Consider the following 57,671-nt stretch of genomic DNA (forward strand, 5'->3'; position numbering starts at 1 on the left):
CGCTTGAGGGCGGGGAGTTCGAGGACCTCGGCGAGAGTGGGAAGCACCCTCCCATACTAGGACGCTCTGTCAGGCGTCGGCGGCCGATGCCTTACACCCTGATCGGCGCGCACGCTTTCTGACCACGGCAGGCGCGGAGCGGGGTCGGCTTTACACGTCGTAACTCCGACCGGCATGTTGTCAACATGGTGATCCTGGTCATCCGCCGTGGGCGCGGAGAGACTGGGGGCATGTCGGAACTTCTCTCGCGCCACCGCGCGGTCATGCCCTCCTGGTTGCCCCTCTACTACGAGTCCCCGCTGGAGATCGTCAGCGGCAAGGGGTCGCGCGTCACGGACGCCGACGGCCGCACCTATCTCGACTTCTTCACGGGCATCGTGACCAACATGATCGGCTACGACGTGGCCGAGGTCCGCGAGGCCGTGGAGCGGCAGATCGCCAAGGGCGTCGTGCACACCTCCACCCTGTACCTCATCCGCGGCCAGGTCGAACTGGCCGAGAAGATCGCCCGGCTGTCCGGCATCCCCGACGCCAAGGTCTTCTTCACCAACTCCGGGACCGAGGCGAACGAGACCGCCCTGCTCCTGGCCACCTACGCGCGCGGCAGCGACGAGGTGCTCGCCATGCGCGGCAGCTACCACGGCCGCTCGTTCGGCACCGTGGCCGTGACCGGCAACCGGGGCTGGAAGAACTCCTCGCTGTCGCCGCTCAACGTGCACTACCTGCACGGCACCGACCGCGGCGCCCCGGCCTTCCGCGGGATGTCGGAGAAGGAGTACGTCACCGCCTGCGTCGCCGACCTGCGCGACGTCCTGGACACCACCGCGCCCAACGTCGCGTGCCTGATCGCCGAGCCGATCCAGGGCGTGGGCGGCTTCGCGATGCCGCCGGACGGCCTGTACGCCGCCTACAAGGAGGTCCTGGACGAGCACGGCATCCTGTTCGTCGCGGACGAGGTCCAGACGGGGTGGGGCCGCACCGGGTCGAGCTTCTTCGGGATCGGCAACCACGGCGTCACCCCGGACGCGATGACGTTCGCCAAGGGGCTCGGCAACGGCTTCGCGGTCGGCGGCGTCGTGGCGCGCGGCGACCTGATGGACCGGCTGCACGCGCTGGGTGTGGCGACGTTCGGCGGCAACCCGGTGTCGATGGCCGCGGCCGGGGCGACCCTCGACTACGTCCTGGAGCACGACCTCCAGGGCAACGCGCTGCGCCAGGGCGGTCTGATCATCGACGGTCTGCGCCCGCTGACCGACCTGCCGAGCGTCTCCGACGTGCGCGGCAAGGGCCTGATGTTCGCCGTGGAGATGGTCGACCCGAACACGGGCGCCCCCTCCGCGGAGCTGGCCGGGCGGGTGCTGGAGGGCACGCGTGAGCGCGGGCTGCTGGTCGGCAAGGGCGGCGTGCACGGCAACGTGCTGCGGATGGCGCCGCCGCTGACCCTGTCGGCCGAGGAGGCGGCCGAGGGCCGGGACCTGCTCCTGGACGCGGTGCGCGCGGTCGACGCGCAGGCGTGAGTCGCGTGAGGGCCTGGGGCGCGTGATCTCGGCGGCGGTTGAGCGCCCCCTTGGTAGTAAGCAAACACGGTGTGTCGTGGGTGCGCCAGTCGTGGACTGGGTTCCTGTGGACAGACCCGCATTCGACGAAGAAGGAACGCATGAGCGAGAACGTCACCCACTGGATCGGCGGAGCCCGCCACCAGGGTCCCGCGGAGCGCCGCGCGGACGTGTACAACCCCGCGACCGGGAAGGTCTCCGGCACGGTCGACCTGGCCGGACCGGCCGAGATCGACGCCGCCGTGCGCTCGGCCAGGGAGGCCTTCCCCGGCTGGCGCGACACGTCGCTGTCCAAGCGCGTGCAGATCCTGTTCCGCTTCCGCGAGCTGGTGCGCGCCAACACCGACCGCCTCGCCGAGGCGATCAGCGCCGAGCACGGCAAGGTCGTCTCCGACGCCGCGGGCGAGGTGCAGCGCGGCCTGGAGGTCGTCGACTTCGCCTGCGGCGTTCCGCACCTGCTCAAGGGCGGCTACTCCGAGAACGTGTCCACCGGTGTGGACGCCTACTCCATCCTCCAGCCGCTGGGCGTGGTCGCCGGGATCACCCCGTTCAACTTCCCGGCGATGGTCCCGATGTGGATGTTCCCCGTGGCGATCGCCTGCGGCAACACCTTCGTCCTCAAGCCCAGCGAGAAGGACCCGTCGGCGTCCCTGCTGATCGCCGAGCTGTGGGCCGAGGCCGGGCTGCCCGACGGCGTGTTCAACGTGCTCCAGGGCGACAAGGTCGCGGTGGACGGCCTGCTGGAGCACCCGGACGTGGCCGCGGTCAGCTTCGTGGGTTCGACCCCGATCGCCCAGTACATCTACGGCCGCGCCGCCGAGAACGGCAAGCGCGTGCAGGCCCTGGGCGGCGCCAAGAACCACATGGTCGTGCTGCCCGACGCCGACCTCGACCTGGCGGCGGACTCGGCGGTCTCGGCCGGGTTCGGCTCGGCCGGCGAGCGCTGCATGGCCATCTCCGCGATCGCGGTCGTGGACTCGGTCGCCGACGAGCTGATCGCGCGGATCCGCGAGCGGGTCGAGCGCCTGCGCGTCGGTCCGGGCGACGACGACCGCAGCGAGATGGGCCCGCTGGTCACGCGCGAGCACCGGGACAAGGTGGCCTCCTACCTGGACTCGGGCGTCGAGCAGGGCGCGACGCTGGCGATCGACGGCCGCGTGCACCCGGTCCTGGGCGGGGAGACGGAGGGTTTCTGGCTCGGCCCGTCGCTGCTCGACCACGTGACCCCGGAGATGGACTGCTACCGCGACGAGATCTTCGGCCCGGTGCTGAGCGTCGTGCGGGTCGCGGACTACGACGAGGCCGTCACGCTGATCAACGACAACCGCTACGGCAACGGCACCGCCATCTTCACCAACGACGGCGGTGCGGCGCGGCGGTTCCAGAACGAGATCCAGGTCGGCATGGTCGGCATCAACGTGCCGATCCCGGTGCCGATGGCCTACTACTCGTTCGGCGGGTGGAAGCAGTCGCTGTTCGGTGACTCGCACGCCCACGGCACGGAGGGTGTGCACTTCTACACCCGCACGAAGGCGGTCACCGCGCGCTGGACGGACCCCGGCAAGCGCCCCGAGGGCGGCGTCAACCTGGGCTTTCCCACGAACGGTTAGACCTCGGTAACGGAAACACCGGATGAATCTCTCTCACTGACGGTCGATGGTGGACGACACGGAGTATCGTTGGTGGCGGCCACCCTCACGGGGCGTGGTCGACGGCGGAGGAGGCCACGGAGACCATCCTGGAAGGACGCGCTCAATTCCCCTCCTCCCCATGGAAGCGGGCGCGTCAGCGGAAGCGCTCCGGGTCCGACTCTCCCCCTGGACCCGGAGCGCGACCGCGTTCGCGGAGTCGCACCCCCACGCGCTCCCGCACGACCGCGCACGCGCCCTCTCCAGCGCGCACACGCCCTCTCAGGTCAGGGCGCTCCCTAGCGGGCGGCGTAGACGCGGTGGCCGGAGGCCGTGGCGAGATCCACGCCGATGATGTCCGCGCACTCCTGGCAGCCGAACACGCCGGTTCCGTCCGGGAGTCGGCCGAGGACGCGGCGGGGTCGGGGCCACTGCGTGTGGCAGACGGCGCAGGCGTCCCCCATGCGCTGAGCCCCAGTCAGCGCCTCCGGGTCGTAGACGTAGGTTTCCGACGTGTCGTCAGGCCGTGCACCCGCTGTACACACCGTGCTCGTTCCGCGCAATGTCCTTGCTCCCCCCGTGGTTTAGGACAGTCTGGCGGGCCGATAGTTACCGGCTCTTTATCGAATCAGAGGCTCGCGGCACTGGGAAGTGTCCGGACCGATCCAAATCACTCCGTGCACGGAGATCATAACCCTAAGTAACGAACCCTGGGAAGACCCCAGTTCATAGATGTATATTCACATGATTTGCCCGATGCCTACTGGAGTGGCAGGGGTACGGAACCTCAGTCCAGACCGCGCGCGGTGACCGCGAACCGGCGCAGGGACAGCGCGGGATTGACGGCTCGCACCTCCTCCACGCGGGCGGCCGAAACCTCCGCTGAGGCGACCGCGAACGCGTGCTCCCCCAGCGCCGCGACGGCGGTCCCCATCGGGTCGACCACCATGCTGTTGCCCGCCCCCGTCGGCCCCGACTGCCCGGCCGCGGCGACGTAGACGGTGTTCTCGATCGCCCGCGCCCGGGCCAGCGTCCGCCAGTGGTCCTCCTTCAGCGGCCCCGGCACCCACTGGGCGGCGAGCAGCAACACGTGCGCCCCCGCGTCGGCGATCCGCCGGGTCACCTCGGGGAAGCGCAGGTCGTAGCAGGTCTGCAGGCCGAAGACGACGCCGTCCACGGTGAACGTCTCCGGTTCCTCGATCGGCCCCGGGCGGACCACGTCCGACTCGCGCACACCGAACGCGTCGTACAGGTGGATCTTGCGGTAGAGCGCGACGCGCCCGCCGTCCGGACCGAGCGCGACGAGGGTGTTGGTGAAGTGCGTGGCCTCGCCCGTGTCCGCCCCGGCGGCTCCGTCCGGCCCGTCGGCCACCTCGTTGACGCCCAGCACCAGGTGCACGCCCTCCGACCGGGCCGTGTCGGCGGCGGCCTCCAGGAACGGTCCGCCCAGGGGCTCGGCCGCCTTGACGTAGCGGTGGTCGGTCCGCGGCGCGGTGAACATCGCGTACTCGGGCAGCAGGACCACGTCGGCGCCCCCGGCGGCGGCCCTGGCCGTCAGCTCGGCGACCGAGCGCGCGTTCTCCGCCTTGTCCTGCCCCGGCGCGAACTGGGCGACCGCGACCCGCACCATGGATGGCTCCCCTCCTCGACGCCGGAGCGTCTGGGCCGCCCCGGACCGTGCACCGCAGTCTACGACCGCCGCGCCCGGTCCGGGCCGCGCACACCCGATCCCCCACCGGTCGGATTGAACACCTTGCCAGGATGCTGAACATGCGTTTAGTCTGTTGAACATGAGTTCAGCCACGAGGAAGCCTCCGGACCGCGAGGAGGACCTCACCGCACGCGCGCGCATCCGCGACGCCGCCATCGACTGCTTCGGGCAGCGGGGTTTCAACGTCCCGGTCCGCGAGATCGCCGAACGCGCCGGAGTCTCGCCCGCCCTGGTCATGCACCACTTCGGCACCAAGGCCAACCTGCTCGCCGCCTGCGAGGACCACGTCACGCGCCTGATCCGCGAGGTCAAGACCGAGTCGGTCACCAGCGGCGACCAGCAGACGATCCTGCACCAGATCGCCGAGGCGGAGGAGTTCGCCCCCTACCTGGCCTTCCTCTTCCGGTGCCTCCAGGCCGGCGGGGAGCTGGCCCGCACGCTGTACGAGCGCATGGCCGCCGACGTCGAGGCCTACCTCGACGCCGGGGTCAAGGCGGGCACCGTCCGCCCGAGCAGGGACCCCAGGGCCAGGGCCCGCTGGCTCGCCGCCAACGGCGCCGGGACGTTCCTCATGTTCGTCACCCTGCGCGAACCCGGGCCCGACGTCGACTTCCGCAAGGTCATCCGCGAGTGGACGGCGGAGTTCGCGCTCCCCGCCCTGGAGGTCTACACCGAGGGGCTGCTCGCCGACCGGTCGATGCTCGACGCCTACCTCCTGTACGTGAGCGACCCGCCGGAGGAATCGTCCTGAACCCCCGGCTGCCACGTTCACGATCACCACCCACCAGGAGGGACACCCATGTCAACCCCCGCCATCGACGTGCGCGGACTCGACAAGCACTTCGGCTCCTTCAAGGCCCTCGACGGCCTCGACCTCACCGTGCGGCCCGGCCAGGTCGCCGGGTTCCTCGGTCCCAACGGCGCGGGCAAGTCCACGACCATCCGCGTCCTGCTCGGCCTCCTGCGCGCGGACGGCGGCAGCGTCCGCCTCCTCGGCGGCGACCCCTGGCGCGACGCCGTCGCCCTGCACCGCCGCCTGGCCTACGTCCCCGGCGACGTCGCCCTGTGGCCGAACCTCACCGGCGGCCAGGCCATCGACCTGCTCGGACGGCTGCACGGATCGGTCAACGCCGCCCGGAGGCGGGAGCTGCTCGGCCGCTTCGAGCTCGACCCCACCAAGAAGGCGCGCACCTACTCCAAGGGCAACCGGCAGAAGGTCGCCCTCGTCGCCGCCCTGGCCTCGGACGCCGAACTCCTCATCCTCGACGAGCCCACCTCCGGCCTCGACCCGCTCATGGAGTCCGTCTTCACCGACTGCGTGCGCGAGGCCAGCGCCCAGGGCCGCTCGGTCCTGCTGTCCAGCCACATCCTGGCCGAGGTCGAGAAGCTGTGCGACACCGTCACGATCATCCGCAGGGGCCGGACCGTCGAGTCCGGGACCCTCGACGAGATGCGCCACCTGACCCGTTCCACGGTCCGCGCCACCACCGACGGTGACGCGGGCGTCCTCGCCGGACTGCCCGGCGTGCACGACCTGTCCGTCGACGGTCGCAGCGTGACCTTCGACGTCGACAACAACCGGATGGGCCCGACACTCCAGGCCCTGACCGAGCTCGGCGTCCGCTCGCTCGTGAGCAACCCGCCCTCCCTGGAGGAGCTGTTCATGCGCCACTACGGCGACGAGCTGGCCGCCCTCAACGGCGAGGGGAAGGGTGCGGCATGAGCGCGCTCACCGGAACCGGCCACCTGATCCGGTTCATCCTGCGCCGTGACCGGGTGCGGATGACGGTCTGGACGCTCTCGCTCAGCGGGATGCTGGCCATGACCGTGCCGACCCTCGCGGAGATGTTCGCCGAGCCGGAGCAGCGGATGGCCCGCGCCGCCGTCATGGAGACGCCGACCGGCGTCGTCTTCGGCGGTCCCGGCTACGGTCTCGACGACTACGGACTCGGCGCGATGGTCGCCAACGAGATGACCATGAGCCTGCTGGTCGCGTTGGCGGTCATGAGCGTCCTGCACGTGGTCCGCCACACCCGGGCCGAGGAGGAGAGCGGGCGCGCCGAACTGCTGCGCGCCAACGTGCTCGGCTCCGGCGCCCAGATGACCGCCGCGCTCGCCACCAACGCCCTGGTCTGCGGTGTCATCGGGGCGCTGCTGACGCTGGTCATGGTGGCCAACGGCCTGACCGCGGCCGACTCGGTGGCCTTCGGCGGGGGCATCGCCCTGGCCGGGATCACCTTCGGCGCGATCACGGCCGTGTGCGCCCAGGTCTCCGAGCACGCGCGCGGCGCCAGCGGGCTGGCCTTCCTCGTCGTGGGCGTGCTGTTCACGTTCCGCGTCGTCGGCGACATCGCCGAGCGCGGCGGCAGCGCCCCGTCGTGGTTCTCGCCCTTCGCCTGGGCCCAGCAGACCCGGATGTTCGACGACCTGCGCTGGTGGCCGCTGGTGCTCTACGCGCTGGTCATCGCGGTCCTGTTCGCCGTCGCCTACTCCCTGGCGGGCCGCCGCGACCTGGGCGCGGGGCTGGTGTCGGCCCGCCCCGGACCGGCCGGGGCGAGCCCGCTGCTCAACGGGGTGCTCGCCCTGCACCTGCGTCAGCAGCGCACGTCGATCATCGCGTGGACGACGGCCGTGGCGCTGTTCGCGCTGTCCTTCGGCACGCTCATCTCCGAGATCGACGTCATGGTCGAGCAGAACCCCGAACTCCTGGGGCGGATGGGCCTGGACGCCGAGAACATGGCCAACGGGTTCCTCGGCATGCTCGTCCTGTACGTCGTGATGGCCGCGGTCGCCTTCGCCGTGCTCTCCGTCCTGCGCACGCGAGCCGAGGAGAACGCCGGGCGCGCGGAGCTCACCCTGGCCGCCGCCGTGGGCCGCATCCGCTGGATGGGGACGGCGGTCCTGGTCAGCGCCCTGGCGGCGACCCTGATGCTGCTCCTGGGCGGGCTGGCGATGGGGCTCGGCGCGGGGCTGGCCACCGAGGACGCCGACTGGATCCGCACCGTCGCCGGGGCGGCCGCCGCCCAGGTGCCGGTGGTACTGCTCTTCGTCGGGCTGACCACCCTGCTCCTGGGGATCGCGCCCCGCCTGGTCGGCCTGGTGTGGGCCTGGTACGGGTACGGACTGGTCGTGGCGGTCTTCGGGATCCTCATGGACCTGCCCGACTGGATGCTGGACGCCGGGCCGTTCCAGATCCTGTCGCAGCTCCCGGCCGAGGAGTTCGACGCGGCGCCGTTCGCCCTCGTCCTGGTGGCCGCCGCGGCCGCCACCACCGTGGGTCTGGGCGGTTTCCGCCGCCGCGACCTGGTCAGCGTCTGAGAGGTCCGCGACCGGGGTCGCCCGCCCGCGGGTGCGGTTCCGTCCGCCCCGCGGGCGGGCGACGGGTACTCCCTCAGGCAGGACCCGTGAGAGGAGGGCACCGTGTCCGGAACCGACGGCGCGCGCCCGCGGCGGAGCCCGCTTCGCCGTGCCGTCACCGCGGCGGTCGCCGCCGTCGTCGGCCTCACCCTGCTCGGAGGTCTCATGTGGGGCATGCAGCGTTGGCTCGTCTACCTGCCCATGGGAGGGACGCCGCCGCCCGCCGGCGAGGTCATCGCCGGTGCGCGGGACGTGCGCCTGCGCACCGAGGACGGGCTCGACCTGGGCGCGTGGCTGGTCCCCCCGCGCGGCGCCGACCGCGACGCGGCGGTGCTGGTGGCCAACGGCAACACCGGCAACCGGGAGACCCGGGCCCCACTGGCGCGCGCCCTGGCCGACGAGGGGTTCACCGTCCTCCTCTTCGACTACCGGGGCTACGGCGGCAACCCGGGCAGGCCCTCCGAGGAGGCTCTGGCCTCGGACGCGCGAGCCGCCTCCGACGCCCTCGCCGCCCACGGACACGCCCCGGACAGGACGGTCTACCTCGGGGAGAGCCTCGGCGCCGCCGTGCTCAGCGGGCTCGCCGTGGAGCGTCCGCCCGCCGCCCTGCTGCTGCGCTCCCCGTTCACCTCGCTCGCCGACGTCGCCGCCCACCACTTCCCGTTCCTGCCGGTCCGGGCCCTGCTGTGGGACCGCTACCCGGTGCGCGCGAGCGTGGCGGAGATCGACCGCCCCACGACCGTCGTCCTCGGTGACGGTGACCTGGTCGTCCCGCCGGAGCAGAGCCGGGCGGTGGCCGCGGCCAGTCCGCGGCTGGTCGAGGAGGTGGTGGTGGCGAACGCCGACCACAACGACCCGGCGCTCACCCACGGTCCGGAGGTGGTCGCGGCGCTGACCCGCCTGGCCGACCGGGCACTCGGCCCGCGGTGACGGAGGCCGCGACGCCCGCCGCCCGGCGTCACCCCGGCAGGAAGGACATCGCCCAGGCGGGCGCGAACACCACCACGAGGAAACGGGCGGTCCGGGTGACCCACGTGACCAGGAAGAACTGCACGACGTTCTGCCGCACCACACCCGCGAGCACCGACACCACCATGAACGGCGGCACACTCGCGAACGAGCTGAGCGCGACCAGGCCCGCGCCCCACACAGGCCGCTCCTCGGCCTTGCGCCGCCAGCGCGCCACCCGTGCCGTCCAGCGCCCGGGGGTCTCGGCCTTCCTGCGCAGCCACGGCGTGGAGATCGTGCCCCGGCCCACGTAGTAGTAGGGGATCTTGCCGAGCGCCTGCCCCAGCCCGGCGGCGACCGCCATCGCGACGAGGGCGCCGTCGTCCACCAGGGCGGCGGCGCCCACCAGGTACACCTCGATGTTGAGGACCGGGACCAGGCCGGAGACGGAGGCGACCACGAAGGCCAACAGGGTCTCGGTCACGGATCTCCCCCGGCCGCCCTAGCCCTAGCCCTCGGCCGCGGCGAGCTGCCCGCACGCGCCGTCGATCTCCTGGCCGCGTGTGTCGCGGACGGTGACCGACACCCCGTGCGACTGGAGCCGCCGGACGAACTCCCGCTCGTCCTCCGGGCGCGAGGCGGTCCACTTGGACCCCGGCGTGGGGTTGAGCGGGATGAGGTTGACGTGCACCAGGTGGCCCTTGAGCAGCTCGCCGAGCAGGTCGGCCCGCCACGCCTGGTCGTTGATGTCCTTGATCAGCGCGTACTCGATCGACACCCGGCGCCCGGTGGTCCCCGCGTACCGCCACGCGGCGTCCAGGACCTCGGCGACCTTCCACCGCGTGTTGATCGGCACCAGCTCGTCGCGCAGCTCGTCGTCGGGGGCGTGCAGGGAGATCGCCAGGCGCACCTGCATCCGCTCCGCGGTGAGCTTGTCGATGGCGGGCACCAGTCCGACCGTGGACACCGTGACGCCGCGCTGGGAGATGCCCAGCCCGTTCGGCACCGGGTCGGTGATCCGGCGGACGGTCTGGAGAACCCGCTTGTAGTTGGCCATGGGCTCGCCCATGCCCATGAAGACGATGTTGCTGATCCGCCCCGGGCCTCCGGCGACCTCGCCGCGCGCCAGGTCGCGGGCGCTGGCCACCACCTGGTCGACGATCTCGCCGGTGGACAGGTTGCGGGTGAGCCCCGCCTGGCCGGTGGCGCAGAACGGGCAGTTCATCCCGCACCCGGCCTGGGAGGAGATGCACAGGGTGACGCGGTCGGGGTAGCGCATGAGCACCGACTCGAACAGCACCCCGTCGAAGGCCTTCCACAGGGTCTTGCGCGTCATCCCGTTGTCGCAGGTGATGTGCCGGACCGGTGTGAGCAGGGTCGGCAGCAGCGCCTCCCCGAGCCTGGCCCTGGAGGCCTCGGGCAGGTCGGTCATCGCCGAGGTGTCCGACTCCAGGTGGCCGAAGTAGTGCTGGGCGAGCTGCTTGGCGCGGAAGGGCTTCTCCCCCAGATCCGCGACGACCTCGGCCCGCTCCTCGGGGCTGAGGTCGGCGAGGTGCCGCGGCGGCTGGGCGCGGCGGGGGGCGACGAAGGTGAGCTCGGCGGGCATAGGTATCCGTAAGGGGTGGCGTCGGTGGTCTGCGCCCGGCGCGGGGACGGCGCGGTTCGGGTCGTTATACGACCTATACGCTGCCGCGGTGCGGCTCCGCCTGTCAGGGCACTACCGTCGATTCTACGCACTGTGCCGAACGGACCGGGCTGGTCCGGGCCGGGACGGGAGCGACGACACGGGTGCGGCACGCGGGAGGACCGGTGACAGGGATCGATGTCCTGCTCGACGAGGTCAGTCCCTACCAGAGCCGCCGTGTCGTGGTCGAGTGCGACTCCCGCACCACCGCCGCCTACCTGCTCGACGCGCGCGGGCGCATCCGCGTCCCCGTGTGGCTGGCCAACCACGACGTCGCCCCCGTGGCCAGCGAGGAGGGCGGGCTGTTCGAGGGCCGCGCCCCGCTCATGCCCGAGGCCTGCACCAAGCACCCGCAGGGCCGACCGCGCTTCGACCCCGCGCGGCTGCGCGCCGTGTGGTTCGAGGAGGGGGACGGGGTCGCCCTGATCGACGAGGAGGGGCTGCTCGCGGTCATCCCCGGCTGGGCCGAGGCCGACAGCGGGCTCCCCGGCTACGCGCGCGAGGCGGTCGGGCGCAGCGCCTTCGCCTGGGATCTGGACTCGGTGCGCGACCAGCTGTGGCCGAGGGTCGTGCACGCCGAGGCCTACTGGGACTGGCGGCGGGCCGCGGGCGCGTGGCGGAGCGTGCAGCGCGCGGTGCTCAGCCACCTCAACCGCCGGGTGGGCGAGCCCGGCCACTACTGGGACGTGTCCGACGGCCACCCGCCGCTGCTGCGGCTGTCCGAACGGCCGCCCACCGCCGCGCGCCCGTTCACGGTGCTGTCCACCGTGGGGATGTGCGGCCAGCGGATGCCGACGCTGGACCGGTACATGGCCGACACCTCCCATCACGCGCGGGTGGAGCTGGCGCTGGCCACGACGCTGCCCGCGCACCGGGCCGCCCGGATCTTCCGGTGGATCGGTGCGTTCCCCTGGCGCGCCGTGACGTGGTTCGGCACGGGGCACACGGTCAAGTGGCTGGACAACCCCGAGGACCGGGCGATGCGCGGCGACGCCGGGGCGGTGCTGCTGCTGGAGAACCCGTCCGCGCTGGTGACGCGCCCCGACCACCGACCGCCGGACACCGCGGGCCTGTCCTTCCAGGGCGATCCGGTGCGGTGGCTGTGGATCGTGCCGATCACCCGGCCCGAGCACCTGTTCGCCAAGGAGCACGACAGCGCCACGCTCGTGGAGAAGCTGGCCGCCGAGGGGCGCAGCTGGGTGCTGGGGGCGCGGCCCGTCGCCTCCTGACCTCCCCCTCGTCCGCCGAGCGGGAAATCCGGTGGACTCCGCGCCCCGCGCCCTGGCATCGTGCCCCGGTCGGCGTGGTCGGGGCGGGGACGGTGGGGCATGGCGCGGGCGGACGAGGCGAGCGATCCGGGCACCGGTGTCCTCCGCCCCCTCCGGCATCCGGCGTTCCGGGCCCTGGCGCTCGGCCGCTCGCTGATGTACCTGGGCAACGGCATGGCCTCCGTCGCGGTGGCCTTCGCCGTGCTGGACGCGACCGGCTCCCTGGTCAACGTCGGGCTGGTGGTGGGCGCGCGGTCGTTGGCCAACGTGTGCCTGCTGCTCCTGGGCGGCGTGATCGCGGACCGGCTGCCCCGCTCACTCGTCCTGCGCGGCGGGTGCGCACTGGCGGCGGCCTCCCAGTCGGCGCTCGCCGCGGCCCTGCTCACCGGGTCCGCCTCCCTCCCGCTGATGGTCGGGCTGAGTCTGGTCAACGGAGCCGCGGCCGCCGCCAACCTGCCCGCCGCTGCCGCCCTGACCCCGCAGACCGTCCCGGCCGCGTTGCTGCGTCCGGCCAACGCCGTGCTGCGGGTCGCCGTGCACGCGGGCATGTTCGCCGGGGCGGGCCTGGGCGGCGTGGTCGTGGGGGTGGCGGGCTCCGGGTGGGCGATCGCGGCGGACGCGGCGCTGTTCGCGCTGGCCGGGGTCGCCTTCACCTTCCTGCGGGTGCCGCGCGGGCCGCGACGGGACGGCACCGGGAACGCCGGTGTCCTGCGCGACCTCCTGGAGGGGTGGAGCGAGTTCACCGCGCGGCGCTGGGTGTGGATCGTGGTGGCGCAGTTCATGGTGGTCAACGCCTCGTGGACCGCGACGACGTCCGTCCTGGGTCCGGCGATCGCCGACGCGTCCTTCGGCCGGACGGGGTGGGGCCTGCTGATGGCGGCCAACGCGGTGGGGCTCCTGGCGGGCGGCGTGCTCGCGGCGCGGTGGCAGCCCCGGCGGGCGCTGGCGTTCGGTGTCGCGCTGATCCTGGTGCAGACGGCGCCGCTGTTCGCGCTGGCCGTCCCCGCCCCGTTCGTCCTCCTGCTGGTCGCGATGGTCGTGGCGGGGATCGCGGTGGAGCAGTTCGGCGTGGCCTGGGAGGTGTCGGTCCAGGAGAACGTGCCCCCGGAGCGGCTGTCGCGGGTGTACTCCTACGACGCGCTGGGGTCGTTCGTGGCCATGCCCGTGGGCCAGGTGGCGGCGGGGCCGTTGGCGGCGTACACCGGTCCCGGTCCGGCGGTCGCGCTGATGGCGGGCCTCACCGTCGCCGCGACGCTGGCGGCGCTCTCGTCCCGCGACGTGCGGACCCTGCGCCGCCGCTGACCGGCGCCCCGGGCCGCGGCGCGGTCAGCTCGCGATCCCCCTGCGGCCCCGGGCCTGGTCGAGCAGCCGGTGGAACCTGGCCATGTCCTCGTCGCTGAACCGCTCGACGAAGCTCCGCAGCGTCGCCCCCGGGTCCGGCCCGGCGTTGAGCACCTCGTCCATGACGCGCGCGGTGTACTCGGCGTGCGACTCGCGCGGCCAGTACACCCAGGCGCGGCCCGACTTCTCCCGGTCCAACAGGCCCTTGTGGAAGAGGATGTTGGCGACGGTCATCACGGTCGTGTAGGCGATCTCCCGGTCGTAGACCATGGTCTCGCGGACACGGCGCACGGACAGCGGTTCCTCGGCCCGCCACAGCGCGTCCATGATGGCCGCCTCGAGTTCCCCGAGCCCCCTCACGGTGCCCACCCCCTGCTGTGTGTCCCCAGTTCGTACCGAGATCGTAGACACGGCGACGGCTCTCGCGTGGGAAAACGCCGGAGAGCGCACAGATCCGCACACTCGTGGCGGGGATCACCGGCGTTTCGCGGCCTCCGGCGGCGCGGTGGGCGCGGAAGGAACGGCGGGCCGCCTCCGGACCGTGGTGCGGCCGGGGGTCCGCACCCGCGTTCCCGGCTCGGGACGGGAGCCGTGTGACGCGCCACATCCGGCATGGCCGGACTCGGTCATCGCGGCCGTGCGCCAAAACCCCTACAAACCAGCACAATCAAGACACATTCGCGACACTCCGCAAAGACGCCGCCACGCAGAGACAACGGAGCTGTGAAAGATTGTTAGCTATCTCCTAGTTTCAACAACGCTCGCGTTCCCCGCTTGGAGGGCGGTACAAGTAGCCTGGGACCAGGACGAGTGCTGGCCAGGTCAGATACTCCCCGGACCGCGGGGATGATCCCACGTGTTCATTGAGCCCGCCTTGCCAGCAGCCACCCGTCTCCATACACATTCACTAGCGAGCTGCGGAAGTGGGCGATCTCCGCCGTGTCGTCTGAGGCGTCTCAACCCCTGACAGATTTCGGCCCCAACGAGTGGTTGGTCGAGGAGCTTTATCAGAAGTACCTGACCGACCCCAACTCCGTTGACAAGGCCTGGTGGAACTTCTTCGCGGACTACAAGCCCGCGGATTCCGGCGCGAAGGGCGGAGGAGCCGCCAAGCCCGCGAAGGCCCAGCAGAGCAAGGCCCCCGCGGCCCCCGCGCCGAAGAAGTCACCCCAGGCCGCCGAACCCAAGAGCGACGATGCGCTCCAGGTCAAGCAGGAGCGTCTGCGCGGTGCTCCCGCGCGGACCGCGACCAACATGGAGTCGAGTCTGGCGCTGCCGACCGCGACCAGCGTGCGCGCGGTCCCGGTCAAGCTCCTGTTCGACAACCGCATCGTCATCAACAACCATCTCCGCCGCGGGCGCGGTGGGAAGGTCTCCTTCACCCACCTCATCGGCTTCGCCATGGTCAAGGCGCTCAGGTCGATGCCGGAGATGAACCACTCCTACGTCGAGGTCGACGGCAAGCCCGGTGTGGCCAAGCCCGAGCACGTCAACTTCGGTCTGGCGATCGACCTCCAGAAGCCGGACGGCTCCCGCCAGCTGGTCGTGCCCTCCATCAAGGGCGCCGACGAGATGGACTTCACCGAGTTCTGGAGCGGCTACGAGGACCTGGTCCGTAAGGCCCGCAACAACAAGCTGGGCGTAACGGACTTCCAGGGCACCACGATCAGCCTGACCAACCCCGGCGGCATCGGCACCGTGCACTCCGTGCCGCGTCTGATGCCCGGCCAGGGCACCATCCTCGGCGTGGGCGCCATGGAGTACCCGGCCGAGTTCCAGGGCGCCTCCCAGGACACCCTGAGCGAGCTGGGCATCAGCAAGGTCATGACGCTGACGTCCACCTACGACCACCGCATCATCCAGGGCGCGCAGTCCGGTGAGTTCCTCCGCCGGATCCACCAGCTGCTGCTGGGCGAGGACGGTTTCTACGACGAGATCTTCCGCTCCCTGCACATCCCCTACGAGCCGGTCCGCTGGGTCCAGGACATCCACGTCAACCCGGCCACCCAGCTCGACAAGACCACCCGGGTCCAGGAGCTGATCCACGCCTACCGCGTGCGCGGCCACCTGATGGCGGCCACCAACCCGCTCGACCACGACGTGCGGCGCCACCCCGACCTGGACGTCCTCCAGCACGGGCTGACCCTGTGGGACCTGGACCGCTCGTTCCCCACCGGGGGCTTCGGCGGCAAGCAGGTCATGAAGCTCCGCGACGTGCTGGGCGTGCTGCGCGACACCTACTGCCGCACGGTGGGTATCGAGTACATGCACATCCAGAGCCCGGAGGAGCGGGAGTGGATCCAGGCGCACGTCGAGCGCGAACACGAGAAGCTCGACCGCGACGAGCAGCTGCACATCCTGCACCGGCTCAACAGCGCCGAGGCGTTCGAGACCTTCCTGCAGACCAAGTACGTGGGCCAGAAGCGCTTCTCCCTGGAGGGCGGCGAGTCCCTGATCCCGCTGCTGGACGGGGTGATCTCCAAGGCCGCCCGGGCCGAGCTGGACGAGGTCGTCATCGGCATGGCCCACCGCGGCCGCCTCAACGTGCTCGCCAACATCTGCGGCAAGTCCTACGGGCAGATCTTCGGTGAGTTCGAGGGCAACCTGGACCCGCGCAGCGCGCACGGTTCGGGTGACGTCAAGTACCACCTGGGCACCGATGGCTTCTTCGAGACCCGCGACGGCGACAGGATCCGCATCTCGCTGGCCGCCAACCCGTCCCACCTGGAGACGGTCGACCCGGTCGCCGAGGGCATCGTCCGCGCCAAGCAGGACCTCCTCAACAAGGGCCCGCACGGCTTCACGGTGCTGCCGATCCTCATCCACGGCGACGCGGCATTCGCCGGCCAGGGCGTGGTCGCCGAGACCCTGAACCTGTCCCAGCTGCGCGGCTACCGCACCGGCGGCACGGTGCACATCATCGTGAACAACCAGGTGGGCTTCACCACCTCGCCGTCGGACAGCCGTTCCAGCGTGTACGCCACCGACGTCGCGCGGATGGTGCAGGCGCCGATCTTCCACGTCAACGGGGACGACCCCGAGGCCGTGGTCCGGGTCGCCCGCCTGGCCTTCGCCTACCGGCAGGCGTTCAACAAGGACGTCGTCATCGACATGGTCTGCTACCGGCGCCGCGGGCACAACGAGGGCGACAACCCCGCGTTCACCCAGCCGCTGATGTACGACGTCATCGACGCCAAGCGCTCCACCCGCAAGCTGTACACCGAGGCCCTCATCGGCCGCGGCGACATCACGGTGGAGGAGGCCGAGTCGGCCCTGCGCGACTACCAGAGCGAGCTGGAGCGCGCCTTCACCGAGACCCGCGAGGTCGAGCGGCGGCCGATCGAGCCCGGCTCCGTGGTCAAGCCCGAGGTGTTCACCGAGGGCCGTCTGGACCACTCGGCGGTCGAGACCCGGATCAGCACCGAGACCGTCAAGCGGGTCATGGACACCCAGGTCAACCTGCCCGAGGACTTCACGCCGCACCCGCGGCTGGCGCCGCAGATCGCCCGCCGCGCGCAGGCGGTCGAGTCCGACGCGGTCGACTGGGCCACCGGCGAGCTGCTGGCCTTCGGGTCGCTGCTGCTGGACGACCACACCGTGCGCCTCGTCGGCCAGGACAGCCGCCGCGGCACCTTCGGCCAGCGGCACGCCACGCTGATGGACCGCGACACCGGTGAGTCGTACACGCCGCTCAAGCAGTTCGACTCCGGCACCACCCGCTTCCACGTGCACGACTCGCTGCTGAGCGAGTACGCGGCGCTGGGCTTCGAGTACGGCTACTCGCTGACCCGCCCGGACGCTCTGGTGATGTGGGAGGCGCAGTTCGGTGACTTCGTCAACGGCGCGCAGACCGTCATCGACGAGTACATCAGCGCGGGTGAGCAGAAGTGGGGCCAGCGCTCCAGCGTGACCCTGCTGCTGCCGCACGGCTACGAGGGCCAGGGGCCGGACCACTCGTCCGCCCGCATCGAGCGGTTCCTCCAGCAGTGCGCGCAGGAGAACATGACGGTCGCCATGCCGACCACCCCGGCGAGCTACTTCCACCTGCTGCGCTGGCAGGCGAAGTCGGAGCTGGAGCGTCCGCTGGTGGTCTTCACGCCGAAGTCGCTGCTGCGGCTGAAGGCCGCCACGTCGGCCGCCGACGACTTCACGTCGGGCCACTTCCGGCCGCTGATCGGGGACGACTCCATCGCCCCCGAGAAGGTCCGCCGCGTGGTGCTGTGCTCGGGCAAGATCTACTACGACCTGGACGCGGCCCGGCGCAAGAGCGGCGACAAGCACACCGCGATCATCCGCGCGGAGCGGCTCTACCCGCTGCCGACCGAGGAGATCCGGGAGCAGCTCAAGGCCTACCCGAACGCGGGCGAGGTCCTGTGGGTCCAGGAGGAGCCCGCGAACATGGGCCCGTGGCCGTTCGTGGCGCTGGTCTTCTCCGAGCAGCTCGACCGTCCGTTCACCCGGATCTCGCGCCCGGCCTCCTCGGCCCCGGCGGCGGGTTCGGCCAAGCGGCACGAGGCCGAGCAGCGCGCCCTGGTGGACACGGTGTTCCCGCCGGCCGACTAGTGCGAGGGGCGTACCGGGTTCTGCAGGAGGAGCCGAGCCGCGAGCGAGGAACGAGCGACCGGCGAAGGCGACGACGAAGAATCCGGTTCTCAGCGCCCCGAGCCCCGCGCCGAGCTTGCGAGGCCGGAAAGGAGCGGACGAGGCGACGTGTACTACACCGATCGCGGAATCGAGGAGTTGGAGAACCGCCGCGGCGACGAGGAGGTCAGCTTCGCCTGGCTCGCCGAGCAGCTGAGGACGTTCACCGACGTCAACCCCGAGTTCGAGACGCCGGTCGACCGCCTGGCCACCTGGCTGGCCCGGTTGGACGACGAGGACGACGAGTAGGTCCGTGACGAACGCGGAAGGGCCCGGGTCATCGCGACCCGGGCCCTTCCGCGTGTCCGGCCTACCGGGTGTCGGTCACCCGCAGCCAGTCACGGCTGGACCGCAGGCTCACCAGCAGGAGGTAGAAGCCCGGGACGATCAGGCCGACCACGAGGCCGACGTTCCAGGAGACCACCGCGGTCACCCAGCCGTCCACGAGCGGATCGGTGGCGGTCAGCACCGTGACGTCGACCAGCACCAGGACCGCGTCGAGGGCCAGGGCGGTGAGGACGGCGCCGCGCGCGGACCCGCCGCCCCGGCCGAGTCGCGCCGCGGCGCGGACGTAGAGGAAGGCCAGCGGAAGGAAGCCCACCACCCAGAGCCAGAGCCGGGGAACGGGCATGCCCCATTCGGCGTACCATTCCGCGTTCATCTGGGGGGAGCTGTCCAGGCTCAGGAGCAGGAGGACCGCGATCAGGACCGTCAGCAGGGTGACGGTCGCGTGCAGGGCGCACAGCACGCGCAGGAACCTCAGGGCGAGGGGCATGCGGTCGGCCCGCACCGGCGGCGCGAGGGGCGGCTGCCCCGGCGGCCGCGGCGGCGCCGGAATCTGGAAGGGCTCCTGCCCGAGGGGGACCGGGTCCGGGTCCGGGGGATGCTGCATTCTTCGATGGCTCCAGGGAGGGAACGTCGTCCGCGCGGGCCGGGCGCCGCGCAACCCTCCGAGTAAACCGCCCAAAAGTGACAGAACGGACACCAGACGATCTCGGGGTCAGCCCCGACGTTCCCCTGAACCTCCCCCGATCTCCGCGACATATCTTGAGTTCCCCCCACTCGCGACATATCGTGATGACATCGAGCGAGCGAAAGGGTGCACGATGGCACGTTGGACCATCGACAAGCCGATGACCCACACACTCGACGGCATCGTCGCGTTGAAGGTCAGGATCATCGGCGGTCACGTCAACATCCTCCCGACCGACGACCCGGTCACCTTCGAGGTCACCGACATCGTCGGCGAACCCGTCCTGGTGACCCAGGAGGCCGGGATCCTCACCATCCACTACGAGGACCTCACCAGCCAGGGTCTCCTCGACCGCCTCCGTCCCATCCAGCTCAACAGCTACAAGAGCATGGGCAGCCGCAAGGCCACCGTGAACCTGCGCATCCCGAAGGACTGCCCGGTGGAGGTCAACACGGTCAGCGCGCCCGTCGTGGCCGCCGGACTGGGGGCCCGCACGAGCATCCGGACCGCGTCCGGCGAGATCACCCTCGACGACGCCTCCGGCGCGACCGACATCACCACCGCCAACAGCCAGGCCTCGGTCCGCAACCCGTCCGGGTCCCTGACCTTCAACAGCGTCAGCGGCCAGCTCGCCGTCGCGGGCGGACGCCTGTCGGACTTCAGCGCCAAGACCGCGTCCGGACAGATCCTCGCGGACACCGACCTGTCCCCCTCCGGACGGGTCCGGCTCAACTCCGTGTCCGGTGAGATCGCCCTGCGCGTGCCCGCCGAGACCTCCGCGAACGTCGAGATGCGGTCCGTCACCGGCGCCCTGGACACCGACTTCTCCCTGGATCGACGCAGTGCCCCGGCGCGCAACGTGCTCAGCGGCAAGATCGGCCCCGGCGTCGACCCGGCCGCCATCACCACCAACACCGTGTCGGCCCGCACCGCGCTGCTGCGCCGCGCGCCCGCCACGCCCGCCGCGATCCCCGAGGGGGTCTGAATGAGCACCATCTTCGGCCACGGCAGACTCCGGCTCTACCTGCTCAAACTGCTGGACGAGAGCCCGCGCCACGGCTACGAGATCATCAGCCTCCTGCGTGACCGCTTCCTGGGCGTGTACTCGCCCTCCCCGGGCACGATCTACCCGCGCCTGGCCCGTCTGGAGGAGGAGGGGCTGGTCACGCACACCGAGGAGGGCGGCCGCAAGGTCTACCGCCTCACCGACAAGGGACGCCAGGAGCTGCGGGACCGCAGCGGTGACCTGGACGACCTGGAACGGGAGATCACCGACTCGGTCCGCGACGTCGCCCGCGCGGTCAAGCAGGACGTGCGCGCGACCATCAGCTCCCTGCGCGAGGAGCTGAAGTACGCTGCCGGGGACGCGCGCCGCCCGTCCCCGGAGACCGCCGGTGCCGGAACGCCCCAGGCGGAGCGCGAGGAAGCCGAGGAACGCGAGGCGCCGAAGGACGGGCGCGAGCCCGCGGGGGCGACCGCCGAGGAGCCCAGGGCGGACGAGGAGCGGAGCGAGGACGAGGACCAGCGGGAACGCGGTCGCGAGGGCGGCCCGTGGGCCCGCGAGTGGGAGCGCTTCGCCCAGGGGTTCAGCGGCGCGTTCGGCGCGGCCTGGGGCCGCGGTTCGGACCGCTCGCACACCCCGGAGTTCGACCAGGCCCTGCGCGAGTTCTCCGAGCGGGTCCGCGACGTCGTCCGGGAGGCCGGCCACGTCGGCGAGGCGGCCGCCACCGACCTGCGGCGCATCCTCGACGACACGGTCGAGGTGATCCGCCGCGACATGCGCCGGTGGGGCCCGCAGTGCGACCGCCCCGAGGGCGAGGAGCACGAGAAGGAGGCCGAGGACACCGGCGCGCCCGAGGGACCGGCGGCCGAGGAGCCCCGTCCCGAGAAGCCCGCCGAGGAGGAGCCGGAGGCCCGGCCGATGCCGCCCGTCGACGGCGGGACCGCCGCCGACCCCTGGGGCACCGCGGTCAGCGAGCAGGACGGCCCCGAGACCGACGCGGGCGAGGACGGCCGGAAGCCGGGCAAGGACGAGTAGGAACCCCGAGCACGCACGTGGGGCCCGGAGACGCCGCGGGGGCGTGCGCTCCGGGCCCCACCCGTCGTGCGGGTCGGCCCTACTTCCGGGCGACGCCGTCCTCGCGCGCCTGCGCGGCGACGGCGGCCGCGACGGCGGGGGCCACCCGCTCGTCGAAGGGGCCGGGGATGATGTAGTCGGCGGACAGGTCGTCGCCGACCAGCTCGGCCAGCGCGGTGGCGGCGGCCTGCTTCATGTTCTCGGTGACGTCGCTGGCGCCCGCGTCGAACGCGCCCCGGAACACGCCGGGGAAGGCCAGGACGTTGTTGATCTGGTTCGGGAAGTCACTGCGCCCGGTGGCGACGACGCTCGCGTACTTGCGCGCGACGTCCGGGTGGACCTCCGGGTTCGGGTTGGCCATCGCGAAGACGATGGCGTTCTCGGCCATCGTGGCCACGACCGACTCGGGCACCTCACCGGCGGAGAGGCCGATGAAGACGTCGGCGCCCTCCAGGGCGCTCTCGATCGAGCCCTGGAGTCCCGCCTTGTTGGTGAGGGCGGCCAGCTCCTGCTTGACCGGGGTCAGGCCGTCGCGGCCCTCGTAGATCATGCCCTTGGAGTCGGCCACCGCGATGTCGCCGATGCCGCCGTCCAGGAGCATCTTGGTGACCGCGACCCCGGCCGCTCCGGCGCCGGAGACCACCACGCGCAGGTCGCCGAGGGTCCGGCCGGTCAGGCGGGCGGCGTTGCGGAGCGCGGCGACGGCCACGATGGCGGTGCCGTGCTGGTCGTCGTGGAAGACCGGGATGTCCAGGCGCTCACGCAGCTTGCGCTCGATCTCGAAGCAGCGCGGCGCGGAGATGTCCTCCAGGTTGATGCCGCCGAAGGACGGGGCCATGCGCACGACGGTCTCGACGATCTCGTCGACGTCGGTGCAGGCCAGCGCGATCGGCACGGAGTCGACACCGCTGAACTGCTTGAACAGCAGCGACTTGCCCTCCATGACCGGCAGGGACGCCTCGGGGCCGATGTTGCCGAGCCCCAGGACGGCGGTGCCGTCGGTGACGACGGCGACCAGGTTGCTCTTCCAGGTGTAGGTCTCGACGAGTTCCGGGGTCTCGGCGATGGCGTCGCACACGCGGGCGACGCCGGGCGTGTAGGCGAGGGACAGGCTCGCCTGGTCGTTGACGTCGACGGAGGAGGTCACGTGGAGCTTGCCGCCGCGGTGCAGGGCGAAGGCGGGATCCTGATCCAGACGTTCGGGCGTCTCGTGGGTATGCGCATCAGTGGACAACTTCTCAAACCCCTCAGGTTTCGCGTGTACGCCCGACGTCGGCCATGACGAGGGCGGACTTGGTAGCGGCGGGGGCCGCGCGCGAAGACGTGTGAGTGCTAGGGGAGCCTCCTCGGCTCCGGTCCCGTCGGACCGGAGGTGCGTTCCGGGGAGGGTCGTTCTTCGCCGGACTCCTATGCGAGTACTGCGCGGCCGCCTCTCACGGGGTTCACCCGTTACGCAATCCTCTCACAACGGTGACCGGAGGAACATCGCGGGTGGCCACCATTGACGGAACCTCAGTACCCCCTTTTTGTACAGAATGTCGTGGATGTTGCCTGGGAACTGGCGATCGGGCCCCCTTCCCGGACCCTGGCCAGGCACGACGTGCGCTCGAAGGAGACCCCATCATGGCCACGCACACGCCCGAGTACGCACGCCGCACCGCGTTCGGCGCCCTCTCCCTCGCCGGGATCCTGGTCCTGTCCGCCTGCAGCGGCGGCAGCGGTGACGGAGACACCGACACGGGCGCCGACGACGCGGCCACCACGGTGACCATCGGTGTCGAGGCCGCCTACCCCCCCGGTGAGTTCCTGGAGGACGACGGCGAGACCGTCCGGGGCTTCAACGTCGACCTCGTCGACGCCGCCCTGGCCGAGATGGGCATGGAGGCCGACTGGGTCCCCACCACGTTCGACTCCATCATCATCGGCGTCCAGAGCGGTGAGTACGGCCTCGGTTCCTCCTCCTTCACCGTGACCGAGGAGCGCATGGGGGCCGTCAACATGGTCAGCTACTTCTCCTCCGGCACCCAGTGGTTCGCCCAGGCGGGCAACCCGGAGGACGTCGACCCGGAGAACCCCTGCGGTATGCGGATCGCCGTGCAGTCCAACACCGTCCACGACGAGGACATCGAGGCCCGCAGCCAGGCGTGCGTCGACGCGGGCGAGGAACCCGTCACCATCGAGAAGTTCCAGAGCCAGCCGCAGGCCACCGAGACGGTCGTCTCCGGCCTCAACGACGCCTCGCTCGCCGACATGCCCACCTCGGCCTACGCCCTGGAGCAGACCGGCGACGGCGTCCTGGAGTTCATCGGCGAGCAGTACGACGCCGCCCCCTACGGCATCGTCGTGCACCAGGACGACACGGAGTTCGCCGACGACCTCGCGGCGGCCTTCAACACCCTCATGGAGAACGGGACCTACGACGAGATCCTCGCGGAGTGGGGCATCGAGGCCGGTGCGATCGAGACCGCCGAGGTCAACCCGTCCCTCTAGGGCACGGCCCAACCCCGGCAACCGCACCAGACCGCTCCACCGAGTGAAAGACCGAGACGTGTCCTCACCCAACGAACCGGCGGGCGGTCCGAGGAAGGTCCGAACCCCGGACCCGGACCGCTCCGCCGGCCCCATCACCGCCGTCCCCGTCCGCTACCCGGAACGGTGGGTGGCCGCGGGCTTCATCCTGCTCCTCGCCGCCATGTTCGTGCACATGCTGGTCACGAACGACGCCTTCGACTGGCCGTTCATGTTCGAGAACATGTTCTCCGAGCCGGTCGTGCGCGGTGTGTGGGTCACCCTGAGCGCCACGCTGCTGTCGATGGCGATCGGCATCATCCTGGGGATCGTGCTGGCGGTCATGCGCCTGTCCGGAAACCCCGTCCTGGTGGCGGTCTCGTGGCTGTACACCTGGTTCTTCCGGGGCGTGCCCCGCCTCGTGCTGGCCGTCCTCTTCGGCAACCTGGCCATCCTGTACTCGACCATCGAGCTGGGCGTGCCGTTCGACGCCTACCTCATGGCCGCGTTCGGCCTGGAGGGCGACCTCCGGTTCTTCGAGATCGACGCGCGCACCCTCCTGAGCGGCTACACCGCCGGTCTGCTCGCCCTGTCCCTCTCCGAGGGCGCCTACATGGCCGAGATCATCCGGGCCGGGCTCCAGTCCGTGGACAAGGGCCAGACCGAGGCCGCCCAGGCCCTGGGCATGAGCCGCGCCAAGGTCCTGTGGCGGATCACCCTGCCCCAGGCCATGCGCGTGGTCATCCCGCCCACCGGCAACGAGACCATCGCGATGCTCAAGGACACCGCTCTGCTCGCCTACGTGCCGGTGACGATCGAGCTGTTCTACCAGCTCCAGGCGATCGGGACGCGCAGCTACCAGATCTTCCCGATGCTGGTCGCGGCGTGTCTGTGGTACCTGGCGATCACCAGTGTCCTGATGGTCGGCCAGTACTTCATCGAGCGCAGGTTCAACCCGGGCCAGCGCGAACTCCGCGGGCGCGTCATCGGAGGTGCGCACTGATGACCGAGACGAACGACGCCCTCGTCGTCGCCGAGAACGTCCACAAGCGGTTCGGGCGGCTGGAGGTCCTGCGCGGCATCGACCTCACCGTCAACCGGGGCGAGGTCATGTGCGTCATCGGCCCCTCCGGTTCCGGCAAGTCCACGTTTCTCCGCTGCATCAACCACCTGGAGAAGCTGTCCGCCGGGCGGCTCTGGGTCAACGGCGAGCTCATGGGGTACCGGCAGAAGGGCGGCAAGCTCCACGAGCTGCGCGACCACGAGATCGCCGCCCAGCGCAGCGACATCGGGATGGTGTTCCAGCGGTTCAACCTGTTCCCGCACCTGAGCGTGCTGGGCAACGTCATCGAGGCGCCCGTGCAGGTCAAGCGGGTGCCCAAGGCGGTCGCGACCGAGACCGCGATGGAGCTGCTGGAGAAGGTCGGGCTGCCGGACAAGGCCGGCGCCTACCCCGAGCAGCTGTCCGGCGGTCAGCAGCAGCGGGTGGCGATCGCGCGGGCGCTGGCCATGCAGCCGTCGCTGATGCTGTTCGACGAGCCCACCAGCGCCCTGGACCCGGAGCTCGTCGGCGAGGTCCTCGACGTGATGCGGGACCTCGCGCGGGGCGGGATGACCATGGTCGTGGTGACGCACGAGATGGGCTTCGCCCGGGAGGTGGGCGACTCCCTGGTCTTCATGGACGAGGGCGTGGTGGTCGAGTCGGGTTCCCCGAAGGACGTGCTGAGCAACCCCCGGCACGAGCGGACCCAGGCGTTCCTGTCCAAGGTGCTGTGAAACCGGTCGTGCGGCCCGGAGCCACACGACCTCTGTCATCCCAGCACGCTTGGCATTGACGTCTCGGTTGCGAGGAGAACCAACGCGGCGCGGAGCGCCCCCCACGGGGTGCCGGTCACCGACTGGCGCCCCGTTCTGCTGCCCTCTCGTGGGCTGGGCATTTTCTGGGCACAGGCACTGGGCATTTTCTGGGCATCGTGTTTCACTGGTCACATGCATCAGCAGCCTCCCGACCAAGACGACGACCTGTTGCGCTCGTCGTTGGCGTCGATCCTGCGTAAGGGGCTTCCCGTACCCCCGAGCCTGACCAATCCCTACCTGTTGTCGTTACGCGCCGTCCTAGTGCGCGCGACCGACCCAGCCGACACCGCATCCCGCACCGCCGCGCTGAACACGGTGCTTCGCGGCTTGCTTGCACGCTTCGACGACGCCCGCTATGCCGAGGCGGTACGCGCCCTGTTCGGCCTTCCGCCTGGTGAGCCCGGGACCACACTCACCAGGCGGCGCGAAGCCGCAGCGAAGGTCTGCGGGCACGACGTCGATCACTTCCGTAAACGCGTCGAGCCCAAGCTCATCGAGCGGCTTGCGTGGATGCTGTGGCAGGACTCCGAACAATTCCGCGCGACGCCAGCCGCGGCACCGCGACTCACCCGGGCGCCGAAGACCATGCCGAGCCTGCCCGACGACGTGTTCGCCTGGGAACTGGCCGAGCACGAGAGCCAACTCTCACACGTGTGGGCGTCGATCTACGCCCTTCGCGCCGAGCTGCTCACTCTCGACCGGATGACAGCCATGGACGCCGACTTCCAGCAGATCAGCCGACAAGCCATCACCGCGGCATGGCGGTACGGCGTCCTCCGCGCCGACATCGACGACTACTTCGACGCCTACCCGTCCGGAGGATTCGGCGCGCTCGCCGAGGCGACCCCTGACGACCTGCTCGCGCTCGCCGGATGGACGCCGCCCCTGAGCACCGACGACGTCGACAAGCTCACCCTCGCTGCCCGCGACCACCGCGACCGCGACGGCTTCGTCGCCGCTATTCGCGCCCAGGTCGCCCTGGACAACATCTGGTCGGCCCCCTGGCTCGACCGGCGCAGCACCACCGACAAGGACACGACATCATGACCACTTCCCAGAACGACCTGCTCGCCGCAGCGATCGAGGCCGCCAAGACCCACCCACCGCGACGATTCGTCATCACCGGCGGACCCTCGGCCGGCAAGGACGACGTCATAGCCGAGCTGCTCAGGCACAACATCCCGTGCATGGAAGCCGAGCCCGGGCGTGCGATCTACCGCAAACACCGCCAACGCCTCGGCCGACACCTACACGCCGAAGACCGACGGGAGTTCGCGGCCGAAGTGCTCGACGCGTTCATCGTCGAATTCGAAGGCCACAAGCACGGGTTCCGCTTCTACAACCGCGGCATCCCGGATTCCTACGGCTGGGAACGCTTCTTCGGCCTGCCACCGACCCCCCAACTCGAAGAGGCCAACCGCGTCTACCGCTACGACGTGGTGTTCGTGCTCGACCCCCTCGACACCTTCGAAGACCCCGACGACATCGTGTGGGCGAAGGAACGCGAAATCAGACGCGTGCACGAGCTGATCGTTCAGGGCTACTACGACGCCGGTTACGAACCCGTCTTCGTGCCCGCCGAGTCGGCCGAGCACCGGGTCGACTTCATCCTCAACAACGTGCGCATACCCAAACCTCAGAGGTGACATCGTGTCGGCCACCCCCCTGCTGATCTCACCCAACTCGATTCTCGCCAACGCCCTCCTGCGCTCCATCGACATGTTGCGCCCCCGTGTACACGCCATGCGGCCCAAGCACATCGAGTTCGTCGTCGGGACCCAGATCAACGGCGCCCCGCACCTGGGCACCAACATGGTTCAAACGACAGCGTTCCTACTCGCGAAGATCGCCCGGCGCGAGTTCCCCGTCGAGACCTCGGTACGCTTCGGCGCGCTCGACAACGCCCCATACGAGGTCATCCTCGACCCCGAGACCCACCACGCCTACCAGGCCACGTACTTTCACACCCTGGGCAAAGCCGGGGTCGACGAGCTGATCAGCCGGTACTACCAGGCGTTCTTCGATTCCCTCTCCGAGGCCACGGCGACGGATTACGCGTTGGAGACCTACACCGACCAACAGTCGACCCCGGCGTTTCGCGCCGAGTTCCTCCGTAGCTTGGAGCGGCTCGACGAAATCCGATGGTGGATGGCGCCCTCACATGGGGTCGTACACGTCCGCCTTCCCTGCCCCGGATGCGGGTGGGCCGAGAAACGCGCCGACCGGACCAAGCTCGTGCACCTTGACGAGGACGGTGCTCGCTTCTCCGCCATCTGCCTCGACCACGGCGACTACGAGATCGACGTCGACCCTGAGAACGACACTTACATCGACTTGGCCACCCTCTACCGGAATCTGGTCAAGGAGCGATTGCTCGTACGCGACGACACCACGTTGCGCGTGATGCTCAAGGGCGGTGACTGGGCGTTCGGCTCACAGCTCGTCGACGGCGCCCTCGGAGTCCTGGACACTCCCGGCGCTCGTATGCCACTGCGCATCTTCACGCCGCAGGTTCTCGCTCCCACGGGCGCGAAGCTGACCAAGTCCCTGTTGCGCGACCGCGGAGCGGATGCGTTGCCGACCGACGTTGAATCGTGGATGCTCGACACGACCACATGGCCGGGTAGTACCGACCACTACGTCGACGCGCTGCTGTGGCTCATCGGCGAACTGCTCACCGATCCGAAGCACTTCTTCCGAAGCTTCACCGTCAAGGAACTGGGCCGACTGATGAACTCCCGCCCCTCCGACCTCGACCAGCGCCCCCGCGCACACGAGATGGGCATCTACAAGAGGTACTTCGACCTGATCGCCTCGGGCAGAAAGACGACCGAGATCAGGGTCAACGACTCGTCGCGCAGGCGCTTGAAGGAAGGCGACCTCCTCCGGTTCACATGCCGCGACGAGGAAGTGCTCACCCGGATCACGCGCCTTGCCCGCTACAGGGACTTCGACGAGATGTTCGAGCACGAGCCGGTCTCGTCGGTCAACCCCACGGCATCGCGCGAGGACCAGCTTCGCAACATCCGGGAGATCTATCCGCCCGAGCGCGAAGCCTTGGGCGTGGTCGCGATCGGGATCGAGCTCGTCGACCCGTAGCGCGAGACGGCGATTGTCCTCCGGCTGTGAACACGCTGTGGCGTCGCACTGCCGCGAGCGATCCTGAGCGGGTATCTGCCGGGCTCCCTTACCCATTCCCGCGCCGAGTCCAGCGCCCGGGTGGCCCGTCGCCCAGACTGTCGACGCCATGGCCGGATCGGGACAGTTGGGGCTGGAGCGTCATCGGAAGCCCCATGGCGGGTAGAGGGGCAGCAGAGCACCGAGCAGGAAGGCGCCCATGCACCCCGCCACGAACCCGAACTTCCGCACCTCCAGCTACAGCGACCGAAGCGACTGCGTCGAGGTCGCGGACCTGCCCGGCAGCACAGCGGTCCGCGACACCCGGAACCGGCACCTCGATCCGCTCTCCTTCCCCTCGGCGGAATGTCGGCGCTCGTCCATACCCTCCGGCACGAGGCGTGACGGATGACCGACCTGGCCGCATCGGGCGAGGAAACACCCTCCCCCGAGCTTGACCCGGCGACGCCGCGCCACGAGAGTCGTGACGCAGGGGCACCCACACGGCCTTCGGGGGAGGACATGAACCCGCGCACCGAGCGCGAACGCAGCACCTGGAACCGCAGATCGACCCTGGACGACCTCGGCCGGGCCCTCCAGGGTCCCGCCCTCCGCCGTACCCGCGAGATCCTGTGCGCCGGGGCGCGCGGCCGCACCCTGGAGGTGGCGATCGGCACCGGCCGCAACCTTCGCCACTATCCTCCCCAGATCCACCTCACGGGGATCGACCCGAACCCGGAGGCCCTGGCCAGGACCCGGGAGCGCGCCGACGCACTGGGCCGCCCGGTCCACCTGGCCGAGGGCGACGCGGGTCGGCTGGAGTTCCCCGACGCGTGCTTCGACACCGTCGTCTCCATCCTCGCGCTCGGGTCGGCGCCCGACCGGCGCGCCGCCCTGGCGGAGATGTTCCGCGTCCTGGTCCCGGGCGGGAGGCTCCTGTTGGCCGACCGCATCGAGTACGCCCGCTTCCCCGCCCGCCTGGTGGAGGCCCGGCGCGAGCATCCGCGCCGACTCCCCCGGGAGGTCGCGCTGGAGGTCGGCTTCGAGGTCGGCCACCACGACCGCCTCCTGTTCGGTCTGGTGGAACGGATGGTCGCCCACCGCCCCACCTGACCCGCACCCCGCGGGAGCGCCCCGCCCTGCGCATAGGCTGGAACGGTTCGATTCCTCCCCCGACCGAGGTGATCCGATGATCCGGCTAGCCCGCCCCGACGACGTTCCCTTCATCCACCGGATGATCGGGGAGCTCGCCGAGTACGAGAAGGAGCCGGAGTCGGCCACCGCCACGGAGGAGGACATCCGCACCGCCCTCTTCGGCCCGGAGGCCGCCGTGTACGGCCACGTCGCCGAGCACGTCGGGGAGGACGGGGAGGTGGAGCCCGCGGGGATCGCCCTGTGGTTCCTCAACTTCTCCACCTGGACCGGCAAACACGGCGTGTACCTGGAGGACCTCTACGTCCGCCCGCACCTGCGCGGCCACGGCTACGGCCTGGCGCTGCTCAGGAGGCTCGCGGAGATCTGCGTGGAACGCGGCTACACCCGTCTGGAGTGGTCGGTCCTGGACTGGAACACGCCCGCCATCGACTTCTACGCCGCACTCGGATCCACGCCGATGGACGGGTGGACGGTCCGCCGTCTGGACGGCGACGCGCTGCACGCGCTGGGCTCCCAGAACGACTGAGAAACCGCCGTTCGTCTCACGTTCGTACCGGATCGGGCGGACACGATCTCACTTCCCTGCGGCAGTGGCAGGGTGAAACGAGATACATTGCATTCAAGCGGCAACCTCGCCCCCCGAAGGAGGGACGTGACCGAAGAAACCGCTGTGCCCACGGCCGACGCCATCGGCGTCCGGGACGCTGTCACCGTCAACATGCCCGCGGACAGCGCCTATCTGTCCGTCTTGCGGACGGCGACGGCGGGTCTGGCCGCGCGCCTCGACTTCACCCTCGACGAGATCGAGGATCTGCGCATCGGGGTCGACGAGGCCTGCGCCATGCTCCTGTCCCAGGCGCTGCCCGGCACGGAACTGACCACGGAGTTCGAACTCACGCCCGAGGGCATGCGCATCTGCGTGTCGGTGCTGACCGCCGACGGCCGCCTCCCGGCGCGTGACACCTTCGCCTGGACCGTCCTGTCCGCCCTGGCGGGCGAGGTCGACGCGGGCGTCGGAGCGGACGACCGCGTCCACATCGTCCTGTACAAGCGTCGCGGCACGCTGGAGTCCGCGTGAGCGAAAGGGGGCCCGCTCTGACAGCGAAGACCGAGCACGCGGTGCCCGATCGGGCTCGCGCGAGAGAGTTGTTCGAGCGCCTGAACGAACTCGACGCGGACTCCGAGGAGCGCCGTCGGATCCGTGACGAGTTGGTGGAGCTCCACCTGCCCCTGGTCGAGTACCTGGCCCGGCGGTTCCGCAACCGCGGCGAGTGGCTCGACGACCTGACGCAGGTGGCGACGATCGGGCTGATCAAGTCCATCGACCGGTTCGATCTGGAGCGCGGGGTGGAGTTCTCCACCTACGCCACACCGACCATCGTCGGCGAGATCAAGCGGCACTTCCGCGACAAGGGCTGGGCGGTGCGGGTGCCCCGCCGCCTCCAGGAGCTCAAGCTCTCGCTGACCAAGGCGGTGAGCGACCTGTCGCAGCGGGAGGGACGCTCGCCGACCGTCGCCGAGCTCGCGGCGCACCTCCAGATGACCGAGGAGGAGGTGTTGGAGGGCCTGGAGTCCGCCAACGCCTACTCGACCGTGTCGCTGGACGCGCCCGACAGCGGCGACGAGGACGCCCCCGCGGTGGCCGACTCCCTGGGGATCGTCGACGAGTCCCTGGAGGGCGTCGAGTACCGCGAGTCGCTCAAACCACTGCTGGAACAACTTCCCCCACGGGAGAAGCGCATCCTGCTGCTGCGCTTCTTCGGCAACATGACGCAGTCGCAGATCGCCCAGGAGCTGGGGATCTCCCAGATGCACGTGTCGCGTCTGCTGGCGCGCACGCTGGCCCAGCTGCGCCAGGCACTGACCACGGACGACTGACCGGCCCGGGGGCCGGCCACCGGCGGCCGCGGGGCTACTTCCTCTCCTGCGGGGGGAAGAGCGCCGCGGTCGTCGGCGGCGCCAGGACCGCCCCGGCCGCGCACAGGGCCACCGCGACCAGGACCCCGCCGATCGCGTACTGGTCGCTGGTGAACATGTAGTAGGCGACCACCGCGAGGAACAGCTGCGTGACCACCACGGGCGTGCGGGCCCAGTCGCGCAGCCGCCACAGACCGCGCGCGACGAACACCATGACCGCGCCCGCGCCGAGTCCGAGGACGGCCAGCGGAATCGCCGAGGTGACCGACGCGGCCTGACCGGTGACCGCCGTGACGAGGCTGTAGAGGCCGCCGACGGCGGCGGCGAGCCCGATCAGGGCCTCCAGCGCGGCGGCGACGACGATGGTGACGGGACGTGTGGACACCCGTCGAGCCTATACGCGACCGGCCGATCGCTCCGCCCGGGTCCCCGCCCAGGTCACACCGTCTCCTCCGGCCCACGGTGGCCGTGTGCCCCGCCACACCGGGCCGCACGCCCCGGGTCTCGCGGTTCGGCAGCGCCTAGACTGAGGGCGTGCGCGCCCTTTTCATCGTGAACCCCCAGGCGACCACGACCACGTCACGTACCCGTGAGGTGATCGTCGGCGCCCTGGCCTCGGAGCTGGACGTCACCGTCGCCGAGACCGCCTACCGCGACCACGCCAGCGAGCTGGCCCGCAAGGCCGCGGCGGACGGGTTCGAGCTGGTGCTCAGCCTGGGCGGTGACGGCACGGTCAACGAGGTGGTCAACGGGCTCCTGGCGACCCCGGACCACCTGCCGCGCCCCCGCTACGCCGTGATCCCCGGCGGCAGCGCCAACGTCTTCATCCGCTCGCTGGGCGTGCCCGGCGACCCCGTCGAGGCGACCAGCGCGGTGCTGGAGGCGATCCGCGCGGGCCGGGAGCGCGAGATCAACCTGGGCCGGATCACGAGCGACGAGGACGACCGGTACTTCACGTTCTGCGCCGGTTTCGGATGGGACGCCGACGTCGTCCAGCAGGTCGAACACGCGCGCGCCCAGGGGCGCAGGGCCACGCCCGCCCTGTACGCGGAAGTCGCGGTAAAGCTGTTCTTCCGCGGGGATATCCGGGATCCGTCACTGCGCGTGTCCGCCGGCGGGCCGCCCCGGGACGGGGTCTATTTCGCCCTCGTCACCAACACCACGCCGTGGACCTACGCCGGGTCACTGCCCCTCCAGCCGACGCCCTCGTCCCGTTTCGAGCTGGGGTTGGACGCTTTCGCGCTGACCAACTCCTCGCACCCGCTCACCGGGTGGGTACTTTCGCAGATGTTCTTTCCCAAGGGTCTCCCGGCCATCGGCGACGGGTACCTCACCTGGCACGACCTGGACTCACTCGAGATCTCGTCCACCCACCCCCGGGCTTTCCAAATCGACGGGGAGTACCTGGGAGAGCGCGAACGGGTCAACTTCCACTCGGTACCGAAGGCATTACGAATCATCTGTTAATTGGCCGGAAAGGCACCATTCACGCCGACTGTGACGCACCCGACACGCCGATCAGGACCTTTGGCCCCGAGAGCTCTTGCACCGGCCCTTCAAGCCTGTCACGCTCAAGTTATCGCCATGAGTTACGGGCGAGTTAATAGGGGCGCCTCCCACATGGCCGTGGGGTGAAACCTGACCGTCTCGGCCCTGACCCTCCGGTGGAAACCATCCACTGGGTGCCCCGCGCACGATCGTGAAAATGTTCACAACCCCCGATCGCCTCACTGTGAGGAGTGGACCGCATGGACTGGCGCCATGAAGCAGCCTGCCGTGACGAAGACCCCGAGCTCTTCTTCCCCATCGGCAACTTCGGCCCCGCACTGATCCAGATCGAGGAAGCCAAGGCGGTCTGTCAGCGCTGCCCGGTCAGCTCCGCGTGTCTGAAGTGGGCGCTGGAGAGCGGCCAGGACGGCGGTGTCTGGGGCGGCACGAGCGAGGACGAGCGCCGCCTGATGCGGGGCCGCGGCACCGTGCGCCGCCCGATGGTCCGCAGCTAGCACCATCCCCCCGACGGGAACGCAGCGGTGGCGCGCCGCTGCCCCTCCGTCGCGGAACGCGACCCGCCGACCCCCCGAGCGCCTCCGACGACGCGACGGGGACACCGGGACGCCTCCCCGTCGCCCCTCCCCCGACGGACGGCCCGGGGACCCGTTCCCGGAACGGCCGCCAGGGGGTCGACTCCGGGTGCCGACGGCGGACGGGTACGCGGAGAGCGCCGCGAGCGTGCGCCGCCCTACGGCCGCAGCTCCCCCTCCTCCTGTTCCAGGGGCAGGCTGATCGCCACCTCGGTCCCGCCGTCGTCCCGGGGCTTGATCGCCAGCGTCCCGCCCAGCTCGCCCACGATGAGCGTGCGCACGATCTGGAGCCCCAGGCTCGTCGTCCCCTCCAGGTCGAAGTCCTCCGGCAGCCCCCCGCCGCTGTCGCAGACCGCCAGTTCCAGGCTGCTCGCCCTCGGGTGGCCGGGCACGGCGTCGAACCGGCGGACCCGCACCACGATCTCCCCGGGCCCCTGCCCCAGGCCGTGCTCGACCGCGTTCTGCACCAGTTCGGCCAGGACCATGGACAGCGGTGTGGCCACCAGCGCCGACAGCAGTCCGAATCCGCCCTCCCGGCGCGGCACCACCGTGCTCCCGGTCGAGGAGACCTCGGCGGCCATCTGCATGACGCGGTCGGCGATGTCGTCGAAGTCCACCACCTCGTCGGGCGTGTGCGACAGCATCTCGTGCACGATCGCGATCGACCCCACGCGCCCGACCGCCTCGTCCAGCGCCGCGCGCGCCTCGGGCACGTCCAGCCGCCGGGCCTGCAACCGCAGCAGCGCCGCCACCGTCTGGAGGTTGTTCTTCACCCGGTGGTGGATCTCCCGGATGGTCGCGTCCTTGGTCATCAGCTCGCGCTCGCGCCGCCGCAGCTCGGTGACGTCGCGGACCATGACCAGGGCGCCGATCCGCACGCCGTCGATGATCAGCGGTATGGCGCGCAGCTGGACGGTGACGCCGCGCGCCTCCACCTCGGCCTCCTGCGGCGCCCGGCCGCTCGCGGTGTAGGTGAGGGCCTCGTCGCGGGCCTCCCCCTGCGCGGCCAGCTCCAGCGTCGTGCGGTCCAGGCGGGCGCCCACCAGGTCGGCGGCCAGGCCCAGCCGCCGGTAGGCCGACAGGGCGTTCGGGCTGGCGTAGACCACCTCGCCGTTCTGGTCGAGCCGCAGCAGACCGTCGCCGACCCGGGGCGAGCGCACCATGAGCGGCCCCTGGTCGCTGAACGGGAACGCGCCCTCGGCGATCATCTGCGCCAGGTCCCCGGCGCTCTGGAGGTAGGTCAGCTCCAGGCGGCTGGGGGTGCGCGCGGAGCTGAGGTTCGTGCTGCGCTGGATCACACCGATGAGCCGGCCCGCGCGGCGCACGGGGATGGTCTCCTCGCGCACGGGGACGCCGCCCGACCAGTCGGGGTCGCCGTCCCGGCAGATCCGCCCCTCGGCCCAGGCGCGGTCGACGAGGGCGCGGCGCCCGATCACCCGGGGGGCCGAGCGCGAGGTCACGTCGGTCATGTCGTCGAGCAGCACCGTCTCGACGAGGTCGTCCTGGAAGGCCGTGGGCCCCGTCGTCGGCCGCATCTGGGCGACCGCCACCCAGCCGTCGTCGTCCCGCAACCGCACCCACAGGACGAGGTCGGCGAACGACAGGTCCGCGAGCAGCTGCCAGTCCGAGACCAGGGAGTGGATCCACTCCAGGTCCGCCTGCTTGAGCGAGGTGTGGCGTCGGATGAGATCACTGAGGTGAGGCACTCACAAATCATCCCATGAAGGCGTGCATACTCAAGAGGTACGCACTCGACCAGTGGTCCACACCAGTCGGCGGCCGCAGGCCCGCCGCGCCGACCACACCGGAGGGGTGTGTGGACGGAGCGGGACGCGTGGGAGGACACCGATGACAGGTCAGAGCACACTGGACGGCAACCCCAGGGTGCCGAAGTACTACCAGGTGAAGAAGCAGCTGCTGGAGCTCATCGAGGCGATGCCCGCGGGCAACCCGGTCCCGCCCGAGCGCGCTCTGGCCACGCAGTTCGAGACGTCGCGGACGACGGTGCGCCAGGCGCTGACGGAGATGGTGGTCGAGGGCCGCCTCCTGCGGATCCAGGGCAAGGGCACGTTCGTGGCCAAGCCGAAGGTCGCGCAGATCCTCCAACTGACCAGCTACACGCAGGAGATGCGGGCGCACGGCCTGCACCCGGCCACGCGGATCCTCGACGTCAGCTACATCAACGCCGACGACCACCTGGCGGAGATGCTGGCGATCCGTTCGGGCGGTCGCGTGCTGCGGATCGAGCGGCTCCGGTTGGCCAACGGCGAGCCGATGGCCGTCGAGACGGCGCATCTGGCCGCGCGGCGCTTCCCGGGACTCCGCCGTCAGCTCGACCGCTACGCGTCGCTCTACGAGGCTCTGGCGAGCGCCTACGACGTGTCCCTCGCGGAGGCGGAGGCGTCGATCGAGACGGTTCTGGCCACACCCAACGAGGCGCGGCTGCTGGGGGTGGACGTGGGTCTGCCGCTGGTCCTGCACTGCCAGCACAGCTTCGACGCCGATGGCCACCCGGTGGAGTGGGTGCGCTCGCTGTACCGCGGCGACCGGTACAAGTTCGTCACGCGCCTGCGCCCCCCGACGGACTGACCCCGACCGCCCCTCACCCCCGCGTGCGGGCGAGCACGGTGGCGAGCGCGTCGACGACCCTGGGGTCGTACTCGCTGTCGGTGTCCATGCGCAGGCGCTCCAGCACGGCGGCCCGGCGCTCCTCGTCTCCGTTCTCCCCGACGAGGTCGTCGAAGGCGTTGGCGACCTTGATGATCCGGCTGCCGAGCGGCGGCACGCCCTCGTCCCCGTCGCCGGCCAGCGGCTCGCACTGGCGGCGGACGACCTCGGCGACGTTGTCGAGGACCCCGGTCTCGCGGATGATGGCCGACCCCAGTTCGGCGATCCGCCGCTGCTCCCGGGGCGAGGCGAGCACGGTCGCCCCGCCCGCGATGGGTTCGCGCAGCGAGAGCTGGCCGATGTCGTGCATGAGCGCGGCGTACTCCAGCTCCAGCAGCTGGTCCTCGGAGAAGCCCAGTTCGCAGGCGATCCCGTGGGCCAGGTGGCTGACCCGGCGCGAGTGCCCGTTCTCCACGTAGCCGCCGACCTCGGTGACCCGCGACAGCGCCCGCACGGTCTCCAGATAGGTGCGGCGCACCTCCGCGTGCCGCCGGAAGGCCACCTGCGAGACCAGCAGCGGGGCGCTGAACACGAGCAGCCCCACCAGGCCGGTGACCGTGCAGGCCAGCGCGATGAGCACCCCGCTGGCGCCGATCGCCGCGCCCGTGGCGAACTGGGCGCGCACCTCGTCGCGCACCGCGACCAGCAGGTTCGTCCGCAGCCGTTCGGCGCGCATCATCCCGGCCAACGCGGCGTCCACGAGCCAGACGGCCATCACGAGCGAGGTCATCAGCAGCGTGACGCGTACCGAGGGCTCCGACAGCGACAACTCGGTCACCAGCGGCCGGAACACCGCCGCCAGGAGCATCACGTCCAGCACCCGGCGGGCCAGGTCCTCCAGGCGCGGGCTCCGCCCCACCGCGACGTGCGGCAGCTCGCCCAGCGCCAGGCCGAGGCCGACCACGGCGACGACCTGGGGCGCGGTGTGCTCGACGGGGTCGTTGCCGAGGCTGACCAGGAACGCGTAGCTGATCGCCCCGGCGGAGGCGATCGGCGCGACCTCCCGGTGCCCGGGCAGGGTGATGCGGGCCAGTTCGCCGACGGCGATGACGAGGCAGAACGTGAGCGCGACGTAGGGGTCGACGGCCCCGTGCGCGGCGGTCCACACGACCGCGGCCAGAGCGCCGGCCCCCGCCACCACGACCAGCACGGCGCGGATGGGGCGCGCGGTGCGCCAGATCGGCCCCCTCCGCCGGGGGAGCCCCAGGGCCCCGCCCTCCGGTCCGGTGAGCGGGGGTCTGGGCGAGGGAGCTTCGTCGGACTGCCGCTGCGTCATCATCGGTCACGCCCGCCCGTGACCGCCTCGGCGGGAGCGGACTGCGTGCCCGTGGCGTCGGCGGCCGGCTCGGCGTCGGCGCGCGCGTAGCAGCCGCCGGGCGGCTCGGCGACGTCCGGGGTCTTCCAGCCCTCGCGCTCGACCGCCCGGACGAGCGCCTCGACCATGCGGCCGTCGAACTGGGTTCCGACGCAGGCCCGCAGTTCGGTGATGGCGTCCTCCACCGACCAGGCCTTGCGGTAGGAGCGCGTGGAGGTCAGGCAGTCGAACACGTCGGCCACGGTGATGATGCGGGCGGACTCGGGGATCTCCATCCCCACCAGCCCCATGGGGTAGCCGCGCCCGTCCAGGCGCTCGTGGTGGTGGCGGATCCCGGCGAGGGCCTCGTCGAGGAAGCTGATCTCGCGCACGATCTCGTAGCCGCGCGTCGGGTGCAGCTTGATCGCCGCGTACTCCTCGTCGGTGAGCTTCCCGGTCTTCTGCAACACCTTGGTGGGCACCCCGAGCTTGCCGATGTCGTGCAGCATCCCGGCGTAGCGGATCTTCTGCACCCGTTCGGCGGGCATACCCAGTTCGCGCGCGATCATGGCGGAGCCCTCGGCGACGCGCATGCAGTGGCCGCGGGTGTAGTAGTCCTTGGTCTCGACCGCCTGGCAGAGCGTGGCGAGCGTGGCCTCGTGGGCGCGGGCCTCGTCGGCCTGCTGGGCGAAGGTCCAGCGCGCGATGAACAGCGGCAGCAGGACCAGCAGCGGCGCGATGATCCCCACCCCGCCCCACACGGCGGCGATGGCCAGGCCGAGCATCTGGTAGCCGATCGAGGACAGTTCCACCGCGGCCAGCGGTCGCCAGTGGATCGGCCGCTTGCGTCGGGCCTGGACCGCGCCGAGCGTCCACATCAGGACGGCGACGAGCGCGGAGTTGACCACGGTGTGGGTGAGCACGGCCGCCACGTAGGGCAGCAGGACCATGGGGAAGTCCTCGCGCACCGGCTCGCCGACGGTGCCGCCGCACAGCAGGTAGACGTGGCCCGCCGCGTAGGCGGCCAGGGCGAACTGCGAGCCGTTGAACGCCCGTTTGACCAGGATCTGCTTGCGGATGGTCAGGCAGGAGGCGAAACCGACGACCGCCGCCCCGACGGGTCCCACCAGAACGACCGCGGCCAGTGACACCGCCGAGCTCGGCGACATCCCCATCTTGCCGTTGGAGACGACGATGGTGCTGATCGACTCCGCGACCACGAAAAGCACGGCCACGAGGACCAGGGTCTTCAGGTTGATGCCCGAATACGGCCCGACCAGCACGATGGTGACAGCACTGACAACGATGATTCCGACGTAGACACGCGCGCCCCCAGGAAGAGCCCGCACCCCCGTTCACCCCCCGCCGACGACGACCGGACTGTCATGATTTCACCGGTTCCGTTCTACCACCAGGACCATCCAGCGAAGGCGGATACCGACCAAAGAACGACCATCATCACGTGCAGCATGCTGATGAACACGGTGGTCCCCTCTCCCCCGACGCCGCACGCCGTCCATTTCCCTGGACACGCGGCGCGAATTGCCCCATTCGTTGGATATGGCGTCCAGTTTAACGGGCCAACACAGCTCCCCGATTACCCCTAACCCGAACCGACGACACCACGCGCCGCCACAGCACTCGCTATTTCCGGAGTATGGAATTACTAATTCAACTCGTAATCACCAACGATAACCCTGCGTCACCGGGCGCCAGGGGTGGCCAACGCGAAATATCCGACGAGGACGTCGATCCCACTCGACTCGCACAGCAGCGACGACCTGCTATGACTACTCATCGTAACCACTCGGAAGGGGAGGATCCGACCGCGGGAAAAATCATTCCGAGTCGGTCACGACGCGAAACTGCCCGGGCGCGCCGGGCGTGTCGAAAGCCCGCCGACCCCCACCCCCGACGGTCGCGTGACCAAAACCCGCGCAGACACGGGGAATCCGGCCCGACATACCCACAAACACCAACAGACCACGCGCAGGACGACATTGCGGGATAATTCAAGACACGGGCAGAAACGGCACAAAAAGAAGCGGCGGCTGGAAATCCAGCCACCGCCGCGGGTGTCGTCGCCGCCCGACCCGGGTCACGCGGGCGGGGGTTCCGGGGCTACTCCGAACTTACCTCGCGCACGAGGTTTCCCGTGCCCGTATTCTCCTCGCGTGCGAGGGACTCCTCGCGTGCGCGCGCCAACCGACCGAGAACCTTGTCGCGCAGGTCCAGCGGAACCGGATCGCATCCGCAGTGCTTGGCGACGAGCTTCTTCACGGCCTCCTCCAGGCCGTACTCGTCGAGACAGGGCGCGCAGTCGTCCAGATGCTCCCGGATCTGCTCGCAGTTGCCCTCTTCGAGCTCACCGTCGATGTAGGTGTACAGCTTGTCGAGCACCTCGCTACAGGGTGTCTCGCTGTCCTTGCCGTGGCCGCCGCTCATTGCCGATCTCCTCGATCCGACCCGTTCGCCTGTCCCCGACCTCCCGCGGACGCGCCCGACGCGACGGCGGAGGCCGTGGCCCTCGCCGTCGGAAGGAAACCGCGGTCCACCGCGTACTCCTCCAGCAGGGTCCGGAGCTGGCGGCGCCCTCTGTGCAACCGGGACATGACGGTCCCGATCGGCGTGCCCATGATCTCGGCGACCTCCTTGTACGCGAAGCCCTCGACGTCGGCGAGGTACACCGCGATCCGGAAGTCCTCGGGCAGCTCCTGGAGCGCCCGCTTGACGTCGGTGTCGGGCAGGTGCTCGAGCGCCTCCGCCTCGGCCGACTTGAGCCCCACGGCCGTGTGCGAGGCGGCCTGCGCCAGCTGCCAGTCCTCGACGTCCTCGGTCCCCGCCTGCTTCGGTTCCCGCTGCTTCTTGCGGTAGGAGTTGATGAAGGTGTTGGTGAGGATGCGGTACAGCCACGCCTTGAGGTTCGTCCCCTGTTTGAACTGGTGGAACGAACCGAACGCCTTGGCGAACGTCTCCTGAACGAGGTCCTCCGCGTCGGCGGGGTTACGGGTCATCCGCAGCGCCGCGGAGTAGAGCTGGTCGAGGAAGGGAAGCACGTCCCTCTCGAAGCGCTCCTCCCGCTCACGTGCTGTCTCCTGGCCCTCTTCCAAGCCCGTCGGCCTCCCTGCGCTGGTCCCGGCTGGAGCATCCATATCCCCACGATACGGCTCCAGCCCCAGGACCCGCGCACCGGCGCCACGTGGCGTGGCCGCGGTCTCCTCGCGCTCCAGGCACGCGCTGGCGGTCGACATGTCCGAAGTACCCTCCCCACGTCCGATCCGCGCCCTCGGGCATCCTCGACGTCCCGCGCGGTGTCGGTGACAACAACGCTCCGCGCGACCTGATTCCGGCCGGGCGGGGAGGACCCGGCCACCCACCGGTGAACTTTGTCGTTTGGCTGTATCAGCGGAGGTAGGGCATGGGAGAGTGCGGGTAGGACCACACAAGGATGGGAGAGGAGTGCACGTGCGACCGTCCTCGACCCCGGCATCCGACCGCCCCCGATCCCCGGCCGCCCAGTTCGCCGCCCCCGACCGCTTGTCGGACTACTGGCGCTTCTACTGGGCCGTCGCGGAGACGCAGATCACCCGCTGGCTCCCGCCCGCGCCCGCCCGTCTGCTCGACCTGTCCAGCCCGGACTTCCAGGGCACGCACCGCGCCGTGGCCGCCGGGCACGACGTGGTGACGCTGCTGCCGTCCGAGGACATGGCGGTGCGCCAACCGCTGACCCTGGTGAACGGGCACGCGAGCGTGCCCCGTCCGGCCCCGCGGGGTCGGCTGCGCCGGGTGGTGGGCGACTCGACGCTGCTGCGCACGTTCGCCTGCGAGGTCTTCGACGGGGTCATCGCCGACAACCGCGTGCTGTCGCGGCACCTGGCCACGGAGTCGTCGGTGGCGGAGATCGCGCGGGTGCTGCGGCCCGGGGGACGCGCGCTCGTGTGCGTGGACTCCGTGGTGCTCGGGATGGCGCTGCTGGCCGAACAGGACTGCTGGCCCGAGCTGAGCCACGCGCCCAGCGCCGACGTCCTGCTGGTGCCCTGGCCGGACGGGTCCATCACGCGCTGCTTCACCTCCGAGCAGCTCGCCGACACCCTGGCCGACGCCGGACTCGAACTGGAGTGGATCAAGCCGCGCACGGTGCTGTCGCCGTCCACGGTCGAGGGGATGCTCGCCCGCGACCCGAGGTCGATGAGCCGCCTGGTGGAGATGGAGACGCGGGCCACCGAGTCCGACGACTACGTGGGCGTGCACCTGCTGGCCAGCGCGCGCAAGCCGGGATAGGGCCCGGTACCCCCGGACCACGGGGGTGGCGCCCGGCGCGGGCGCCGCCCCCGTGCCGCGTCAGTCCGCCAGCGGCAGGTACACCCGGTTGCCCGAGGCCGCGAACTCCTCGGACTTGTCGGCCATGCCCCGCTCGATCGCCTCGACGGTGTCCAGGCCGTTCTCCTCGGCGTACCTGCGCACGTCCTGGGAGATCTTCATCGAGCAGAACTTCGGCCCGCACATGGAGCAGAAGTGCGCGGTCTTGGCCGGTTCGGCGGGCAGCGTCTCGTCGTGGAAGGACTGCGCCGTCTCCGGGTCCAGCGACAGGTGGAACTGGTCCTGCCAGCGGAACTCGAACCGCGCCTTGGACAGCTCGTCGTCCCACTCCTGCGCCCGGGGGTGGCCCTTGGCCAGGTCGGCGGCGTGCGCGGCGAGCTTGTAGGTGACCACACCGGTCTTGACGTCGTCCCGGTTGGGCAGGCCCAGGTGCTCCTTCGGGGTGACGTAGCACAGCATCGCCGTGCCGTGCCAGCCGATCTGGGCGGCGCCGATGGCGGAGGTGATGTGGTCGTAGCCGGGGGCGATGTCGGTGGCCAGGGGGCCGAGCGTGTAGAACGGCGCCTCGCCGCACAGCTCCTCCTCCAGGCGCACGTTCTCCGCGATCTTGTGCATCGGCACGTGGCCCGGTCCCTCGATCATCACCTGCACGTCGTGCGCGCGGGCGATGTGGGTGAGCTCGCCCAGGGTGCGCAGCTCGGCGAACTGGGCCTCGTCGTTGGCGTCGGCGATCGAGCCGGGCCGCAGACCGTCACCGAGGGAGAAGGTGATGTCGTACTCGCGCAGGATCTCGCAGAGTTCCTCGTAGTGGGTGTAGAGGAAGCTCTCCTTGTGGTGGGCCAGGCACCACGCGGCCATGATCGAACCGCCGCGCGAGACGATCCCGGTGACGCGCCGGGCCGCCAGCGGCACGTAGCGCAGCAGCACGCCGGCGTGGACGGTCATGTAGTCGACGCCCTGCTCGGCCTGCTCGATGATGGTCTCGCGGTAGATCTCCCAGCTCAGCTTGGTGGGGTCGCCGTTGACCTTCTCCAGGGCCTGGTAGATGGGGACCGTGCCGATCGGGACCGGCGAGTTGCGCAGGATCCGTTCGCGGGTCTCGTGGATGCGCCTGCCGGTCGACAGGTCCATCACGGTGTCGGCGCCCCAGCGGGTGGCCCACACCATCTTCTCGACCTCCTCGGGCACGGAGGAGGTGACCGCGGAGTTGCCGATGTTGGCGTTGATCTTCACCAGGAAGTTCTTGCCGATGATGGTCGGCTCGGACTCCGGGTGCCTGCGGTTGACGGGGATGACCGCGCGCCCGATCGCTATCTCCTGGCGCACGAACTCGGGGTCCATGTGCTCGCGGGCGGCCACGAACCGCATCTCGGGGGTGATGATCCCGGCCTTGGCGTAGGCCAGCTGGGTGACCGCTCCGTCGACGGGCTCGCGGGCGTCGATCCACTCCTGCCGCGTGCCGGGCAGGCCCCGGTGGACGTCGATGTCGGCGGTGGAGTCGGTGTACGGACCTGACGTGTCGTACAGGTCGAAGTGGCTGCCGTTGCTCAGTTCCACCCGGCGCTGCGGGACGCGGAGCGTGAAACCGGCGGGGTCGTCGATCTCACGGTAGACCTTCCGTGATCCCATGATGGGACCCGTGGTCACCTGGTGCTCGTCGGCGGTGGAACTCGTGGCGCGGCTGTCCGTAGCCGTCATGGCATGCCTCCCTACGTCGGAATTACCCGAACAGGTTCTGCGGTCGGCGACACCGTTGAGCCGCCCTCTCAGCCCGCCATGGCGCGAGCTCCCGCGGTATTCACATGTGCGCACGTCGGGGATGGGATGAGTGACGTGCGTGCGCCCCGTACGGGGCGCGTGGCCGTGTGGCCTCGCACACCATACACAGAGGTCCCCGGGCCGTGTCCAGCCGCCCCCGGGTCAGAAAAGTGTGTCCGGCGCGTCATCCTCCGTGGCGGACACGGGGGTGAGGAGTTCGGGGCCGTTGTTCTTGATGCTGTTGACGTCGGTGGAGACCTCGTCGATCGCGAACCGGTCGACCGGCGTCCCGGCCATGACGTGGGCGAGGTCGTCCGCGCCGGAGTCGGGGTCGAGCCAGGTCGCCCAGTCCCGCCGGGGGACGATGACGGGCATGCGGTCGTGGATGTGGGCGAGTCCGGGCGCGGCCTCGGTGGTGATGACCGCGCAGGTCCACAGCCAGGCGGCGGGGTCGTTCTCGTCGGCCTCCGGGTCGCGCCAGCGTTCGAAGATCCCGGCCAGGGCCAGCGGCTCGCGGTCGTCGTAGTGGACGGCGAACGGCTTCTTGGCGGATCGGGCCTTGCGCTTGCGGTGCTGGGGGTCGGTCGCGGGCGAGGTGCCCGCCTCGGCGCGGCCGTCGGCCCCGATGAGCTGCCACTCGTAGTAGGCGTCGGCGGGCAGCAGGCACCTGCGGCGGCGGAAGGCCGCGCGGAAGGCGGGCTTGTCGGCGACGGTCTCGCCGCGGGCGTTGATCATCCGGTAGCCGACGTTGCGGTCCTTGGCCCACGACGGGACCAGCCCCCAGCGCAGGGTGCGCAGGTGGCGCGGCCCGGCGGGCTCGTCGTCGGCCTCGGCGCCGCGCGGCGGCGGGCCGAGCACGGCGTACACCGGCTTGCCCGGGGAGACGTTGTAGTCCGGCGGCAGGTCGTGCAGCGGGGGCCACGCCCGGGGGTCGGCCTCCTCGGCGATCGTCTCCTCGGGGAGGTCGAAGGCGAGCTGGAGCTGGTGCACGTTCCGGGACTGGGCATAGCGACCGCACATGCGCACGATCCTACGGCCTGTCCCGCGCCTCCCCGAGGCCGCCGACCCGGTCACCGTGTTCGTCCAGGTCGCGCCTGCGTCGATGGGCGGTCTCGCGGGTCCGCCACGCCTGGACGAGACCGGCCAGCACCGCCAGACCGCCCAGGGGCACGAGGATCCAGGGCGCCCAGGTGTCGAGGGCGGTGAGCAGGAAGGCCCGGACGCGCGCCTGTTCGGCGAGGGTGGTCACCTGCCCCTCGGACAGGGTGAGCTCGGCCGACAGCAGCCCGACCTCGCCGCCCCCTCCGCGCGGGCGGAGGCGCTCGGCGCGGGTCTCCTGGGCGTTGACGACCAGGCCGCTGACGGGCTCGACCCAGTAGGTGCGGGTGATCTCCACCCAGCGCGCCGCCGTGACGGTGCCCTCGGCGTCGGCCGTGAACAGCGCCGCGGGCACCGACCGGGCGGAGTCGGGAACCTGGGTGGCGTCGATCGTCTGGACGTAGCGGCGGACGGGGATCCCGGCGACCTGGTCGGCGCCGTCGTACTCCAGGAGCGGGGCCGAGCGGACCTCGGCGTCGTAGTGGGTGACGTCCTCGGCGGGGGCGCCCGCGGGCCAGTGGAGGACGAGCCCGGCCTGCCGGATGGCCCGGTCGCCGTTGACGTGCTCGCCGCAGCAGTTGACGGCGCGGCCGGTCACGCGGTCGACGATGACGCGGCGGCTCCAGTGGTCGATCATCCGCTCGGGGGTCGAGACGTCCACGGACATCTCCCACGCCGACCAGTCGCCGCCGTGCGGGGTGGCGTCGATCCGGGTGACCCGCCGGACCTCGACGCCCTGCCGCAACGACCAGGTGGCCGCGTCGAGGTAGGCGGCGTCCTCGTCGACCATCCGGAGTTCGAACTCGGCGGATGCGGGCAGGAGTGCGACGCGGTCGTGCACGTAGAGGGGCAGGAGGGCGGCCAGCGTCAGCAGGAAGGCGCCCAGGGCGACGAGGAAGGTCCCCCGGGACGCCTCAACCGGTGCGCTCATGTGCGGGCCTCCTCGACGTCGGCGTCCGGCGCGGGCGCGGATCCGTTCCCGTGCCCGTTGGCGGCGGCCGTCCCGGCCGGGTACGCGGGCTGGTCGAACGGCACGGCGCGACGCCCTTCGGCGGCCCGGCCCCGGGCCGTGACGGGCTCGGGGCCGTCCTCCCCGCGCTGGCCGAGCGCGAGGACGAGCCGGGTCAGGGCGGGCAGGCACAGCGCCTGGGCGACCCAGCCGCGCAGCGCTCCCCCGAACACCTCCGTGACGTCGTGGAAGGGCATGTACAGCGCGAGGTGCGTGCCGACGGCCATCGCCACCCCGGCCAGGGCGAGCGAGACCGCGACCGTCCACGGACCGGCCAGGTGGGGCAGCGCGCGCCCGCCGAGCGACGGCCGCCCCGGCCGGGCGTGCCGCAGCCCCTTGGGCGCCCGTCGGCCGAGCCACCAGACGCACAGCAGGATCACCCCGACCACGGCGGCTCCGGCCGCGCCCGCCACCCACACGCCGTAGGCCAGGCCGAGGGGCAGGACCGCCCACCGACTCAGCCAGCCGGGTCCGGCGGCGGGCAGCGGGCGTCCGCCGCGTCCCGTCGATCCGGCCGCGCGCGCGAGCGGGCCCGCGAGCCTGGCGGGCACGAGCCGCCGGGGCCACACCGCCAGGACCACCAGGAGCCCGGCCAGCCCGGCGCCGACCGCGAGCGTGGCCTGGTAGGAGGTGTCGGGCACATAGGTCAGCGTCACCGTGCCCCGGCTGCCCGCCGGGAGCACCCAGCCCTGCTTCCAGCCCTCCAGCCGGACCGGCTCCAGCGTCCCCTCGGTGCCGGACAGGGTCGCCTCCCAGCCCTCGTTGAAGTTCTCGTTGACGACGAGCAGGCTCTCCTCGTCGACGGAGACGTCGAAGCGGCGCTCACCCGGTCCCCACGCGTGCACCCGCTCGACCTCGGCCGTCTCGACCGGCTCCCGGTCGGCCAGGGACGTGTCCCCCTCGACCAGGGCCGAACGCACGTCGTAGCGGTTGCCCGGGTCGACGACGATCCGGTTCTCCCCCTCGGCCAGGTCGAGGTCGGTGCAGCTCTCGTAGCGCAGCGGACGCCCGGTGAGCTGGTCGGCGAGCGTGCCCTCGGTGATCCGGGTCTCCACGCGCCGCCCGTTGACGCGCAGCATGGGGCCCAGGCCGCAGGCGGTGGCGGCGTCGCCCTCGGGCAGCGGGTCCACCGGGTCGACTCCGGGCAGCGTGATGGTGCCGATCTCCAGGTCCTGGCCCTCGGGACGCTCGAAGGTCACGCGCAGCGAGTCGGCGGTGAGCTCGGCGAAGTCGACCCGGCCGCTGCCGTCCAGCCAGCCCTCGCGCACGGTGTCGCCGCCCTCGACGGTGACCCGGATCGGCCGGAGCACGCTGTCGGCGCGGGGGAAGGACACCTCCAGGTGGTCGAGTGCCGTCGGCTCGCCGAGCTCGATGTCGAGCCAGGGGTGCTTCTCCTCCGGGTCCGGGTACCAGACGGTGGAATCGTCGTCGTCGAGCGTGCCCCGGCCCATCGCGGCGGGGTGCTCCACGGCGGTGGAGGAGGCGGTCACGCGCGGGTGGCCGCCGGCGCGGTTGGCGGCGTTCTCCGCCTCGCGCGGGTCAGTGAGCACCACCTCGCCGGACACCCGGTGCGCGCCCGCCGCCGAGGCGGCCGACAGCTCGAACGTCCGGTCCAGGCGGCTGGCGTCCTCGCCCTGGACCTCCAACCGGGAGTTGCACACCCACACGTGCGAGCCCTCCATGCACCCGGGCGCGGTGCCGGTGGAGCCGGTGAACAGCAGGGTGTCGGCGTCGGCGGGCCCCGGCACGCGCAGGGTGCGGGCGGCCTCCAGCCCCGGCAGGGACAGGGAGGTGATGCCCACGCGGGTGCCGAACCGGTACTCCGGCTCCCAGGCCAGCTCGTCCACGCGCACGCGCAGGGTCGAGGTCCGGCCGGGCGGGGTCATGAGCTCCTGGGGCTCGCCGGTCTCGGCGACGGGCACCTCCGTCTCGCCGGTGTCGGTGATCACGGTGACCCGGGAGGGCGGCGGCTCCCCGGGCAGCTGGTCGAAGGCGACGGTGAGCCCGCTGACGTCGCGGGGTTCGGTGAACTCGACCTCCAGCCACTGGCCGAGCGCCCCGGTGAAGGCGCTGGACCGCCACGCGGTGGTGAGGTCGTCGTCGAGGGCGGCGTGCGGCGCGTGGCCGGGGTCGCGGTCGGAGCCGCGCGCCCCGGCGCCGCTCTCGGAGGAGGAGGCGCCGACCGAGGCGACGCCCAGGTCCTCGGCGTGGGCGACGTAGGGCTCCCACGCCGGGTCGAGGATGTCGGGTGCGGGGACGTCGCGTTCGGGTTCGGCGTCCTCGGTCAGGGTGGCCGAGACGTTGCGCCGCACGTCCGGGTAGACGACCTCGCGGCGGCGCGCGGAGTCGGTGACGACGGTGTCCTCGGCGTCGATCGCGTCCGCGCCCGGGTCGTCGCCGAGCACGACCGGGCGGTCGTCGTTGATCAGGCCCTGTTCGGCCAGGTGGAGGAGGGACTCGGGGCCGCCGGTGACGCGGACGGTCGCGTCGGCGGGCACGGTGCCGACCGTGGGCGCGGCGTCGGCGACCTCGTAGATCGTCAGGGCCGGGTAGGGCTGGTCGAACCAGCGCGCGGCGGGCTGGTGGTCGAGCGAGCCGATGACCGGGCCGAACTCGGCGGCCTGGCTGATCCCCGGCGAGTCGGCCAGGGCCTGGTGGACGCGCGCGGGCCAGCCGCCGTTGTTGGCGGCGCGCTGGAGGTCGTTGCGGACGATGAGGTGGGTGACGCCCATGCGGGCGAGGGTGTCGGCGAGCCCGGCCGAGCCGCGTCCGGACGAGACCCGCTGGTCGATCTCCTGGGTGAGGCGGGAGACGCCCGCCGAGCCCCACGGGATGATCTGGTGGTTGGTCCAGGCGCCGGTGAGCAGCGGCTGCATCGGTTCGTCCAGCGGGCGGCCCCACTCGTACTCGCCTCGGGCGGAGCCGGGCAGGGCCATCGTCATGCCGCGTTCGTCGGCCCGCTCGTTCAGCCAGTCGGCGGCCTCGCGCCAGTGTTCGGGCAGCGACTCGTACCCGCCGCGCGGGGCGATGCCGACCGTGGCGATCGGCAGGAGCGTGGCCAGGAAGACGGCGGCGCTCGCGCCCGCGACGGCGCGGCGGACCCGGGGCGCGGCGGCGGCCCCGCGGCGTTCGGCGCGGTCGCGGGCCACGACCACGGGCAGGTGGGCCAGGCCGAGGACGAGCGGCAGGCGGATCAGCGCGTCGAACTTGTGGACGTTGCGGAACGGCGCGAGCGGGCCGTCGAGCAGCTCCCGCATGAGCGGGGCGAAGGGGCCGGTGAGGTCGCCGGTGAAGCCCGCGACGATGATCGCCGTCCCGGTGAGGACGCAGGCGATGAGGAAGAGCCGTTCGGGGGTGCGGCGGTTGATGAGTCCGGCCAGCCCGAGCCCGGCCACCACGGCGGTGAGCGCGATCAGCCAGGGGGTGGTCGACAGCGCGGCCCCCGACGGCAGCGCGGTGTTGCCCTGGTCGGGGAGGAAGCCCATCCAGTTCGAGGTGCCGCGCACGGCGTTGAGCAGGGACGTCACGCCCGTGGTGACGGCCGCGTCCTCGGTGTAGGGCATGAACGAGAACACGTACCGCGACATCAGCAGCAGCGGTGCGACGTACCAGAACGACGCGAGCACGAGCGCGCCCGTCCACCAGGCCATGAGCCGCCGCGTGCGTGGGCCGCGCGCCCGGGTGACCAGGTAGAGGCCGGGCACGATGAGGACTGCCAGTTCCGAGGCGGCGTTGGTGCCGCCGCACAGCAGGAACGCGAGTCCGGACAGCAGTGCGGCGCGGGCCGGGGAGAGCCTGCCCTGGGCGCCCAGCACCAGCGGCAGCAGGATCCACGGCATGAGCAGCATGGGCTGGAGCTCGGCCGAGTTGTAGGAGAGCAGGGTCAGCACGCGCGGTGCGAGGGCGTAGGCGACCCCGGCGAGGATGCGGGTGTTGACCGTGCCCAGACCGAGCGCGCCGGCGACCTTGTACACGCCCAGGAAGGCGGCGACGAGCAGGACCGCCATCCACAGCCGCTGGGTCATCCAGTCGGGGGTGCCCAGGGTGTCGAAGAGCAGGTGGAAGGGGCCGTTCGGGAAGAAGTACCCGTAGGCCTGGTTCTGGATCTGCCCGAAGTAGGAGGCGTCCCACAGGTGCAGGGCGCGCTCCAGGAACCCCGAGGGGTTGGCCGTCAGGTCGAGCTTGGTGTCGCTGACGATCCTGCCGGGGTCGATGCTGGCCGCCACCGCGCCCAAGAGCAGACACACCGTGAGGACCTTGAGCCGCGAGAGCAGCGTGTGGTCCAACGATCCGCCGGGGGCGGACGGTGTTCTGGAATCCTCCGGTTCGCGCCTGGCGGTGGATTCCGCCGAAGTCAATTCCCTGCTTCCCTCTCGGTCCCGTCGCCCGCGGGGTCCTCGGCCAGGCCGAGTTCGGCGGCGACGAGACGGGTCATCCGTGCGCCGCTGGCCTCCCAGGTGAACTGCGCGGCCCACGCGCGGCAGGCCCGGCGGACCTCCTCGGCGCGTCGGGGGTCGGACAGCTCCTTGAGCGCCCGGGAGACCACGTCGGTCAGGTCCTCGCCCTCGCGCACCAGCCAGCCGGTCTCGCCGTCCCGGACCGAATCGCGAAGTCCGTCCACATCGTAGGCCACGGTGGGGATCCCGAGCCTGGCCGCCTCGATGACGGTCAGGCCCCAGCCCTCGAACCGGGAGGCGGTGACGTGCAGGTCGCAGGCGGCCAGAACGGCGTTCTTGTCCGCTTCGGGGAGGAAGCCGTGCAGGTGGACGCGGTCGTGGAGGCCGTCGCGCTCGACCTGCTCGGCCAGGTGCTCGCCCTCGGGGCCGCGGCCGACGATGTGCACGCTCAGCTCGGGGTACGCGTCGTGGAGCGCGGTGGCCAGGTCGACGACGCGGGAGACGCGCTTTTGGACGACGAGTCGGCCCAGGCTCACGACGGCGGGGCGCGTGGGGTCGAAGGCGGACGCCCGCCCGGGGTCGCGCGGGTCCTCGGGGGCGGGGAGTCCGCCGTTGTGGACGACCTCGATCGGCGCGCGCCAGCCGAGCTTGTCGCGCATGGCGGCGCGGGAGGACTCGGAGACGGTCACCGTGGTGCAGCGGCGGTAGACGCGCGAGGCGACGGCCGACTCCATGAAGCGTCCGAACCAGGCGAGCGGGGCGGGGAAGTAGGCGTTGAACTGGAGGTCGTGGACGTGGTGGACGACGCTGACCACTCTGGTGCGGCGGCGCAGGACGAGACGGGAGAGGAAGGGGATCCCGTTCATGCAGTCGAAGGCCAGGTGGTACTCGCGCCGCCACAGGGCCAGCCAGGCCATGACGCGGGGGTAGACGGTGAAGCGGCCGCCCATGCGGCGGATGACGATGCCGTCGCGGGTCTCCACGCGGGCCTGGTGGGGTTCGCGGCTGGTGAGGAAGGTGACGATGGCGCCGCGTTCGGCCAGGTGGCGGCTGATCCGCCAGGCGTACTCCTCGGCGCCGCCCGCCGTGGACTGCCAGGGGTCGCGCCAGTTGATCATCACCAGGCGCACGCCGTCCAGGCGCGGGCCGAGGTCGGGCTGCGTGGTGGGCTCCGTCGGGGAGGCGGCGGGTCCGGCGGCCGCCGCCGGGGCCGTCGCGACAGCGGGGAGGGGCCGCCTGGGCACGCCGGGTCCCACCCTGTGGTGGGCCTTCTCGATGACCACACGTTCTCCTTCCGCGCGGTGTCCGGCCGGAGCGCCGCGTCGAACACTCACGGTGTCGACGCGTGTTCGCTGGGCGATCACGGGAGGGAAGGGCATGCCGACCAAGCCCGTCGACCGGACGTCAGGTGGGGTGGCCGGGACCGACCCGGCCGGGGAGTGCGGGGAGTGGGACACCCCGCTGGGAACGGGGCGCCCCGAGCCTCTCCGACGGCGACGACCTAGCGGTCGCCGTAGTTGTAGAGGGTTTCGTTCACCGGTTCCGCGGTCGCGGTCGACTCGGTGGCGACGTTGGTGGCCACCACGGTGGCCCCGCCCGCCAGAGCCGCGCCGATCACGCAGGCGGCGATTACCTTGATCACTTGGGGATCTCCTTCCGCGCGCCCGGCCTCGCTCTGAAACCGGAACGCTGGAGAACGAGACTAGAACCTGATCTAGCTACAGACCAGACGATTGCCCCAACTGTAACTAACCCCCCGGTAACTTCCAACCCCGATCCGTCAGCTTTATCGGGTTTTACGTGCTGATCGTCGACCCGGTACAGGGCCGCCCCAGCCCCCTCGACCACCGGGGACAGCCCCTCGGCCTGCAACAAGAACGCGTTATCGATAGGAGCGGAGACCATCACGTACCGCACGCCGAGCCCGCCGAGGACCCCGGCCACGTCGTCGACGCGGGGCAGCCCGGTCCCGGGGTCGATCTCCAGGGCCGCGGCGGCCTCGCGCGCCCGGGCGTCCTCTCCGGTCACCACGACCGTGCCGCCGTCCGCGGTCCCGACCCGCAGGTCGTCGTTCCACAGGGTGCGCCGGTCGAAGAGCTTGGTCGCCGGATCCAGGACGACCACCCGCTCCCCCGCCCAGTCCAGCCCCCGGTAGGCGCTCCAGGGCAGCACGAGGACCGCCCCCGGACTCGCGTCAGCGGCCACCGCCCGCCGGGCCTCGATCCACTCCCGGGGGTAGTCCACCGGCACGAGCCGACCGCCCGCGCCCCACACCAGTCCCGGCAGCACCACGAGCGGCAGGAGCGCCAGGAACACCGCGGCCCCCAACCGCCATATGGACCGATCCGCCGTCCTGGGGGACTCCTGCGACCGACCAGGCCCAGGCACCGCACGATCATCAGAATTCACAGGGGTCTCGCGCGGCACAGTGTTCCCACCGCGCACAACGGGTCCCGGACGACCGGTCGGCGCCTCCGATCGGGGCCGGGCCAGCCACCACAGGGCGGCCCCGAACCCCAGTGCCTGGACCAGCGCGAGGGGGGCCACGTAGAGCTGGCCGTCGCGCAGCGGGCCGAAACCGGGCCAGAGTCCGATCAGCCACTCCAGCACCGCCTGGCCCGCCCCGGTGGTGCCGAGCAGGGCGATCGCGAAGCCGAGCACCGCGGCGGCCGACAGCCCGGCCCCGAACGCCGGTCTCATCCGGCGCAGCCACCACACCCATCCCGTGAGCGCCACCAGGCACAGTGCCAGGCGCAGGGACGCCGTCACCGGCTCGCCGTAGCCCACCGGTACGGCGCCGGAGTTCCACACGCCGCCCAGGAGCAGCAGCGACCCGGCCGCGCCGAAGGGCGTGTCGGGCCTCGCGGCGAACGCCGACACGCCCGCCGGATCGGTCCCCGCCCCGCTGGCCAGCGAAGGCAGCAGCCACGGCAGCGAGACCAGGACCAGGGCGAGGAGGACGAGGGCCGTGGTGACGGCTCGGCCGCGCCGGGCGAGCGCCACGGGACCGGCGGTGAGCGCGGTGAGGACCACCGAGGAGAATCCGCCCACGGCGGCGGGGATCAGGGAGCACAGGAGTCCGGCGAACCCGGTGGCGCGCCGGGTCGACCCCAGACGCACCACGGCGCCCACGACCCACGGGAGGCCCGCGTATCCCAGCAGCATCGCCCACTGGCCGAGCAGGAGGCGTTCGGCGACGAAGGGGTTCCAGACGTACGCGATCCCCGCCGCCGCCGACGCCACGCGCACGGCGGCCGGGACACCGGATCCGCCACGGGTCTCAGGCTCCCCACGAGGGCCAGCCGGTTCACCCGGGTACCCCGAGCCACCGGAAGCACCCGGCGCACCCGAACCACCGGGATCGCTCCCCCGTGCGCTCGGCGCGCCTCCCCTGTCGGGACCGGCACCCTCGGGCCCCTCCTGGTCCCCGCCTCGCCCCAACGACCCCCACAGCAGCCGGGCCGCCCCCGCCGCCCCCACGGTGAACACGGCCAACAGCGCCACCGCCTGCACCACGTCCCCCGGCACGAACGCCGACAGCGCGGCGACGACGGCATCGCTCGGGATCGCCCGCGGAAAGCCGTCGGCGCCGCGCAGGACGGTCGTCAGCGACGGGTCGGGGACGAAGACCATGTCGTAGCGCAGCACGTACCCGCGCCCCAGCGCCGGGCCCAGCGCCACGACACCGGCGAGCACGCCCACCGCCCACGGCAGCAGCCGATCGAACCAGCGCACCGGACTCACCCGCCCCGCAGCTCGACGGCCCCGGAGTAACCGCCCGCCACGTAGTCCCGGTGCGACCGCACCACGACCTCGTAGGGCCCGTCCACGGTCACCGTCCAGCGCGGCTCCGACCCCGTCGGCCCCTGGGGGTACCACCCCTGGCCGCTGTCGGGCCCCCGGTCGTCGACCGGAGCGCACTCCGTCGCCTGGGGCGGCGGAGGCGTCGTCGGTCCCGGGTCGGGGATCGGCTCAGGAGTCGGCTCGGGATCCGTGGTCGGCTCGGGTTCCGGCGTCGGGGTCGGCGTGGCCCTCGGCACGGGATCCGGCTCGCTCGGCGCCGGGGCGTCGTCGTCCGGTCGCCCCGACGGCTCCTCCCCGTCGTCCCCGTACCCGGGCGACCGGGAGTCGTCGCTCGGCGAGCAGGCCAGCGCGCGCACCCACACCTCGTAGTGCGTGGCGTCCCCGACCGCGTCCCACCGCACCGCCGCCCCGCCGTCGGCCACGCGCACACCGGTCGGGGCGGCGGGGGGATCGGAGTTCCACACCAGGCTCAGGGGCGCGGACCGCACACCTTCGTCCCGCCCCTTGTACTGGCGCACGACGAACTCGTACCGGGCCCCGCTCAACAGCGCCCCGATCAGCACCCGCCGGCGGTCCCCGTCCGTCTCGACCTCGGCGGGCAGCACGACCGCCTCGTCGGGGTCCGGGTCCACCCTGCGCTGGACCACCCGGTAGTCGGTCGCACCGCCCGCGGCGTCCCAGCTCAGCACCAGCCCCTCCGCCGACTCCTCGGCCTCCGGTTCGGGGGCGGTCCGCGGCCCGACCGCCACGCTCGGCAGCGGCCTCGGGTAGTCCTCCCCCACCCCGAGCGGCTCGGCGAGCGCGTCGGCGAACGCCGCGGCGATCCGCACCTCCCCCCTGGCGTTGGGATGCACGTCGTCCCAGTTGTCGCGGGTGGGCTCGTAGCCGGCGGCCACCCGGGCCACGACCACGGGCGAGGTCTCGGAGGTGAGCTGCTGGGCGAGGTCGACCACGCCCATGTTGAACCGCTCGATCTCCCGGTTGACCCTGGCGTCGTCCCCGGTCCCCGCGACGGCCGGGAGCTCCCCGACGACGAAGCGCACCTCCCCCAGCGCGACCCGCACGGTCGAGACGGTCCCGCCGACCCCCTCCAGGGCGTGGTCGGCGTTCCCACCGCCCAGGATGTCCTCCATCCCGGCCAGGAGCAGGAGGTACTGGGGTTCGTGCTCGGCCGCCACGCGGGCGATCTCGTCGGCGAGGTCGCGGGCCGTGGCGCCCCAGCGGGCCGCGTGGTCGGTGTCGAAGTCGGGGTCGGCGTACTCGCGGCCGCCGAACCCGCCGTCCGCGAGCCGGTACACGTCGTCGTGGGGCCCGACGAAGTCCGCGTCGACCCCGGACTCCCCCAGGTGGCGCCACAGGCGGTACCGCCAGGTGTGGTCCCCGCTGCTGCCCTGGGTCAGCGAGCCGCCCGCCACCATGATCCGGAGCCGCCCCTCGGGTGGACCGGGCACCTCCACGGGCCCTTCCTCGCCGCCCTGCGCCGCTCCCGCGCCGCCGGAGCCGGTCTGGAGGAGCAGGAGGGTGACGGCCATGGCGGCGAGCATGACGCCGAGCAGTCCGAGCGGTCCGGGTTCGAAGCGCGAGGGGCGTTCCCGCCACGACACGGGCAGGAGGCGGTCGAAGCGGTGGAGGGCGTGCGCGGCCCGGTCGACGAGGAAGCGCCAGCGGTCCGGCGCGCCGTCCGTGCCCCCGGCCTCCGGCTCGGCCTCACGCGCGTCCCTCTCGGGCTCGTCTGGGTCCTGCACCGTGCCCCATTCCTCGCTGCGGCGTCGTGCGGATGGATCCGGAACCGGTTCTCACCCACCACGGACGGTTCCCCCCTTCACGGCCGGTCACACGAGGACGGGGGGCTCTTCAACAGGGTAGTACGCCGATCGTGACCCGACCCTCCGAGAGAGCCCCTGGTGACGCACGGACTAGAACTTGTTATACATTGCGAGTCCGCACGTAGTCCCGACCGAAGGGCCCCGCCGTGATCGGACTCCTGGTCGCGCTGACGTCCGCCGTGGTCTACACCGTCGGCCTGTCCGTCGAACAGCGCGCCCTGCACGGATCGGAGTCGATCTCCGTCCACCGCCCGCTCCACCTGGCCCGCGTCCTGCTGGGCAACCCGCGCTGGGTGTTCGGCTGCGTGTTCGCCGCGCTGGGCAGCGTGGGCCTGATCGTGTCCCTGGGCCTGGCGCCGGTGTCGGTCGCCCAACCGGCCTTCGCGGCGGGCGTGGCGGCCACGCTCCTGGTCGCGACGCTGCTCACGGGTGAGCGCATCACCCGGGGCGAGTACGTCGCGCTCGGCGTCATGCCGGTGGCGCTCGGCCTGCTCACCCTGTCCATCGCCGACGGCGGTGAGACGGGCACCTCCGCGAACACCCCGGTCCTGGTCGCCGTCAGCCTGGTGACCGTGGTCGCGTGCGTGGCGGTGATGGGCGCCGTCGGACGCGGGGGCAGGTACGTGTCGGCCGCGGCGATGGGCGCGGCGGCGGGGCTGGCCCAGGGCAGCGCCGGGCTCCAGGGCAAGGGACTGGGCGGGCTGCTCGCCGAGCACGGCGTGGTGGCGGCCGTCCTGCCCGCACTGACCTCCCCGTTCCCCTACCTGTACGCGCTCGGCTGGGCGGTGGGGATCGTGCTGTTCCAGACCTCGTTGCAGCGCTCGCGCGCCTCGATCACCGCCCCCGTGTCGAACGTGGTCGGCAACGTGTTCATGGTCGTGGCGGGGACGATCCTCTTCGGCGAGAGCCTGCCCGAGGACCCCGTGACCCTGGCCCTGCGGATCGGCGGATTCACGCTGACCCTGGTCGTGGTCGTCCTGGTGCGCGGGAACGTGGCCAGCGCCGAGGCCGACACCAGCCGTCGTCGGGCCGCCGGTCCCGTCGCCCCGGCGGCGGGTCCGCACGCCCGCGGCTGAGCGGTCCGCACCGCGCCCGAACGACGTCGGCCGCACCTGAGCGGTCCGGGCCCGAAACGCGGCGATCCGGGCCGCGCCCCCGCGCGGCCCGGATCGGAGCCGAGGCCCAGAACCCGATCGGGCTCCGTGCTCAGGCGGCGACGGCCACGGCCTCACGCAGGCCGGGCGCGGCGACGTCGGCCCACGCCCGCACTACGCCGCCGGGCCGGTCGGTCTCGTCGGCGGACAGCACCAGGCCGGGCTCGGCCACCCAGGCGCCCAGGTCGGCGAGCAGGACGCGCAGGTCCTCCTCGATCCCGCGGCTGTTGCGCAGGTCCTCGACGACCGCCAGCGGCACCGCGACGGTGTGGCCCAGACCCAGCTCCGGCAGTCGGTCCAGGAAGACCTTGAGCAGGCCGGTGTAGGTGCCGTGCACCTGCGGGGAGGCGACTAGGAGGACGTCGCTCTCACGCACGCGCTCCAGGGCGGCGTCGACGGAGGCGGCGGAGTCGGTGAGCAGGTCGGGGCCGATCTCGGCGAGGTCGACCACGGCGGGGCGGGCGTCGACGCCCACGCGGGAGGAGATCTCGGCGGCCGCGTCCAGAGCGGCGGCGCGGACGGAGG

General features: G+C 71.6%; 51 protein-coding genes and 1 riboswitch (2 of these 52 running past the window's edge). Of the genes, 28 read left to right on the forward strand and 23 right to left on the reverse strand.

Annotation, left to right across the window (positions count from 1 at the left end):
* Window positions 1-47: the start of a PucR family transcriptional regulator ligand-binding domain-containing protein gene (locus AB0I72_RS18455; protein WP_358569800.1), read on the reverse strand. Its footprint begins 1,558 nt before the window's first position; only the first 47 of its 1,605 coding nucleotides appear in the window; the start codon lies at window positions 45-47; its stop codon lies beyond the left edge, outside the window.
* Between the two features lie 183 nt (window positions 48-230).
* Between AB0I72_RS18455 and AB0I72_RS18460 the strand changes: the two genes are divergently transcribed.
* Window positions 231-1,517, forward strand: a complete 1,287-nt coding sequence (locus tag AB0I72_RS18460; protein ID WP_358569803.1) for an aspartate aminotransferase family protein — start codon at window positions 231-233, stop codon at window positions 1,515-1,517.
* 140 nt (window positions 1,518-1,657) lie between these two features.
* Entirely contained in the window at window positions 1,658-3,166 is a 1,509-nt protein-coding gene (locus AB0I72_RS18465; protein ID WP_358569806.1) for a CoA-acylating methylmalonate-semialdehyde dehydrogenase, read from the forward strand.
* 317 nt (window positions 3,167-3,483) lie between these two features.
* On the opposite strand, the gene AB0I72_RS18470 is transcribed toward AB0I72_RS18465, so the two are convergent.
* Both AB0I72_RS18470 and AB0I72_RS18475 read right to left on the reverse strand, forming a co-directional pair.
* Window positions 3,484-3,729, reverse strand: coding sequence for a hypothetical protein (locus AB0I72_RS18470; protein ID WP_358569809.1), 246 nt, complete (start codon window positions 3,727-3,729; stop codon window positions 3,484-3,486).
* 242 nt (window positions 3,730-3,971) lie between these two features.
* Entirely contained in the window at window positions 3,972-4,814 is an 843-nt protein-coding gene (locus AB0I72_RS18475; protein WP_358569812.1) for a carbon-nitrogen hydrolase family protein, read from the reverse strand.
* Window positions 4,815-4,974: 160 nt separating this feature from the next.
* Between AB0I72_RS18475 and AB0I72_RS18480 the strand changes: the two genes are divergently transcribed.
* The 4 genes from AB0I72_RS18480 to AB0I72_RS18495 all read left to right on the forward strand — a co-directional run bounded on the left by AB0I72_RS18480 (window position 4,975) and on the right by AB0I72_RS18495 (window position 9,182).
* Window positions 4,975-5,646, forward strand: a complete 672-nt coding sequence (locus tag AB0I72_RS18480) for a TetR family transcriptional regulator (RefSeq protein WP_358569815.1) — start codon at window positions 4,975-4,977, stop codon at window positions 5,644-5,646.
* Window positions 5,647-5,694: 48 nt separating this feature from the next.
* A complete protein-coding gene (locus tag AB0I72_RS18485; RefSeq protein ID WP_358569818.1) occupies window positions 5,695-6,618 on the forward strand; it encodes an ABC transporter ATP-binding protein in 924 nt (307 codons plus the stop codon).
* Entirely contained in the window at window positions 6,615-8,213 is a 1,599-nt protein-coding gene (locus AB0I72_RS18490; RefSeq protein WP_358569820.1) for an anibiotic ABC transporter efflux pump, read from the forward strand. The genes AB0I72_RS18485 and AB0I72_RS18490 overlap by 4 nt, the downstream gene beginning before the upstream one ends.
* A 102-nt stretch (window positions 8,214-8,315) precedes the next feature.
* Complete coding sequence (locus AB0I72_RS18495) at window positions 8,316-9,182, forward strand: alpha/beta fold hydrolase (protein WP_358569823.1); 867 nt, start codon at window positions 8,316-8,318, stop codon at window positions 9,180-9,182.
* Window positions 9,183-9,210: 28 nt separating this feature from the next.
* Here AB0I72_RS18495 and AB0I72_RS18500 read toward each other — a convergent pair whose 3' ends face one another.
* Complete coding sequence (locus AB0I72_RS18500; RefSeq protein ID WP_358569825.1) at window positions 9,211-9,684, reverse strand: hypothetical protein; 474 nt, start codon at window positions 9,682-9,684, stop codon at window positions 9,211-9,213.
* Between the two features lie 24 nt (window positions 9,685-9,708).
* A complete protein-coding gene (gene rlmN / locus AB0I72_RS18505; protein WP_358569828.1) occupies window positions 9,709-10,806 on the reverse strand; it encodes a 23S rRNA (adenine(2503)-C(2))-methyltransferase RlmN in 1,098 nt (365 codons plus the stop codon).
* A 203-nt stretch (window positions 10,807-11,009) separates the two neighbouring features.
* Here rlmN and AB0I72_RS18510 point away from each other — a divergent pair, with 203 nt between their 5' ends.
* Both AB0I72_RS18510 and AB0I72_RS18515 read left to right on the forward strand, forming a co-directional pair.
* Complete coding sequence (locus tag AB0I72_RS18510) at window positions 11,010-12,113, forward strand: suppressor of fused domain protein (RefSeq protein WP_358569831.1); 1,104 nt, start codon at window positions 11,010-11,012, stop codon at window positions 12,111-12,113.
* Window positions 12,114-12,212: 99 nt separating this feature from the next.
* Window positions 12,213-13,454 (forward strand): MFS transporter, encoded by a 1,242-nt coding sequence (locus AB0I72_RS18515; RefSeq protein ID WP_358569834.1) that lies wholly within the window; start codon window positions 12,213-12,215, stop codon window positions 13,452-13,454.
* Window positions 13,455-13,478: 24 nt separating this feature from the next.
* On the opposite strand, the gene AB0I72_RS18520 is transcribed toward AB0I72_RS18515, so the two are convergent.
* Window positions 13,479-13,853: a BlaI/MecI/CopY family transcriptional regulator gene (locus AB0I72_RS18520; protein WP_358569978.1), complete on the reverse strand. Its 375-nt coding sequence runs from the start codon at window positions 13,851-13,853 to the stop codon at window positions 13,479-13,481.
* A 579-nt stretch (window positions 13,854-14,432) separates the two neighbouring features.
* On the opposite strand from AB0I72_RS18520, the gene AB0I72_RS18525 reads away from it, so the two are divergent.
* The gene (locus AB0I72_RS18525) at window positions 14,433-18,056 is read left to right on the forward strand and encodes a multifunctional oxoglutarate decarboxylase/oxoglutarate dehydrogenase thiamine pyrophosphate-binding subunit/dihydrolipoyllysine-residue succinyltransferase subunit (protein WP_358569836.1); all 3,624 of its coding nucleotides are present in this window, start codon (window positions 14,433-14,435) and stop codon (window positions 18,054-18,056) included.
* Window positions 18,057-18,203: 147 nt separating this feature from the next.
* Complete coding sequence (locus AB0I72_RS18530; protein ID WP_075926191.1) at window positions 18,204-18,383, forward strand: DUF6104 family protein; 180 nt, start codon at window positions 18,204-18,206, stop codon at window positions 18,381-18,383.
* Window positions 18,384-18,444: 61 nt separating this feature from the next.
* On the opposite strand, the gene AB0I72_RS18535 is transcribed toward AB0I72_RS18530, so the two are convergent.
* On the reverse strand, window positions 18,445-19,026 hold the full coding sequence (locus AB0I72_RS18535; RefSeq protein WP_358569839.1) for a hypothetical protein: 582 nt from the start codon (window positions 19,024-19,026) through the stop codon (window positions 18,445-18,447).
* 214 nt (window positions 19,027-19,240) lie between these two features.
* On the opposite strand from AB0I72_RS18535, the gene AB0I72_RS18540 reads away from it, so the two are divergent.
* Entirely contained in the window at window positions 19,241-20,092 is an 852-nt protein-coding gene (locus tag AB0I72_RS18540; RefSeq protein WP_358569842.1) for a DUF4097 family beta strand repeat-containing protein, read from the forward strand.
* Window positions 20,093-21,145 (forward strand): PadR family transcriptional regulator, encoded by a 1,053-nt coding sequence (locus tag AB0I72_RS18545; protein WP_358569845.1) that lies wholly within the window; start codon window positions 20,093-20,095, stop codon window positions 21,143-21,145.
* A gap of 79 nt (window positions 21,146-21,224) precedes the next feature.
* On the opposite strand, the gene AB0I72_RS18550 is transcribed toward AB0I72_RS18545, so the two are convergent.
* The gene (locus tag AB0I72_RS18550) at window positions 21,225-22,418 is read right to left on the reverse strand and encodes a malic enzyme-like NAD(P)-binding protein (protein WP_358569848.1); all 1,194 of its coding nucleotides are present in this window, start codon (window positions 22,416-22,418) and stop codon (window positions 21,225-21,227) included.
* Between the two features lie 389 nt (window positions 22,419-22,807).
* Here AB0I72_RS18550 and AB0I72_RS18555 point away from each other — a divergent pair, with 389 nt between their 5' ends.
* The 11 genes from AB0I72_RS18555 to AB0I72_RS18605 all read left to right on the forward strand — a co-directional run bounded on the left by AB0I72_RS18555 (window position 22,808) and on the right by AB0I72_RS18605 (window position 31,699).
* On the forward strand, window positions 22,808-23,674 hold the full coding sequence (locus AB0I72_RS18555; RefSeq protein ID WP_358569851.1) for an ABC transporter substrate-binding protein: 867 nt from the start codon (window positions 22,808-22,810) through the stop codon (window positions 23,672-23,674).
* Between the two features lie 58 nt (window positions 23,675-23,732).
* Window positions 23,733-24,695 (forward strand): amino acid ABC transporter permease, encoded by a 963-nt coding sequence (locus AB0I72_RS18560; protein ID WP_358569854.1) that lies wholly within the window; start codon window positions 23,733-23,735, stop codon window positions 24,693-24,695.
* A complete protein-coding gene (locus AB0I72_RS18565; protein WP_358569856.1) occupies window positions 24,695-25,468 on the forward strand; it encodes an amino acid ABC transporter ATP-binding protein in 774 nt (257 codons plus the stop codon). The genes AB0I72_RS18560 and AB0I72_RS18565 overlap by 1 nt, the downstream gene beginning before the upstream one ends.
* A 213-nt stretch (window positions 25,469-25,681) precedes the next feature.
* Window positions 25,682-26,596: a hypothetical protein gene (locus AB0I72_RS18570; RefSeq protein WP_358569859.1), complete on the forward strand. Its 915-nt coding sequence runs from the start codon at window positions 25,682-25,684 to the stop codon at window positions 26,594-26,596.
* A complete protein-coding gene (locus AB0I72_RS18575) occupies window positions 26,593-27,195 on the forward strand; it encodes an ATP-binding protein (protein WP_358569862.1) in 603 nt (200 codons plus the stop codon). Before AB0I72_RS18570 ends, AB0I72_RS18575 begins: the two co-directional genes overlap by 4 nt.
* Window positions 27,196-27,199: 4 nt before the next feature.
* Window positions 27,200-28,648 carry an ASCH domain-containing protein gene (locus AB0I72_RS18580; RefSeq protein WP_358569865.1) on the forward strand — a complete coding sequence of 483 codons (1,449 nt, stop codon included), beginning with the start codon at window positions 27,200-27,202 and terminating at the stop codon, window positions 28,646-28,648.
* 238 nt (window positions 28,649-28,886) lie between these two features.
* Window positions 28,887-29,078: a DUF397 domain-containing protein gene (locus AB0I72_RS18585; RefSeq protein WP_358569868.1), complete on the forward strand. Its 192-nt coding sequence runs from the start codon at window positions 28,887-28,889 to the stop codon at window positions 29,076-29,078.
* Between the two features lie 110 nt (window positions 29,079-29,188).
* On the forward strand, window positions 29,189-29,779 hold the full coding sequence (locus AB0I72_RS18590) for a class I SAM-dependent methyltransferase (protein ID WP_358569870.1): 591 nt from the start codon (window positions 29,189-29,191) through the stop codon (window positions 29,777-29,779).
* A gap of 76 nt (window positions 29,780-29,855) precedes the next feature.
* Window positions 29,856-30,347, forward strand: a complete 492-nt coding sequence (locus AB0I72_RS18595; protein ID WP_358569873.1) for a GNAT family N-acetyltransferase — start codon at window positions 29,856-29,858, stop codon at window positions 30,345-30,347.
* Window positions 30,348-30,473: 126 nt separating this feature from the next.
* The gene (locus AB0I72_RS18600; RefSeq protein WP_358569876.1) at window positions 30,474-30,899 is read left to right on the forward strand and encodes an anti-sigma factor; all 426 of its coding nucleotides are present in this window, start codon (window positions 30,474-30,476) and stop codon (window positions 30,897-30,899) included.
* A gap of 41 nt (window positions 30,900-30,940) precedes the next feature.
* Entirely contained in the window at window positions 30,941-31,699 is a 759-nt protein-coding gene (locus AB0I72_RS18605) for an RNA polymerase sigma factor SigF (protein ID WP_051059085.1), read from the forward strand.
* Window positions 31,700-31,733: 34 nt separating this feature from the next.
* Here the strand turns inward: AB0I72_RS18605 and AB0I72_RS18610 are convergent, their stop codons facing one another.
* The gene (locus tag AB0I72_RS18610) at window positions 31,734-32,123 is read right to left on the reverse strand and encodes a hypothetical protein (RefSeq protein WP_358569879.1); all 390 of its coding nucleotides are present in this window, start codon (window positions 32,121-32,123) and stop codon (window positions 31,734-31,736) included.
* 149 nt (window positions 32,124-32,272) lie between these two features.
* Between AB0I72_RS18610 and AB0I72_RS18615 the strand changes: the two genes are divergently transcribed.
* Together AB0I72_RS18615 and AB0I72_RS18620 are read left to right on the forward strand one after the other, a co-directional pair.
* Window positions 32,273-33,205 carry a diacylglycerol kinase family protein gene (locus AB0I72_RS18615; RefSeq protein WP_358569882.1) on the forward strand — a complete coding sequence of 311 codons (933 nt, stop codon included), beginning with the start codon at window positions 32,273-32,275 and terminating at the stop codon, window positions 33,203-33,205.
* Between the two features lie 281 nt (window positions 33,206-33,486).
* On the forward strand, window positions 33,487-33,741 hold the full coding sequence (locus tag AB0I72_RS18620; protein ID WP_358569885.1) for a WhiB family transcriptional regulator: 255 nt from the start codon (window positions 33,487-33,489) through the stop codon (window positions 33,739-33,741).
* A gap of 236 nt (window positions 33,742-33,977) precedes the next feature.
* Here AB0I72_RS18620 and AB0I72_RS18625 read toward each other — a convergent pair whose 3' ends face one another.
* Window positions 33,978-35,525: a histidine kinase N-terminal domain-containing protein gene (locus AB0I72_RS18625; RefSeq protein ID WP_358569888.1), complete on the reverse strand. Its 1,548-nt coding sequence runs from the start codon at window positions 35,523-35,525 to the stop codon at window positions 33,978-33,980.
* Window positions 35,526-35,667: 142 nt separating this feature from the next.
* Here AB0I72_RS18625 and AB0I72_RS18630 point away from each other — a divergent pair, with 142 nt between their 5' ends.
* Window positions 35,668-36,408, forward strand: a complete 741-nt coding sequence (locus tag AB0I72_RS18630; RefSeq protein WP_075926201.1) for a GntR family transcriptional regulator — start codon at window positions 35,668-35,670, stop codon at window positions 36,406-36,408.
* A gap of 13 nt (window positions 36,409-36,421) precedes the next feature.
* Here AB0I72_RS18630 and AB0I72_RS18635 read toward each other — a convergent pair whose 3' ends face one another.
* The 4 genes from AB0I72_RS18635 to AB0I72_RS18650 all read right to left on the reverse strand — a co-directional run bounded on the left by AB0I72_RS18635 (window position 36,422) and on the right by AB0I72_RS18650 (window position 40,890).
* Entirely contained in the window at window positions 36,422-37,762 is a 1,341-nt protein-coding gene (locus AB0I72_RS18635; protein WP_358569982.1) for an HD domain-containing phosphohydrolase, read from the reverse strand.
* The gene (locus AB0I72_RS18640) at window positions 37,762-39,063 is read right to left on the reverse strand and encodes an HD-GYP domain-containing protein (protein WP_358569891.1); all 1,302 of its coding nucleotides are present in this window, start codon (window positions 39,061-39,063) and stop codon (window positions 37,762-37,764) included. Before AB0I72_RS18640 ends, AB0I72_RS18635 begins: the two co-directional genes overlap by 1 nt.
* Before the next feature lie 838 nt (window positions 39,064-39,901).
* The gene (gene rsrA / locus AB0I72_RS18645) at window positions 39,902-40,225 is read right to left on the reverse strand and encodes a mycothiol system anti-sigma-R factor (protein WP_358569894.1); all 324 of its coding nucleotides are present in this window, start codon (window positions 40,223-40,225) and stop codon (window positions 39,902-39,904) included.
* The gene (locus AB0I72_RS18650) at window positions 40,222-40,890 is read right to left on the reverse strand and encodes a sigma-70 family RNA polymerase sigma factor (protein ID WP_358569984.1); all 669 of its coding nucleotides are present in this window, start codon (window positions 40,888-40,890) and stop codon (window positions 40,222-40,224) included. The genes rsrA and AB0I72_RS18650 overlap by 4 nt, the downstream gene beginning before the upstream one ends.
* Before the next feature lie 349 nt (window positions 40,891-41,239).
* On the opposite strand from AB0I72_RS18650, the gene AB0I72_RS18655 reads away from it, so the two are divergent.
* Entirely contained in the window at window positions 41,240-42,061 is an 822-nt protein-coding gene (locus AB0I72_RS18655; protein WP_358569897.1) for a methyltransferase, read from the forward strand.
* 60 nt (window positions 42,062-42,121) lie between these two features.
* On the opposite strand, the gene thiC is transcribed toward AB0I72_RS18655, so the two are convergent.
* The 8 genes from thiC to AB0I72_RS18695 form a co-directional block, all read right to left on the reverse strand.
* Window positions 42,122-43,798 carry a phosphomethylpyrimidine synthase ThiC gene (thiC, locus tag AB0I72_RS18660; RefSeq protein WP_358569900.1) on the reverse strand — a complete coding sequence of 559 codons (1,677 nt, stop codon included), beginning with the start codon at window positions 43,796-43,798 and terminating at the stop codon, window positions 42,122-42,124.
* Window positions 43,790-43,903: riboswitch (TPP riboswitch) on the reverse strand. Its footprint overlaps the gene before it by 9 nt.
* 117 nt (window positions 43,904-44,020) lie before the next feature.
* Window positions 44,021-44,878: an SOS response-associated peptidase gene (locus tag AB0I72_RS18665; RefSeq protein WP_358569902.1), complete on the reverse strand. Its 858-nt coding sequence runs from the start codon at window positions 44,876-44,878 to the stop codon at window positions 44,021-44,023.
* Between the two features lie 10 nt (window positions 44,879-44,888).
* Window positions 44,889-45,887 (reverse strand): DUF3068 domain-containing protein, encoded by a 999-nt coding sequence (locus tag AB0I72_RS18670; protein WP_358569905.1) that lies wholly within the window; start codon window positions 45,885-45,887, stop codon window positions 44,889-44,891.
* Entirely contained in the window at window positions 45,884-50,323 is a 4,440-nt protein-coding gene (locus tag AB0I72_RS18675) for an alpha-(1->3)-arabinofuranosyltransferase (protein WP_358569908.1), read from the reverse strand. Before AB0I72_RS18675 ends, AB0I72_RS18670 begins: the two co-directional genes overlap by 4 nt.
* Window positions 50,320-51,645, reverse strand: coding sequence for a glycosyltransferase family 4 protein (locus AB0I72_RS18680; protein ID WP_358569911.1), 1,326 nt, complete (start codon window positions 51,643-51,645; stop codon window positions 50,320-50,322). The genes AB0I72_RS18675 and AB0I72_RS18680 overlap by 4 nt, the downstream gene beginning before the upstream one ends.
* A gap of 218 nt (window positions 51,646-51,863) precedes the next feature.
* Entirely contained in the window at window positions 51,864-52,004 is a 141-nt protein-coding gene (locus tag AB0I72_RS18685; RefSeq protein ID WP_358569914.1) for a hypothetical protein, read from the reverse strand.
* Window positions 52,001-54,097 (reverse strand): hypothetical protein, encoded by a 2,097-nt coding sequence (locus tag AB0I72_RS18690; RefSeq protein WP_358569917.1) that lies wholly within the window; start codon window positions 54,095-54,097, stop codon window positions 52,001-52,003. Before AB0I72_RS18690 ends, AB0I72_RS18685 begins: the two co-directional genes overlap by 4 nt.
* Before the next feature lie 5 nt (window positions 54,098-54,102).
* Window positions 54,103-55,710: a GDSL-type esterase/lipase family protein gene (locus AB0I72_RS18695; protein WP_358569987.1), complete on the reverse strand. Its 1,608-nt coding sequence runs from the start codon at window positions 55,708-55,710 to the stop codon at window positions 54,103-54,105.
* A 428-nt stretch (window positions 55,711-56,138) separates the two neighbouring features.
* On the opposite strand from AB0I72_RS18695, the gene AB0I72_RS18700 reads away from it, so the two are divergent.
* The gene (locus AB0I72_RS18700) at window positions 56,139-57,068 is read left to right on the forward strand and encodes a hypothetical protein (RefSeq protein ID WP_358569920.1); all 930 of its coding nucleotides are present in this window, start codon (window positions 56,139-56,141) and stop codon (window positions 57,066-57,068) included.
* 130 nt (window positions 57,069-57,198) lie between these two features.
* On the opposite strand, the gene AB0I72_RS18705 is transcribed toward AB0I72_RS18700, so the two are convergent.
* Window positions 57,199-57,671 carry the 3' portion of an NAD(P)H-dependent oxidoreductase gene (locus AB0I72_RS18705; protein WP_358569923.1) on the reverse strand. 43 nt of this gene lie beyond the right edge of the window, so 473 of the gene's 516 nt are visible here — the last part of the coding sequence; the start codon falls outside the window, past its right edge; the stop codon is at window positions 57,199-57,201.

The sequence above is a fragment of the Nocardiopsis sp. NPDC049922 genome (assembly GCF_040660275.1).
Classification (GTDB): domain Bacteria; phylum Actinomycetota; class Actinomycetes; order Streptosporangiales; family Streptosporangiaceae; genus Nocardiopsis.

Excerpts from the sequence above, each read along its gene's own strand:
- AB0I72_RS18460 (WP_358569803.1), top strand. The coding sequence starts at position 231 with ATGTCGGAACTTCTCTCGCGCCACCGCGCGGTCATGCCCTCCTGGTTG.
- AB0I72_RS18585 (WP_358569868.1), top strand. The coding sequence starts at position 28,887 with ATGCACCCCGCCACGAACCCGAACTTCCGCACCTCCAGCTACAGCGAC.
- AB0I72_RS18565 (WP_358569856.1), top strand. The coding sequence starts at position 24,695 with ATGACCGAGACGAACGACGCCCTCGTCGTCGCCGAGAACGTCCACAAG.
- rlmN (WP_358569828.1), bottom strand. The coding sequence starts at position 10,806 with ATGCCCGCCGAGCTCACCTTCGTCGCCCCCCGCCGCGCCCAGCCGCCG.
- rsrA (WP_358569894.1), bottom strand. The coding sequence starts at position 40,225 with ATGAGCGGCGGCCACGGCAAGGACAGCGAGACACCCTGTAGCGAGGTG.
- AB0I72_RS18465 (WP_358569806.1), top strand. The coding sequence starts at position 1,658 with ATGAGCGAGAACGTCACCCACTGGATCGGCGGAGCCCGCCACCAGGGT.
- AB0I72_RS18475 (WP_358569812.1), bottom strand. The coding sequence starts at position 4,814 with ATGGTGCGGGTCGCGGTCGCCCAGTTCGCGCCGGGGCAGGACAAGGCG.
- AB0I72_RS18555 (WP_358569851.1), top strand. The coding sequence starts at position 22,808 with ATGGCCACGCACACGCCCGAGTACGCACGCCGCACCGCGTTCGGCGCC.
- AB0I72_RS18485 (WP_358569818.1), top strand. The coding sequence starts at position 5,695 with ATGTCAACCCCCGCCATCGACGTGCGCGGACTCGACAAGCACTTCGGC.
- AB0I72_RS18480 (WP_358569815.1), top strand. The coding sequence starts at position 4,975 with ATGAGTTCAGCCACGAGGAAGCCTCCGGACCGCGAGGAGGACCTCACC.
- AB0I72_RS18590 (WP_358569870.1), top strand. The coding sequence starts at position 29,189 with ATGAACCCGCGCACCGAGCGCGAACGCAGCACCTGGAACCGCAGATCG.
- AB0I72_RS18515 (WP_358569834.1), top strand. The coding sequence starts at position 12,213 with ATGGCGCGGGCGGACGAGGCGAGCGATCCGGGCACCGGTGTCCTCCGC.
- AB0I72_RS18540 (WP_358569842.1), top strand. The coding sequence starts at position 19,241 with ATGGCACGTTGGACCATCGACAAGCCGATGACCCACACACTCGACGGC.
- AB0I72_RS18630 (WP_075926201.1), top strand. The coding sequence starts at position 35,668 with ATGACAGGTCAGAGCACACTGGACGGCAACCCCAGGGTGCCGAAGTAC.
- AB0I72_RS18575 (WP_358569862.1), top strand. The coding sequence starts at position 26,593 with ATGACCACTTCCCAGAACGACCTGCTCGCCGCAGCGATCGAGGCCGCC.
- AB0I72_RS18545 (WP_358569845.1), top strand. The coding sequence starts at position 20,093 with ATGAGCACCATCTTCGGCCACGGCAGACTCCGGCTCTACCTGCTCAAA.
- AB0I72_RS18665 (WP_358569902.1), bottom strand. The coding sequence starts at position 44,878 with ATGTGCGGTCGCTATGCCCAGTCCCGGAACGTGCACCAGCTCCAGCTC.
- AB0I72_RS18670 (WP_358569905.1), bottom strand. The coding sequence starts at position 45,887 with ATGAGCGCACCGGTTGAGGCGTCCCGGGGGACCTTCCTCGTCGCCCTG.
- AB0I72_RS18695 (WP_358569987.1), bottom strand. The coding sequence starts at position 55,710 with ATGCTCGCCGCCATGGCCGTCACCCTCCTGCTCCTCCAGACCGGCTCC.
- AB0I72_RS18490 (WP_358569820.1), top strand. The coding sequence starts at position 6,615 with ATGAGCGCGCTCACCGGAACCGGCCACCTGATCCGGTTCATCCTGCGC.
- AB0I72_RS18570 (WP_358569859.1), top strand. The coding sequence starts at position 25,682 with ATGCATCAGCAGCCTCCCGACCAAGACGACGACCTGTTGCGCTCGTCG.
- AB0I72_RS18635 (WP_358569982.1), bottom strand. The coding sequence starts at position 37,762 with ATGACGCAGCGGCAGTCCGACGAAGCTCCCTCGCCCAGACCCCCGCTC.
- AB0I72_RS18620 (WP_358569885.1), top strand. The coding sequence starts at position 33,487 with ATGGACTGGCGCCATGAAGCAGCCTGCCGTGACGAAGACCCCGAGCTC.
- thiC (WP_358569900.1), bottom strand. The coding sequence starts at position 43,798 with ATGACGGCTACGGACAGCCGCGCCACGAGTTCCACCGCCGACGAGCAC.
- AB0I72_RS18535 (WP_358569839.1), bottom strand. The coding sequence starts at position 19,026 with ATGCAGCATCCCCCGGACCCGGACCCGGTCCCCCTCGGGCAGGAGCCC.
- AB0I72_RS18595 (WP_358569873.1), top strand. The coding sequence starts at position 29,856 with ATGATCCGGCTAGCCCGCCCCGACGACGTTCCCTTCATCCACCGGATG.